The sequence below is a fragment of the Kluyvera ascorbata ATCC 33433 genome, assembly GCF_000735365.1.
GTDB lineage: Bacteria > Pseudomonadota > Gammaproteobacteria > Enterobacterales > Enterobacteriaceae > Kluyvera > Kluyvera ascorbata.
The window spans coordinates 57672-113251 of sequence record NZ_JMPL01000005.1; the positions used below are offsets into that span (position 1 = coordinate 57672).

General features: G+C 56.4%; 62 protein-coding genes and 1 pseudogene (2 of these 63 cut by a window edge). 17 read left to right on the forward strand and 46 right to left on the reverse strand.

All coding sequences use genetic code 11. The features are described 5' to 3' along the window. The 10 genes in view from GKAS_RS02640 to GKAS_RS02685 are tightly spaced (at most 34 nt apart) and all read right to left on the reverse strand, a layout consistent with a single transcriptional unit that may run on beyond the window. Nucleotides 1-1433 carry the 5' portion of a conjugative transfer ATPase gene (locus GKAS_RS02640; RefSeq protein ID WP_016808255.1) on the reverse strand. The gene continues 1426 nt to the left of window position 1, outside the view, so 1433 of the gene's 2859 nt are visible here — the first part of the coding sequence; it begins with the start codon at nt 1431-1433; its stop codon lies beyond the left edge, outside the window. Then, nucleotides 1433-1843, reverse strand: a complete 411-nt coding sequence (locus GKAS_RS02645; protein ID WP_016808256.1) for a TIGR03751 family conjugal transfer lipoprotein — start codon at nt 1841-1843, stop codon at nt 1433-1435. The genes GKAS_RS02640 and GKAS_RS02645 overlap by 1 nt, the downstream gene beginning before the upstream one ends. Beyond that, entirely contained in the window at nt 1843-2244 is a 402-nt protein-coding gene (locus GKAS_RS02650) for a hypothetical protein (protein WP_223479954.1), read from the reverse strand. Before GKAS_RS02650 ends, GKAS_RS02645 begins: the two co-directional genes overlap by 1 nt. Next, the gene (locus GKAS_RS02655; protein ID WP_016808257.1) at nt 2222-3724 is read right to left on the reverse strand and encodes a TIGR03752 family integrating conjugative element protein; all 1503 of its coding nucleotides are present in this window, start codon (nt 3722-3724) and stop codon (nt 2222-2224) included. The genes GKAS_RS02650 and GKAS_RS02655 overlap by 23 nt, the downstream gene beginning before the upstream one ends. After that, entirely contained in the window at nt 3714-4664 is a 951-nt protein-coding gene (locus GKAS_RS02660; protein WP_016808258.1) for a TIGR03749 family integrating conjugative element protein, read from the reverse strand. Before GKAS_RS02660 ends, GKAS_RS02655 begins: the two co-directional genes overlap by 11 nt. Next, nucleotides 4664-5323, reverse strand: a complete 660-nt coding sequence (locus GKAS_RS02665; RefSeq protein ID WP_016808259.1) for a PFL_4703 family integrating conjugative element protein — start codon at nt 5321-5323, stop codon at nt 4664-4666. Before GKAS_RS02665 ends, GKAS_RS02660 begins: the two co-directional genes overlap by 1 nt. Continuing rightward, nucleotides 5320-5676 (reverse strand): TIGR03750 family conjugal transfer protein, encoded by a 357-nt coding sequence (locus tag GKAS_RS02670; RefSeq protein WP_004115534.1) that lies wholly within the window; start codon nt 5674-5676, stop codon nt 5320-5322. Before GKAS_RS02670 ends, GKAS_RS02665 begins: the two co-directional genes overlap by 4 nt. Nucleotides 5677-5688: 12 nt before the next feature. Beyond that, nucleotides 5689-6075 carry a TIGR03745 family integrating conjugative element membrane protein gene (locus tag GKAS_RS02675; protein WP_016808260.1) on the reverse strand — a complete coding sequence of 129 codons (387 nt, stop codon included), beginning with the start codon at nt 6073-6075 and terminating at the stop codon, nt 5689-5691. 34 nt (nt 6076-6109) lie between these two features. Further along, complete coding sequence (locus GKAS_RS02680) at nt 6110-6352, reverse strand: TIGR03758 family integrating conjugative element protein (protein ID WP_003029734.1); 243 nt, start codon at nt 6350-6352, stop codon at nt 6110-6112. Then, a complete protein-coding gene (locus GKAS_RS02685) occupies nt 6352-6699 on the reverse strand; it encodes an integrative conjugative element protein, RAQPRD family (RefSeq protein WP_016808261.1) in 348 nt (115 codons plus the stop codon). Before GKAS_RS02685 ends, GKAS_RS02680 begins: the two co-directional genes overlap by 1 nt. A 184-nt stretch (nt 6700-6883) precedes the next feature. On the opposite strand from GKAS_RS02685, the gene GKAS_RS02690 reads away from it, so the two are divergent. Next, nucleotides 6884-7231 (forward strand): FxLYD domain-containing protein, encoded by a 348-nt coding sequence (locus GKAS_RS02690; RefSeq protein WP_016808262.1) that lies wholly within the window; start codon nt 6884-6886, stop codon nt 7229-7231. Between the two features lie 90 nt (nt 7232-7321). Here the strand turns inward: GKAS_RS02690 and GKAS_RS02695 are convergent, their stop codons facing one another. The 16 genes and pseudogenes from GKAS_RS02695 to GKAS_RS02770 form a co-directional block, all read right to left on the reverse strand. Next, complete coding sequence (locus tag GKAS_RS02695) at nt 7322-8080, reverse strand: TIGR03747 family integrating conjugative element membrane protein (RefSeq protein ID WP_006785966.1); 759 nt, start codon at nt 8078-8080, stop codon at nt 7322-7324. Further along, entirely contained in the window at nt 8073-10172 is a 2100-nt protein-coding gene (gene traD / locus GKAS_RS02700; RefSeq protein ID WP_016808263.1) for a type IV conjugative transfer system coupling protein TraD, read from the reverse strand. The genes GKAS_RS02695 and traD overlap by 8 nt, the downstream gene beginning before the upstream one ends. Next, complete coding sequence (locus GKAS_RS02705; RefSeq protein WP_016808264.1) at nt 10165-10653, reverse strand: hypothetical protein; 489 nt, start codon at nt 10651-10653, stop codon at nt 10165-10167. Before GKAS_RS02705 ends, traD begins: the two co-directional genes overlap by 8 nt. Before the next feature lie 10 nt (nt 10654-10663). After that, a complete protein-coding gene (locus GKAS_RS02710; protein WP_017145109.1) occupies nt 10664-11236 on the reverse strand; it encodes a restriction endonuclease in 573 nt (190 codons plus the stop codon). Continuing rightward, the gene (locus GKAS_RS02715) at nt 11236-11769 is read right to left on the reverse strand and encodes an integrating conjugative element protein (protein ID WP_016807967.1); all 534 of its coding nucleotides are present in this window, start codon (nt 11767-11769) and stop codon (nt 11236-11238) included. The genes GKAS_RS02710 and GKAS_RS02715 overlap by 1 nt, the downstream gene beginning before the upstream one ends. Before the next feature lie 5 nt (nt 11770-11774). Then, nucleotides 11775-12410, reverse strand: a complete 636-nt coding sequence (locus tag GKAS_RS02720) for a lysozyme family protein (protein WP_016807968.1) — start codon at nt 12408-12410, stop codon at nt 11775-11777. Beyond that, the gene (locus tag GKAS_RS02725; RefSeq protein ID WP_016807969.1) at nt 12389-13111 is read right to left on the reverse strand and encodes a TIGR03759 family integrating conjugative element protein; all 723 of its coding nucleotides are present in this window, start codon (nt 13109-13111) and stop codon (nt 12389-12391) included. The genes GKAS_RS02720 and GKAS_RS02725 overlap by 22 nt, the downstream gene beginning before the upstream one ends. 11 nt (nt 13112-13122) lie before the next feature. Continuing rightward, complete coding sequence (locus GKAS_RS02730) at nt 13123-13881, reverse strand: hypothetical protein (RefSeq protein WP_016807970.1); 759 nt, start codon at nt 13879-13881, stop codon at nt 13123-13125. Further along, nucleotides 13878-14543, reverse strand: a complete 666-nt coding sequence (pilL2, locus tag GKAS_RS02735) for a PFGI-1 class ICE element type IV pilus protein PilL2 (RefSeq protein ID WP_016807971.1) — start codon at nt 14541-14543, stop codon at nt 13878-13880. Before pilL2 ends, GKAS_RS02730 begins: the two co-directional genes overlap by 4 nt. Nucleotides 14544-14679: 136 nt before the next feature. Continuing rightward, nucleotides 14680-14928: a DUF2442 domain-containing protein gene (locus GKAS_RS02740; RefSeq protein ID WP_004115558.1), complete on the reverse strand. Its 249-nt coding sequence runs from the start codon at nt 14926-14928 to the stop codon at nt 14680-14682. Beyond that, entirely contained in the window at nt 14912-15154 is a 243-nt protein-coding gene (locus tag GKAS_RS02745) for a DUF4160 domain-containing protein (RefSeq protein WP_016807972.1), read from the reverse strand. The genes GKAS_RS02740 and GKAS_RS02745 overlap by 17 nt, the downstream gene beginning before the upstream one ends. A gap of 64 nt (nt 15155-15218) precedes the next feature. Continuing rightward, nucleotides 15219-15755 carry a single-stranded DNA-binding protein gene (locus GKAS_RS02750; RefSeq protein WP_016807973.1) on the reverse strand — a complete coding sequence of 179 codons (537 nt, stop codon included), beginning with the start codon at nt 15753-15755 and terminating at the stop codon, nt 15219-15221. Between the two features lie 60 nt (nt 15756-15815). Beyond that, complete coding sequence (locus tag GKAS_RS02755) at nt 15816-16286, reverse strand: STY4534 family ICE replication protein (RefSeq protein WP_016807974.1); 471 nt, start codon at nt 16284-16286, stop codon at nt 15816-15818. A gap of 634 nt (nt 16287-16920) precedes the next feature. After that, nucleotides 16921-18931, reverse strand: a pseudogene (locus GKAS_RS02760) (DNA topoisomerase III). 15 nt (nt 18932-18946) lie between these two features. After that, nucleotides 18947-19501 carry a hypothetical protein gene (locus GKAS_RS02765; protein ID WP_016807976.1) on the reverse strand — a complete coding sequence of 185 codons (555 nt, stop codon included), beginning with the start codon at nt 19499-19501 and terminating at the stop codon, nt 18947-18949. Between the two features lies 1 nt (nt 19502). Continuing rightward, entirely contained in the window at nt 19503-20228 is a 726-nt protein-coding gene (locus GKAS_RS02770; RefSeq protein WP_016807977.1) for a PFL_4669 family integrating conjugative element protein, read from the reverse strand. Between the two features lie 68 nt (nt 20229-20296). Here GKAS_RS02770 and GKAS_RS24755 point away from each other — a divergent pair, with 68 nt between their 5' ends. Continuing rightward, a complete protein-coding gene (locus GKAS_RS24755; protein ID WP_085381310.1) occupies nt 20297-20569 on the forward strand; it encodes a hypothetical protein in 273 nt (90 codons plus the stop codon). Here GKAS_RS24755 and GKAS_RS02775 read toward each other — a convergent pair. The 9 genes from GKAS_RS02775 to GKAS_RS25625 all read right to left on the reverse strand — a co-directional run bounded on the left by GKAS_RS02775 (nt 20556) and on the right by GKAS_RS25625 (nt 28517). Next, entirely contained in the window at nt 20556-21794 is a 1239-nt protein-coding gene (locus GKAS_RS02775; RefSeq protein ID WP_016807978.1) for an STY4528 family pathogenicity island replication protein, read from the reverse strand. The genes GKAS_RS24755 and GKAS_RS02775 overlap by 14 nt on opposite strands. A gap of 99 nt (nt 21795-21893) precedes the next feature. Beyond that, nucleotides 21894-22142, reverse strand: coding sequence for a ParE family toxin-like protein (locus tag GKAS_RS02780; RefSeq protein ID WP_004115572.1), 249 nt, complete (start codon nt 22140-22142; stop codon nt 21894-21896). Continuing rightward, nucleotides 22139-22729 (reverse strand): DUF2857 domain-containing protein, encoded by a 591-nt coding sequence (locus GKAS_RS02785; RefSeq protein WP_006777722.1) that lies wholly within the window; start codon nt 22727-22729, stop codon nt 22139-22141. Before GKAS_RS02785 ends, GKAS_RS02780 begins: the two co-directional genes overlap by 4 nt. Before the next feature lie 6 nt (nt 22730-22735). After that, the gene (locus GKAS_RS02790) at nt 22736-23446 is read right to left on the reverse strand and encodes a DUF2786 domain-containing protein (RefSeq protein ID WP_016807979.1); all 711 of its coding nucleotides are present in this window, start codon (nt 23444-23446) and stop codon (nt 22736-22738) included. Next, nucleotides 23439-25139, reverse strand: a complete 1701-nt coding sequence (locus GKAS_RS02795; protein WP_016807980.1) for a ParB family protein — start codon at nt 25137-25139, stop codon at nt 23439-23441. Before GKAS_RS02795 ends, GKAS_RS02790 begins: the two co-directional genes overlap by 8 nt. Next, nucleotides 25136-26506: an SPI-7-type island replicative DNA helicase gene (gene dnaB-PI, locus GKAS_RS02800; protein WP_004115579.1), complete on the reverse strand. Its 1371-nt coding sequence runs from the start codon at nt 26504-26506 to the stop codon at nt 25136-25138. Before dnaB-PI ends, GKAS_RS02795 begins: the two co-directional genes overlap by 4 nt. Beyond that, complete coding sequence (locus GKAS_RS02805; protein WP_016807981.1) at nt 26499-27374, reverse strand: ParA family protein; 876 nt, start codon at nt 27372-27374, stop codon at nt 26499-26501. The genes dnaB-PI and GKAS_RS02805 overlap by 8 nt, the downstream gene beginning before the upstream one ends. Before the next feature lie 175 nt (nt 27375-27549). Beyond that, entirely contained in the window at nt 27550-27879 is a 330-nt protein-coding gene (locus tag GKAS_RS02810) for a DUF1493 family protein (protein ID WP_035891886.1), read from the reverse strand. Next, the gene (locus GKAS_RS25625) at nt 27879-28517 is read right to left on the reverse strand and encodes an Hcp family type VI secretion system effector (RefSeq protein ID WP_167540399.1); all 639 of its coding nucleotides are present in this window, start codon (nt 28515-28517) and stop codon (nt 27879-27881) included. Before GKAS_RS25625 ends, GKAS_RS02810 begins: the two co-directional genes overlap by 1 nt. 252 nt (nt 28518-28769) lie before the next feature. Between GKAS_RS25625 and GKAS_RS02820 the strand changes: the two genes are divergently transcribed. After that, nucleotides 28770-29147, forward strand: coding sequence for a 2-thiouracil desulfurase family protein (locus tag GKAS_RS02820; protein ID WP_035891887.1), 378 nt, complete (start codon nt 28770-28772; stop codon nt 29145-29147). Between the two features lie 78 nt (nt 29148-29225). Here the strand turns inward: GKAS_RS02820 and GKAS_RS02825 are convergent, their stop codons facing one another. From GKAS_RS02825 to GKAS_RS02870, 10 genes are all read right to left on the reverse strand, one after another. Beyond that, on the reverse strand, nt 29226-29855 hold the full coding sequence (locus GKAS_RS02825; RefSeq protein ID WP_035891888.1) for an NrsF family protein: 630 nt from the start codon (nt 29853-29855) through the stop codon (nt 29226-29228). Further along, nucleotides 29842-30399 (reverse strand): sigma-70 family RNA polymerase sigma factor, encoded by a 558-nt coding sequence (locus GKAS_RS02830; RefSeq protein ID WP_035891889.1) that lies wholly within the window; start codon nt 30397-30399, stop codon nt 29842-29844. Before GKAS_RS02830 ends, GKAS_RS02825 begins: the two co-directional genes overlap by 14 nt. A gap of 20 nt (nt 30400-30419) precedes the next feature. Beyond that, on the reverse strand, nt 30420-31652 hold the full coding sequence (locus GKAS_RS02835) for a protein-disulfide reductase DsbD family protein (protein WP_035891890.1): 1233 nt from the start codon (nt 31650-31652) through the stop codon (nt 30420-30422). A gap of 20 nt (nt 31653-31672) precedes the next feature. Then, a complete protein-coding gene (locus tag GKAS_RS02840; RefSeq protein WP_246870719.1) occupies nt 31673-32224 on the reverse strand; it encodes a peroxiredoxin in 552 nt (183 codons plus the stop codon). A gap of 226 nt (nt 32225-32450) precedes the next feature. Continuing rightward, nucleotides 32451-33830 (reverse strand): amidohydrolase family protein, encoded by a 1380-nt coding sequence (locus tag GKAS_RS02845; protein WP_035891892.1) that lies wholly within the window; start codon nt 33828-33830, stop codon nt 32451-32453. A 12-nt stretch (nt 33831-33842) separates the two neighbouring features. Next, the gene (locus GKAS_RS02850; RefSeq protein WP_035891893.1) at nt 33843-34790 is read right to left on the reverse strand and encodes a carbamate kinase family protein; all 948 of its coding nucleotides are present in this window, start codon (nt 34788-34790) and stop codon (nt 33843-33845) included. 126 nt (nt 34791-34916) lie between these two features. Next, complete coding sequence (locus GKAS_RS02855) at nt 34917-36335, reverse strand: YlbE family protein (RefSeq protein ID WP_035891894.1); 1419 nt, start codon at nt 36333-36335, stop codon at nt 34917-34919. Further along, nucleotides 36335-37882, reverse strand: coding sequence for an acyl-CoA synthetase FdrA (gene fdrA, locus GKAS_RS02860; protein WP_035891895.1), 1548 nt, complete (start codon nt 37880-37882; stop codon nt 36335-36337). Before fdrA ends, GKAS_RS02855 begins: the two co-directional genes overlap by 1 nt. Further along, a complete protein-coding gene (locus tag GKAS_RS02865) occupies nt 37860-38735 on the reverse strand; it encodes an oxamate carbamoyltransferase subunit AllH family protein (RefSeq protein ID WP_035891896.1) in 876 nt (291 codons plus the stop codon). Before GKAS_RS02865 ends, fdrA begins: the two co-directional genes overlap by 23 nt. Nucleotides 38736-38774: 39 nt before the next feature. Beyond that, nucleotides 38775-39380 (reverse strand): ankyrin repeat domain-containing protein, encoded by a 606-nt coding sequence (locus GKAS_RS02870; RefSeq protein WP_035891897.1) that lies wholly within the window; start codon nt 39378-39380, stop codon nt 38775-38777. A 242-nt stretch (nt 39381-39622) separates the two neighbouring features. On the opposite strand from GKAS_RS02870, the gene GKAS_RS02875 reads away from it, so the two are divergent. From GKAS_RS02875 to GKAS_RS02905, 8 genes are all read left to right on the forward strand, one after another. After that, nucleotides 39623-40117 carry a DUF1097 domain-containing protein gene (locus GKAS_RS02875; protein WP_035891898.1) on the forward strand — a complete coding sequence of 165 codons (495 nt, stop codon included), beginning with the start codon at nt 39623-39625 and terminating at the stop codon, nt 40115-40117. Nucleotides 40118-40223: 106 nt separating this feature from the next. Then, on the forward strand, nt 40224-41171 hold the full coding sequence (locus GKAS_RS02880) for a LysR substrate-binding domain-containing protein (protein WP_035891899.1): 948 nt from the start codon (nt 40224-40226) through the stop codon (nt 41169-41171). A gap of 301 nt (nt 41172-41472) precedes the next feature. Continuing rightward, nucleotides 41473-42174, forward strand: coding sequence for a cysteine protease LapG (gene lapG / locus GKAS_RS02885; protein ID WP_081918519.1), 702 nt, complete (start codon nt 41473-41475; stop codon nt 42172-42174). Between the two features lie 9 nt (nt 42175-42183). Continuing rightward, a complete protein-coding gene (locus GKAS_RS02890) occupies nt 42184-44157 on the forward strand; it encodes a bifunctional diguanylate cyclase/phosphodiesterase (RefSeq protein WP_035891900.1) in 1974 nt (657 codons plus the stop codon). Beyond that, nucleotides 44138-44479, forward strand: coding sequence for a hypothetical protein (locus GKAS_RS02895; RefSeq protein ID WP_035891901.1), 342 nt, complete (start codon nt 44138-44140; stop codon nt 44477-44479). The genes GKAS_RS02890 and GKAS_RS02895 overlap by 20 nt, the downstream gene beginning before the upstream one ends. 897 nt (nt 44480-45376) lie before the next feature. Next, the gene (locus tag GKAS_RS02900) at nt 45377-46729 is read left to right on the forward strand and encodes a TolC family outer membrane protein (RefSeq protein WP_035891902.1); all 1353 of its coding nucleotides are present in this window, start codon (nt 45377-45379) and stop codon (nt 46727-46729) included. A gap of 95 nt (nt 46730-46824) precedes the next feature. Then, on the forward strand, nt 46825-47076 hold the full coding sequence (locus tag GKAS_RS24760; RefSeq protein ID WP_181814592.1) for a cysteine peptidase family C39 domain-containing protein: 252 nt from the start codon (nt 46825-46827) through the stop codon (nt 47074-47076). 142 nt (nt 47077-47218) lie between these two features. Further along, nucleotides 47219-48583, forward strand: coding sequence for an HlyD family type I secretion periplasmic adaptor subunit (locus tag GKAS_RS02905; protein ID WP_035891903.1), 1365 nt, complete (start codon nt 47219-47221; stop codon nt 48581-48583). A 118-nt stretch (nt 48584-48701) separates the two neighbouring features. Here the strand turns inward: GKAS_RS02905 and proP are convergent, their stop codons facing one another. Further along, entirely contained in the window at nt 48702-50204 is a 1503-nt protein-coding gene (gene proP / locus GKAS_RS02910; RefSeq protein ID WP_035891904.1) for a glycine betaine/L-proline transporter ProP, read from the reverse strand. A 685-nt stretch (nt 50205-50889) separates the two neighbouring features. Here proP and kdgT point away from each other — a divergent pair. The 6 genes from kdgT to phnE form a co-directional block, all read left to right on the forward strand. Then, nucleotides 50890-51888, forward strand: a complete 999-nt coding sequence (kdgT, locus tag GKAS_RS02915) for a 2-keto-3-deoxygluconate transporter (protein ID WP_035891905.1) — start codon at nt 50890-50892, stop codon at nt 51886-51888. A 180-nt stretch (nt 51889-52068) separates the two neighbouring features. Next, complete coding sequence (locus tag GKAS_RS02920) at nt 52069-52404, forward strand: zinc ribbon domain-containing protein YjdM (protein ID WP_035891906.1); 336 nt, start codon at nt 52069-52071, stop codon at nt 52402-52404. A 177-nt stretch (nt 52405-52581) separates the two neighbouring features. Continuing rightward, a complete protein-coding gene (yjdN, locus tag GKAS_RS02925) occupies nt 52582-53028 on the forward strand; it encodes a VOC family metalloprotein YjdN (RefSeq protein WP_035891907.1) in 447 nt (148 codons plus the stop codon). Between the two features lie 132 nt (nt 53029-53160). After that, nucleotides 53161-53949: a phosphonate ABC transporter ATP-binding protein gene (gene phnC, locus GKAS_RS02930; RefSeq protein ID WP_035891908.1), complete on the forward strand. Its 789-nt coding sequence runs from the start codon at nt 53161-53163 to the stop codon at nt 53947-53949. Between the two features lie 23 nt (nt 53950-53972). Then, complete coding sequence (gene phnD, locus GKAS_RS02935; RefSeq protein ID WP_035891909.1) at nt 53973-54989, forward strand: phosphonate ABC transporter substrate-binding protein; 1017 nt, start codon at nt 53973-53975, stop codon at nt 54987-54989. A gap of 57 nt (nt 54990-55046) precedes the next feature. Beyond that, nucleotides 55047-55580 carry the 5' portion of a phosphonate ABC transporter, permease protein PhnE gene (phnE, locus tag GKAS_RS02940; protein ID WP_035891910.1) on the forward strand. It continues 249 nt past the right edge of the window, so only the first 534 of its 783 coding nucleotides appear in the window; the start codon lies at nt 55047-55049; the stop codon falls past the right edge of the window.

Genomic DNA, 55580 nt, shown 5'->3' on the forward strand with positions numbered 1-55580 from the left:
AGGTGCTGAACCCATGTCAGACGGGTATACCAGTGTTTTCTGTCGCTGTCCGGGTTAAAGCACATCGGCAGCGCCCGCAGCCAGCTGTTCAGCGGACCTTCTTCAAACTCCGGCCGTACCGGCTGCAGACCGGCCCCGAGCAATACGGTGGACAGCTCCAGCCGCTTGCGCTTCAGGCTGGTCATGTCGTCGCCGCGCAGCAGGAAGGTGATCCCCGCCCGGTACAGCTTGTGCCGGTTGCCCAGATACTCTTTGACCGTCTTCACATCCTGGCGGACGCGGCCCGACTCGGTATTCTCACCGACCGCATTTTTCGACAGCCGGTTAAACTGCTCTTCAAGCCGGTCCTGGGGCTGTACCACCACGGTCATGCACACCATGGTCCCTTCCGGAAACATATCCATCAGGGCATTAATTTTCTTTTCACCCCGGCTTTTCTCGCCGGTCAGGGTGCCCGGCTCCGGCGGTGTACGCAGTTTTTCCACCGCCACCGCGCAGTGCGGCTTGTTGTCAATCCACCACACGCCGTTTTCCGGGTCTGAAACCGGCGGCGTGAACCACAGGGTTTCGGCAAAATCATTGCTGACCGGCACGGTGCCTTCAGGTGTCTCGCGCGGGTCTGCGTAAGCAGCCTGCCGATAGAGCGTGGTTTTCTCCACCCAGTCCGGTGACGGATTGAACAGCCGCAGCAGCCAGCCATGCACCTGCAGGCCGTTCTGCCGGGTGCAGCGGATCCCCGCCCCGCCCAGGGCATTAACGACCCGGTCGCACACCTGATTGAGCATCGCCACCGGCGGCATCGGATCCCGGCTTTTACCAAGCCAGCGATAAACAACCATCCGGGTGCGGCGCTGCTGCCCGCGCCACGGCTGGCCGGTAATCAGCGAGTCAGTAAAAAGTCCCTCAGGCCGGGAGATACTGCGGATATGGCGCTCCATTTCACCCAGCCAGGCGTCGGTAAACGCCGTGCGCTGTGCATGTGGTTTGACATACCCGCGCAGCCTGTCCAGGTACGCGTCAGTGTCGTCCTCGTCCTGGCAGAAGAACTGCACGACCCAGGGATTCACGTCATGTTCATCAAAGCTGTCCTGAAGTGCATCCTCAACCGAGTCCCGGATCTGTTCCAGGCGCTCTTCGGTTCGCCCTTCGGTCGCCACCGGTGTCACATCATAAACGGCCCCCACCGACACGCCGTCATCGAGCAGGAGACACTGCTCTTCATCGAGAAATTCTGCCCAGGGCAAAAAGTCAATGATGGACGGATTGGCGTGATAAACCTTCTCCTCATCCTGGCGCGTCATTTTCCCGGGGCGCTTCAGAGGTTGCCGGCCCTTCACGGCCGCGGTCAGGGTTTCATCTGCCTGAACGGACTGGCCGTCATCAACCGGCGTCTGCCGGTCGGTGGATTTATTACGCGTAAACAGTGAAAGCATTACAGGGCCTCCGTGCGCTCGCCAGGCATGGCATACTGCGTCTGGCTGTAGAACGGGAACACAGTGCTGTAACCCGGCACCGGCGTGTTACCGTCTGCCAGATGGGGATACAGGTACATCACCATGTCGGGGTTGGGCAGCCGGGGAAACTGCTGGGTGATTTCGCTTTCCTGAGTACGGCTGTAGCTGCGGTCGGCCTGCGCGTCCGCCTGCGTTTCGCTGCCAGTCAGCGGGCGTCGCAGCGTGTCGCGGACCGCCGCAGACTGGCGGGAAGTACTGCCGCCACCGTCCGCCCCGTTCCACAGTTCCAGCATGGTGTTATCGCCCGCCGGCAGCATTTCCTCTTTGGAGGTTGAGCAGCCGCTGAGCATCACACAGCTCAGGGCCAGAATGAAAACCGTTCTGTACATTACCGGTATCTCCTTTGTGAGGCGGCCGGATCGTAACCGCCGCAGATAAAAACGAACGCACTGACATTCAGCAGGTGCCCCAGCTCCCGTAATGTCATACGCGGGCAGTAAAGCCGGCGCGGGATTTTCGGGCTGCGCCACGAAACGGCACACTCCCGGGCACTGAGCGGCAGGGAGAACCTGCCGATATCCAGTAAAAGCTGGCCATCGCGCCAGCGCAGTAAAGGTGCGCCGGCAGGCAACAGCGCTACGGGTCGCAGCAACAGAACCGCAGAAGACGCAGGGATCACGTCAATATGCCAGCCTGCCCCGTCGCTGAACGTCCAGCACACGGATGAAAGAGGGAAAAACGTTATCTGTCCCGCCATGGCCGTGTACTCAGTCCAGTCCGCCGTTGTCACTGATGCCACCCGGCAGGGTGAAGTCGTAGCGCACCTTACGGCCCTTATCTTCATAATCAATGGCCAGCTGACGGGTGATATGCACGGCGAGACGGGCACCAGGCGGCACATAAATGGCATCAAACGTCATCCCGTAACGCTGTTTGATCCAGTCGGTGGTTTCAGACATGCCGCCGGAAATGGCTTTCCCCAGCGCCGCCTGTCCGGCGTCGCCGGTCATGGTGGCGGAAATGCCATTCACGTTATTCTGTGTGGTGTACTGCCCCTGGCTCATCGCTTCACCCGCCGCACCGGCAGCCGACAGGCCAAAAATGGTGGGCAGATAGGTGGAGGCATTGGACTTACGTTCGCCGCCAATGCACGGGATCCCGTTTTCATCCGAAATCCAGCCGATACCGCCACTGGTGCCGGTATCCTGTTTAGCCTGAGCGTTATTATTTTGCCCGCTGGCGTTGTTACTGGCGTCGGGTCTGGGGAGGGTGCGTACCGTACCGTCGGAAAAGACAAAGGTGACGCTGTTAACCTGCCCGCGCACACAGGACAGTGTCCAGTCTCCGCTGGCCGTCCCGGAAACAATCGCCCCTTCGACGTCCGGTAACTCGATGCCGTTCGCCGTCAGGTTATCCTTACCGATAAGCACCTTAAACGGATAAGGATCGGTCACGGTGCCGTTGATGGGCACACGGCCAAGCAGTGCCGTCATGGCGCGGCTGCCGACCAGCGTGGAATTTTCCGGCAGCGTGTAAACCGGCTCTGCGCTCTCTTCCGCCCCTTTTTCATTCGTACGTCCCTTCACTTTCTCCTCATAGGCCGCTTTCTGTCGGGTCAGCTCATTTTCACCCAGAAAAGAAGTCGGGAACTGAGGAGATGCCTTGCCGCTGGCCGCGTCCCGCGGGTCCGTCTCTTTCTGGTCCGTCGGCGCGACCCACATCATGCCGTCGCTGCCCTGAGAAGCCGCCCCCCCGGTACTGCTGCCCATGCCGTCCAGGCCCAGCCCCAGCGGGATATCGCTGTCCGCCGTTTTTTTCTCGGTGTCAGGCTTTTTGAGTTTGTCGGTCAGCTCCTGGATTTTCGCCGTCAGGCTCAGTTGTTCGTTCTGAAGCTGCGCCTGCCGCTTGTCGTACTGCTCGCGCAGACCATTAACGGCCTCATTCACCTGTCCTGAAACGTCCTGATTGCGTCGGCGCAACCGCTCGTTTTCTTTCACCAAATCCGCGTTCTGCTTATCCAGCGTTTTCTGGCGGTCACGCACATCGTTCAGCCGGCCGATAAGCGTGCGCAGGGTGTCCTCCGGCGTGTCGCCTTCCACACCCAGCGCCTTCAGTTCATCCGGCGAGAGATTATGCAGGGGGCCGCCGCTTTGTTTTGCCTGAGATTGTTCTGCCGGTTCGTTTTTGCAGCTTTTGAGCCCCACGGCCAGCCCGGCAATCACCACGGCCGGCACGATAATTTTCACCAGGGCATTAGATTTAATCTGCATGGCGGGCCTCCTGTTTTACCGTGCGGGCCGCTTTACGCAGCGCAGACGGCTCAGCAATAAATGCGCTCTCCGGACGACCGGCGGTCACCACATACACCGTGGTGGTGTCTTCCGGCGTGCCGGCAGGACCGACCCAGCGGTGCTGGAAGGTGGCGGACACAAACTGTCCCTGCAGCGAGCGTGGATCCAGAACGACCTTACGGCTGCCGGTGTTCGTGAGCCTGAGTGCCACCACGCTGCGGTTTGCCACACCCCAGCCAGCCAGCGGCGTGACCGTTAATGGTTCAGAGGGATACAGCGTGCTGACACGTCGGGGCAGATGAGGATTGACCGGATGAATACCCGGGACCGCCTCGACCGTACGTGCCGGAGCATAAAGGCTCTGAGCGGCATAGCGGGTCAGCAGCACCGGGATGGGGGCGCTGTAGCGGATTTTTTTACGCTTTGCCTGAGTACCATCATCGCTGCCGGTGGGAGCAGATGAGCCTGATCCGGAAGCAGCCCGGTCTGCACCACCTGGCTGACCGGCCGCATCGCCGGCGTGACTCAGCGTGCTGACATCACCGCTGTAGACCAGCCGCACCGGCTCAGTCGGCCCTTTTTCACCAGCGGCGATATCAAACAGCAGAACCTCGCCGCTTTCCACATCCTGCAGCTGCACCCGCGTCTGCGGAAAGGCGCTGTCGGCTTTCAGGTAGACGGCTCCCCCGGTGCTCTGCACCCGGAGTTTACCGTTAAGCGCCGGCGGAAAACCGACGCGGACGTTTTTGTCCACAAAGACCACCCGCTCCTGCCCCACCTTCAGGGGGATCTGCAGCGGAATACGCTCCCATTTCATCAGCTCATCTGCGCCGGCAGGACGTGATACCAGCATTGCCAGGGGCAGCAGGGCGAAGGACAGCGCCATCAGCCCGGCGCGGTAGTGGGGGTTTTTACTCATCACTGAAACACTCCTGACTTCTCCGGTTTAGGTGCAGGCGGTGCCGCCTCCAGACGCTGGGGCACACCGGCATAACAGTCCAGCGCCAGACCGAACGGGTTGCGCTCCGCATCACCTTCCCAGCGCACCACTTTAAGCGGGTAACGTACCAGGGCGCGTTTGACCGGCTCGGCATGGAAATATTCGTCGGCCACCACGTCCAGGCGGGCAATCCAGTGATCGCGATCCTGTACGGTCACGCTCTGTGACTGGTAACCGCGACCGGGCACTTCATACACCACGCGCACGCGGTCGGTGAGCTCCCCGGCGTCACCGCGTTTCTTTGCATCCGCTTTCAGGAAATCCTGACAGGACGGCGTCAGATACGGCGACAGCGCATTGATTTTGCCGGAATAATCCACCTCGCCGTTTTTCGGCCAGGCATTGAGCTGCTGAAAAATGTAGAACGCAAAGGAGTAGACCGTCGGGGGTGGCACTTCCCACCAGGGCCGCGTGCTGCCGGTACGTAAATCCGGCGGGTTATGCACGGTCAGCTTGCTGGGCGCCAGCATCCAGCCGGCACAGGTGAATAAAAGGAAAAAGGCGAGCACGGCGCAGGCGATGCGCAGCGTCTGAATATGCTGGTCGCGGTCTTTTACCGCATGGCGAAAACGGCTCATGAGGCTCTCCTGTTACGTTTCACTGACCAGCCCCGGGCATCCACTATCAGTTTCGGATTGCCCATCCCCAGCCGGCGTTTTTTCGTCTCCAGTCGCTGCCAGAGCCAGTTCTCAGGCTTACCGCGCTTGAGCCTGGCCATCCAGCGGCCGCCGAACCAGACGAGCAGCAGCGGCATGACCAGCAGGCCGGTGGGAACAACAACCCAGCCGGCAAGCGGGATAAACGGCAGTGACAGGAGCAGACCCGCACCCGCGCCGGCAAGGGCTGCCAGCCCCATCTCATGGGTGGTAAACCCGCGAAACACCACGGGCTCACTGTTGAGACGGTCAGGTAAAAAACGAATGGTCTGCATCGTCGCAGGCTCCTACAACAGAATGTCGGCAGACTTGCCGAGCAGCCAGATAACGGCAACCAGCAGCACCACACCCACCACCACAATGGCCCCGAATTTGGTCCAGGTGGCTTTCTCATTGCGGACTTCGGTGAAGGTGTGCAGGGCGGCAATGGCAACGTTGATAAAGGCAACGGCCGCCACGACCAGCCCCCCGATAACAATGCCGTCCTGCAGGTAGCCCTTGATTTGTCCCGACAGCCCGCTTCCGCCTCCGGACTCAGGCGCTTCAACGCTTGGCAAATCCGCAAAGGCCGGTTTGCAGGTGAGCCAGCCCAGCAGGGCAAGCGTACCGGCGCGGGTCAGCGTACGACTGCCGAAACGGCGCAGGCGGGCAACAACAGACTCAGAATGGTGCATGGGATTCATCTCCTGACTTAACGTTTTGAATGAGTTAACTGGCAAACATCCAGATACACACAAGCAACAGCAGCACGGTGCGGACGGCAAAACGCCCCAGGGCCGCGTCACGCACTTTGGTGTTACTCCAGCCGGTCCAGACATCCGACAGCGCCCACGCGGCCCATAAAAAAAGAAACGCCAGCAGTGCCCCGATGCAGAGCAGATGAAGGATGTTCACATCAAGACTGCCGGAGCCGGCTTTAAACGCGTTCGTTTGTTCGGATGTCATGGGCATCAGGGCCGCTCCCGCCGGTAATTACCGGCCACAAAAGACGGGTCACGCGGTTGCGCGCGGGAGGGCTCCAGATAGCGGTCAATGCCGCTGCGGATGGTGTTGAGATCGGATGTGGCCTGACGGTAATCAAAGAAAAAGCGGCCACGGTCAGCCGGGTCGGCCTGTGCAACCGCCACGCGGGCCCGTTCAAGCGACGCCTGAACCTGGTCCAGCTGACGCTGAACAGACGCAAGCTCGTCTTTCTCGGATGCCTGTGCAGCAGCTGATGCCAGAAAGGTCAGCAATACCAGGCCAGTGATGCCCGGGACACGACGGTTGCGCCGCATGGCCGGACGATGTGAGTTCATACGCACCTCCAGAAGGATTAAGGGGTGCGGACAGGATGCGGAAGAGGGAGCGTCGGGTCAGCGATAAACCCTAAACAGGAATTTCAAAATTAATTGCAGGTCTGTGCCGGTGGCAGGTTTAGCTGTAAATAAAGGTTCATTGTGATATTAAGAAAACTCAACGGTAAACAGAGGGAAAATGAAAATGATGAAGACTGTTCTGAAGGCCACGTTAATCACTGCACTGATTACCGGCCCTGTTCTTGCGGCCGACGGTACTGGCAAAGTCCAACTTTCAGACCTGCATTTCGCCACAGCAGCAAATGGTTTGCAGCAAATTGAAGGCACGGGAACAAACGTGTCAGGTGGGCCTGTGAAGACTGTAATTGTCAAATTCAACTTGCTTCAGAATGGGGCAGTAATAGGAAATACGGCAGCGATGGCTGAAAATCTGGAGCCGGGTCAGCAATGGAAGCTACAGGCCCCCTACGACAGCATAACCAACAAGCCAGACAGCTTCAAAGTGACAGAACTGACGGTATTTAATAACTGACACTGACGCGCCAGTAACGGTCGTTTCATGGCTTGTCTGCTGACGGCAGGCGCGCAAAACAAGTTTTGCACGCCTCCGTCCAGCCCTGATTTAAAGATACTTCTTGAACGACGCAGTGGTCACCGTTACGGCGATCCCCAGCAGAACAGCCGCCGGCAACAACAGCAGATTGGGGTAGACTGCCGTGGGCCAGGAAAGGTACAGCATGGCGGGCACCACAGCGGCCGGTTTGACCAGCTTCTTGGCATGATGATAGACAAACGAACTTTCATACCCCGCGCCGTACCGCCGCAGATCACGCCGCCCCAGCCCCTCAACCAGCGCCACCACCACGACCAGCACAAACAACGGCACGGACAGCACCAGGATGGTGACGCGTACCAGGGTGATAATGCTGATCCATACCGTGGCCAGCAGGTATTCACGCAGGTAGCCGGCAAGCCAGCCGCTCCAGCTGTTGATTTCCCGGGTGACGGCATTGTCACTGTGCATCTGGTGTGCATACTGCTGCCGGACCCAGTCCAGGAAGCCACTGTCCACAAAGGCCCACTGATAGGCGGTGCTCACCCAGCGCACAACCGTCACCGATGGTTCAGACAGCAGCAGGCTGCGGGTGAACTCTGTGGACAGCCACCCCAGCTCGGTGTTCATGACCGCTTCACTGTGCGCCGCCCCGGCTTCCGGCCAGAAGAAGGCGATGCCGATATATTCAATCAGCAGGCTCAGCAGCAGCGAGGACAGCACCACGCCCACCAGGGCCCATGGCCAGCCCCAGAGCAGATTATACAGAATGCCGTGCTTGCGTTCCGGCAGCGTCTGCTGCTGTGGGGGACGTTTTACCTCAGCCATTCGCCCCTCCTGTGACCGGCACGTTCAGGGCCGGACCGTCCCGCCACCAGGATTCGCCGCTGTGATAGCTGCGCCGCATCTCCTCCGCTATTTTCTCAATACTTTCCGGCATCAGCACATCATCAGCATCCCCGGCAGGCAGCGGCATGCGGATTTTCCACAGTTGCCCGCCTTCCAGCAGGGCAAACGCCTGCCCTTTTGGCAGCGTCACGATATCGGCCGGCTCCAGCAGCGGGACTTTTACCGTCCCGACGCGGTCCTGGGTGCTTGAGGTGAAGTCCTGGTCTGCATTGACATCCGCCGTGTCCTGGTGCCCGGAGACCAGCGTTTTGGTGTAAATCTCCACCTGCGGCAGCTGCGTGGTCAGCAGCTCGGCGGTGCGGTTCTCCCTGACGCGCAGCATAATCAGGTTGTTAAAGTTACCCTGTACCTGGGCCGTCTTGGCCGCGTTCCCGATGCGTGCCTCAATATCAGAAGACGTCTGGGTATAGGCTGTCACCTGCATGCCGGCACCGCCCCCTTTGTTGATGAGAGGAATAAACTCATCCCCCATCAGCTCGTTAAACTCATCGCAGTGCAGGTTAATCAGGGACTTCCCTTCTTTCCCGCCCGGCAGGCCAGCATTGATACCGTGTTTATAAATGTGCCCGGCCACACTCACCAGATCGGCGAACATGGAGTTACCGACCGCGCTCGCCACTTCACTGTCACTGAGCGCATCGAGCCCCACATACACCACGGCTTTTTTACGGATGATCTGTTCCCAGTCAAAAATCGGCCGCGTGTCGTCAATGTCCTGATAATCCGGCGACAGCAGCTCGGCGGTCTTGCCGGTGGTCAGTTTTTCCAGCAGCGGCAGCAGCGACGCCACGATTTTGTCAAAGTAAGTACGGTCATAACGTACCGCTGACCGCAGCCCGTCAAGGATGGGATCATAGAGTTTTTTACCCTCTTCTGAACTCAGGGCAACCTCAATGGCCCAGATACGTAAGGCATCCGGCTGACCCTGCATGTTACGGGGCACGTCGTCCTCTCCCAGCACCTGCTGATTATTCTCAATCTGCGTCTGCAGAGCCGGCAGCTGCGCCTGGATGATTTTTTCCGCATAGCGGATATAGAGATCGGCGATATTGTTCACGTAGCGCATGATCAGCGTGTAGTCAGGGCGCTCACCCAGGGCGACCAGCGCACGGGCGATGATGTTGACGAACCGCCAGGCAAATTCGCGGAATGCCGCGCTGTTCCCCTCACCCGACAGCTGACCGGCCACGCGGGACGCCACCTCTGACACGCGACCAAAACGCCCGACGGCATTATAACGGGCTGAAATTTCAGGCCAGCCAAGATGAAAAATATACAGCTCGTCCCCGCGTCCGGCCCGGTGGGCCTCTGCCCAGACACGTTTCATCAGGTCTGCGTCGCCTTTCGGATCAAACACGATGGTGACTTCACCCCGCCGGATATCCTGGGTGACTAGCAGCTCTGCCAGCCGGGTCTTCCCGACGCGCGTGGTGCCGTACACCACCGTATGGCCAACGCGCTCCCCCAGAGCCAGGGTGACGTCTTTTTCGTCGGGCTCGATGCCGTGCAGCGCCGGATTGCCGCCCACCGGTGGTAACGGCCGCACCGGGTTCAGCGGCGTATCGGCACTCAGCAGCTTACCCAGCCAGGGCAGACGGTGCTCTGTCATCATTTCGAGCTGACGCGCCCCCAGGTAAAAGCGGTTTGGCTGCAGGTAACGGGCCACTTCAGGGCGCAGCGTATCCTGCAGCCGCTGGGTGTGTTTTTGCGTCCAGCGGAACCCCCGGCCTAGAAACAGGCGACGATGACTGACGGGGATCTGTTTAGTACTCATGACATAGCGCGTCAGGCGGCGGAGATTCCGGCGGTAGCGAATAATCTTCATCCCCTGATGCGTGCGGGTGACGGCCAGCGCCGCAAACCCGGCTGCGGTGACATAGCTGACAGTCGGAGCCAGAGCGACAGCCCAGGGTGCCTGCACACAGACATACGCCGCCATGCCCGATACCACGGCGGTATTCAGCTCAACGGCCGGACGCAGCAGGGCCTCAATGACGTAACGGTTACTCATCGTCTGCCTCCTTTATAATTTTACCGTCGGCCATACGGATATACGTTCCCCTCCCGGCACCGGCTTCCCTGCAGGAAAGGGAGTGGTAACGCAGGGCATCCGCCAGTAAGCGCCAGAGCACATACAGAACATTCGACAGGATGAAAAAAATGATCCATACGGCCCGCAATGACAGCAGGTAATTGTTCGCCGCGGTTTCTGTGGAGACGGCAGTGACGGTACAGGCTGCCGGCTTTGCCTCAGGCGGAGCCGCATTATCAGGCACCGGGCATTCCTCCCACATGTAATGTCCGGGCGGCGCGGTGCGCCATGCCGTTGCCTCCTTCTGCAACTGGTCGTTCAGGTCACTGACCGGATGGCCGAAAACAAGCCAGGCGAGCAGGCAGACACCGCCGAAAGCGGCAGGCACGAAAACGGCATGACGGAATAAACAGAACACAAGCCACAAAGCGTAGCGCAGGCTGTTCAGGATGATGTGCATAAAAGATTCCTCAGAGATACTGCCGGACGTCCTGCCCGGCGAGAATGGCCAGCAGGCGTTGCCCGCTGATGATGCGCAGGCGCGGTGACGCCATATGAAGGGTGCGGCTCATTTTTCCGGTACGGCCCGTGTGGATAAAGAGCCCCCGGCGGCCGGAGTGCAGGAGAAGTCGGTCGAAGTCCTCAACATGTGCGGGGGAAACAGCACGACTGTACCGTTTGGCCTGGATAAGCCAGTGCTCGCCGTCGATGATGACCTGGCCATCAAGGCCGCCGTCACCGCTGTAGGAGGCATTGCGCACCACGGTTAGCCCCTGACGTTCAAAGGCAGACAGCAACAGCTCTTCAAAGACATAGGGGCTGATTTTGCGCAGATAGGTCAGACGCTGCCCGTCTCCCGGCAGGAGGGTCAGTTTATTCAGTACCCGCCCCGCCGTTGCCCGGTATCGCCGGTGACGGCGGGTGCTGGCTTTCTCACGCCAGCGCAGGTTCAGAAAGGCCATCACCACCAGGAAAAGGACTATCAGTATGACCGCCCCATAAGGGTGTGCCATCAGCAGACCGTTGATATCTGGCGTGCTCATTACGGCTTAAACTGCTGCGTCAGGCCGGTATCGGTGATGAGTACCGGATAATGCTCAATCTGCAGGCGACGGGCCAGCTCGCTGCCGGAAGCCGGGGCCAGGCTGACACCGGGTGCCAGTTCGCGCAGCTCGCGCACGGTATCCATGTCTGTGACGTTGACTATCATCCCGGCCGCATGCTGTTCAGCCAGCGCGCCGGCATTGGCTTTCAGCCATTCACGGGACAGAGCATCATCCCCGATCAGAAACAACGCCCCGATGCCGGGCAACTGCAGCGGCCGGTCTGCTGTATTCCCCGGGCTCAGTTCAGGTGTGTTAACGGGTAACATACCCGCCATCCCGTCAGCCAGCGGAACACCGTGGTCCGGCTGGCGTGAAGGCTGTACGTCACTGACGCCGGGCATGCCGGGCTGTTTATTAACGGCCTCAAAATACGGCGCAGCATCTTCACCGCCCAGATCAGCAATCACATTCAGTTCAGCATGGCCGGTCAGGGGAAGGAGGGTAAACAGCAGTAAGGACAGCGTTTTCATCAGGGTTATCTCCCGGGTTCAGTCCAGACGAAGCCTGGATCGGGGGTGAGCGCAGCAACCGAGCGGGGCGCTTCAGCTGCCGGCGCAGAAATGCGGGGTGCAGGGCTGATTTTTGCCAGATGCCCTCTCACAATGGCGCGGTAACGTGCAGCAGGCTGACCACCTGCGGGATGGTGGTAGCAGCCGGCCGCATCCAGCCAGCTGCCTGGCTTACGCGCCCAGCACTCACGCAGAATGGTGGCGGCGGCGTTCAGGTTGGTGTAAGGGTCAAACGCATCCCACGTCGAGGCAAAATGATGACCGTTCCAGCCCAGATTGACCTGGGCAATACCGACATCGATGCGCTTAAGCGGGTGACTCTTCATAAAGACCTGCAGCGCCTGCCAGGCCTGCAGGCGCGTCTCATAGCGATACCCTTTGCCTGCCACATTGATGGTCCAGGGCCATGGCCGTATTCCGCGGGGAAGTTTGCGCGAAGACTCGCTCAGTGATACCGAGTAAAGCGCTTCGGGGGGCACGCCGTGCGCCATGGCCACGCGGACGTAACCCTCCGGCACCGTCTGGTCAGCATGGCCGTCAGGGACGGCCGACATCAGTAAGCCCAGCGCCAGTGCGCCGGTCAGAATGCTGCGATTGCCCATTTACCGTCTCCCGCCTGCTGCAGTAAAACCGGCATCAGGCCGTTACCAAAGCGCATCCACCGGCCGCCGTCGTGGTTAAGCGTGATCTGGCGCTTGCGGACCTTTTCCACGGGAATGTGATGGTCCCGCGCCCAGCTGCGAAGCGCATCATCACTGCCCTGGCTGTCGACCAGATAGATGTCCACCGGCCGGTTGTCAGCCAGCACGGCAGACAGTTTCGCGTCGCAGGTTGCGCAGTCTTTTGACCTGACGAACAGCGCCAGCCGGCCGCCACTGTCGTGCGCCACGCCGGAGGCGTTCCCCATATTGACCGGCAGTGTGCCCGGATACAGGCGCTGCCAGGCCGCGTTCACCTCACGCTGGAAATCAAGCTCTTTCTGGGTGCGGGCAAACTCTTCCTTCACCCACTTTTCAGCAAACTTACGGCGCTCTGCCGGCGTCTGCGCCTCGATACCGAGGGTGGAAAGCGGATCGAGACCCGGCGACTGGGTACCCCGGGGTCCCTTCATCAGCTGCTGATAACGCTGATAATCGTCGGCACTGAGTCCCCACTGACCGGCCTGCTGCTGCAGGTTTTGCTGTGCGGAGTCCGCCCGTTGTGTTGATTCCTGTCGGCTGACATCCATCTGTCCTGATGTGGTCGCGGCCAGGGTCAGGGGACTCAGCAGCATGGCGGCTAAAAAGGTATGTTTCAGTTTCATCATTCGCTCCGTTATTCTGCTCTGAGCACGGTCTGGCGGCCGTTAACCCGAAACGTCGCCTCACCATAACCGGCACTGACCAGCGTCCAGCCGGACACGGTTTCACCCTCTCCGACCAGGGCCACCTGCGACAGGTTGCTGTAGCCCCGGGGCGCGATGGCAGCCCAGGACTCTGCCCCCCGCTTCTCCACTCCCGTCAGCACAAAAGGCGCAGTGCGGGCCACGCGAAGGGATGGAGCAGAACGACGTGTGTCAGCGGGACGGGGCTTTTTTGCAGCAGGCTCGTTTTTTTTTACCGGTGAGGCGACAGGTGCGGCGGGTGCGGGTGCCGGCTGTGATTTCAGCGCTGTCAGCTGCTCAGTCAGCGCACTCAGGCGGGTTTCCAGCCCCTGCTGGGCGTCCTGAAGGGTTCGCAATGACTGACGCACGGCGTCGTCGCTGCCGGCCTGTTTCGCTGCTGCGCTCAGCTCCTGCTGCATCTCGCCAAGTTTTTTCCGGGTATCCTGCAGGCCGGTTTTGAGCGTGGTCACATCTGACTGCAGGGCCGCGACTGTCTCAACAGTGGCCGCTGTACTGCCCTGAGATTCAAGGCGTGCAAGGCGTTCATCAAGGTTCGATATGCCCAGACTGAAGGCGGTGTAGCCCAGCGCCAGAATGCCGGCCAGCGCCACACCGCTGGCAGCGCCCCAGATGAGGCGGCGGCGGGGACGCCAGCTGAATCTTTTACGGGCCGGAGCGGGGTCAGTATGGAATGGTTGCTGTTCGCTCATTTTCTCAGAAACCCTCCGCTGACAGGTTTAACGGGTACTGACTGAGGGGCGCTGATGGCCGGTTGTGACACGGCGGACGGCGCAGGCGTGGACCAGGTGCTGACCGGCGGCGGAAGCTGGGAGACCGGCAGCTGGTAGCCGTCGCGCAGGCTGTGGCAGACCACACGCTGTACATCATCCACCTCAAGCTGCCAGGCCGGACCGGCCAGGACCTGCAGGGCAGTACGCAGGCGCATCGGGCCCAGCTGGTACTGGACGGCCGGCAATGCCTGGCGGTAAAGCACGCCGTTGGCGGAGCCGGTCGCGCACAGGGAATAACCGGACTGGCGCAGGGCGTAACGCAGCGCATCCGCCACAGTAGGATGCAGGGATGACGGGATGCGAATATCAATAATTTGCGAGAGAGGGTCACGCTGGGCCGCCTGCGGATCGGTACTGACCAGCAGATAACGATCGTAGCGCACCACTTCCGGCGTCCGCGCATACTCGTCCGGAGAGACCGGCTGAACGTTGCGGGTGACGGTGGTGCCGGGTGTCGGGTCCGCAGGCTCACGTTGCTGCAACTTTTGCGGCTGGGAAACACAGCCCGCAAGGAGCAGCAGGGGAAGAACAGTGGCAAGCCTGCCTGGTGAAAATATGTTGTGAGAGGTGTTACGTTTCATCCGGAATTTTCCTGTACAGTGATAAAACAGCCCTCACTGTGCGGAATCAGTCCGGTTTCACTCAATTAACAACTGATTTTCCGTTGATGAAAAAAAACGCCGGCAAAAGCCAGCGTTTTTCACTAATAGCGCGCTGTCAGGCTACTTTATGGGGACGATGGGTCACATCGCCGCGGCCTTCAAGCAACCCCGCAATAGAAATGTCTTCGTCCAGCGCGTCCCAGTGGATACCACGGGGACTCAGTTCATAGCTGTTAAGCTGTTCAGTTGAAGCATGCAACAGGCGTGGAAACCATGCCAGCGGCACACCGATGGTACGGGCGTCGTTGAGTTCAACCCACATCGTGGCCTCATCGAAGCTGACCCGTTTAGCTGAAATAGTCATTCCAGGCCTCCAGAAACAATGCTTGGTTATCTTCAACGATCCCCGTCAGTTCTTTTAATACCCGTGAATTAAACCCATCGTTACTGGCCAGAGCCACTGATGGCGTTAACCAGAATTTGGCTTCACTACCTGCTTTCATTACGTGAATGTGTGCAGGTTCGAGCGGGTTACCTTCATTAGAATAAAAAAAGAACCGGAAACCGTTGATCCTCAGTATAACAGGCATGTCAGTTATCCTTAAATGCTGACCGGATTATGTGTAAGTTCAGAGCAACTGCCATAAAGGCTGTTCAGAGTGCATGGATTGCCGATTTTGGTACTCCATACCCGAATCCAATGAACGGTATATCGTCATCGAAGTCCATCGGTGGCGCACCGGCACTGCTGCCGGAAGCCTGGCCACTGTGAGTCGGTCCGGAAGGTTGCTGAGGCTGGCCCCAGTCATTCCGGGAAGACGTATTCTGACCGCTGCCGGACTGGCGACCGCCAAGCATCTGCATGGTGCCACCAATGTTTACCACCACCTCTGTGATGTATTTCTCCTGGCCAGACTGATCGGTCCATTTGCGTGTGCGCAGCTGGCCCTCGATGTAAACCTGGGAGCCTTTGCGCAGATATTCACCCGCAATTTCTGCCAGCTTGCCGAAAATAACCACCCGGTGCCATTCGGTCACTTCTTTCTGTTCACCGGACTGCTTATCACGCCAGCTCTCAGACGTGGCCAGAGAAAGGGTGGCAACTGCACTGCCATTGGGAATATAACGCACTTCAGGATCCTGGCCGAGATTACCGACAAGAATCACCTTGTTAACGCCGCGTGAGGACATAATCATTTCTCCTGTAAAGAATAAAGAAACACCCCGCGAACGGGGTGTGTCAGGTGCGCATCAGAATGAGTTTTCTGCGTAGTTTTGTTGTGCGGCAGAGCCATTCTGCGGCGGCACGGAGTCAGATTTTTCAGTCTTGTAGACCATGTCCTGGCCTATTTTGATCCAGTCCACCTTTATCAGGCGGGCTTTCAGACTGACACGCTGTTCGCCGGCATGCTCGCCCTTGTTCAGCGTAAATATGTCCGTGGACGGATTACTCAGGTTAAAGCCCAGCAGGACTTTTTTGTCTTCATCGACGGCTTTCTGGCAGCGGGCGATAAGGCTGGTAGCCTCTTTACCTGCGACAGAAATGTCAAAACGGACGTAGGCCGGATTGTCAGTCGGACCGCTCAGTGCATTGATTACGCAGCTGAGGAACGAGCCATTCTGATGGTTAACCTGGCGGATGTTGCTGAGATACCCGATGCCTTTAATAGTCAGGTTGAAGTACTCAGATTTTGCAGATGCAGAAGTATTGTTTGCAGACATGATGTTTTCTCCATGGAGGTAAAAATAGGTACGACGGAGAAACCATCTGCCCTGACGGGAGTGGTTTCCCGTCGGGGGTCAGGATCGGTTGAATCCTGAGAGTCTGGTATGTTGAAGGAACCTTCATCGCCGCGTCGTAATGCGCTTGTACAGGCGATATCTGCTTTCAAAGGTGCGCAGATGTACCAAAGTTTGCTCCCTTTCAGGTTACAGGAGCTTTCGCTGTAGCCACCCGAAGGCGATTCTCACAGGCTACTGAATCATTGGTGGTCGTATGAACGACGGTTTAGCACTTTTATAATTAAACCGTCCTCCCTGAATGTCAACGGTCAAAATGGAAAACGTGATCCGTAAAATAAAAGGGCACCGTTTCCGGTGCCCTGGGGTCAGTGCCTTAACCTGCGGTCGTCTCATCTGTCTCCGGGGAATAATCCCGACGCGGTTTTCACGGAGTGCATGCGTCTTACAGGTCAGTTAGTGTGCAATAACTTCCTGCCAGGCCTGCTGGGGGTAAATCCCGTTAAAGTTTACCTTACAGCACCGTGGCCAGCGGGGCACCTATGCATCAAAGCCTGGCAACAATAGCAGAACCCGGCCCGGGGTTGTACAGTGAAATAGTTCAATACTGCGCGGATTATTCTGTTTTAGCCTTAACCGATGTTTTTTTACGCTTCGCTGCTTTCTTCTTACCTGTACTGATAATTCCCTCACAGTCCGGATAGCGTATGCACCCCCCAAAATCACCATTTTTACCTTTACGTTTACGCGGGGGTCCTTTGCATAACGGGCAGGGAGGCGTGACGGGAGCAGTAATTTTCACACTGTCCTGGCGGCCTTTTTCGACAAGGTGACGGGTCCACTGCAGCTGCTTTTGCATAAAGACCGCAAGCGACATTTTCCCCTGCGAAATACTCATCCAGTGCCTGCTCCCATAATGCGGTCATGCCCGGGCTCGTCAGCGTTTCCGGCAGGGCCGCAATCAGCTCCCGGGCCATCTGCGTTGAGTGGATGTGCTTCCCTTTTTTCTCCAGATAGTGTCGTTTGAAGAGGGTTTCAAGCACGGCCGCACGCGTCGCCTCTGTGCCCAGACCGGCGTTATCACGCAGCACTTTCTTCAGCTTCGGGTCACTGACGAAACTGGCCGCGTTCTTCATGGCAGCAATCAGCGTCCCCTCCGTGAACGGTTTGGGCGGACTGGTTTTCATATCCTTAACCTCAGAACCGGTGACAGCGCAAATATCCCCTTTTGCCAGCGCCGGCAGCGCCATACTGTCACCGTCGACGTCCTCTTCATCGTCATCTTTTTCAGCCAGGAACAATGACTTCCAGCCCGTCACCACACCGACTTTCCCGCGTGTACGGAACAGCTGTCCACCGATATTGAAAGAGGCCTCCGTCACGTCAGATTCCTGCAGCGGAAGGAACTGGGCGAAATAATGCTGGCGAATCAGCTGGTAGACCTTCAGCTCATCGGCGCTGAGGCGTGACAAATCAAATGCCTGTCGGGTGGGAATGATGGCATGGTGCGCGGTGATTTTTTTGTCATTCCAGACACGCGAGACAAACTGCCTGTCCAGCTGATTCAGTACCGGGGCCACAGCCGGATCGGATTTCGCCACTGCCGCCAGCACGTCGGATATTTCCTGCTGCATGGAAGTTGGCAGAAAACCGCAGTCTGTACGGGGGTAGGTGGTCGCTTTGTGGGTTTCGTAAAGTGACTGAGCAATGGCGAGCACATCATTTGCGCCCATGCCGAATTTTCGGGAACAGACCTGCTGAAGGGTGCCCAGGTCAAAACAGAGGGGTGCCGCCGTTTTCTCCCGCTTCTGTGTCACCTCCAGTACCGCAGCCCTGCCCTGCTGCTGACACAGCTGTCCCACCGCCCGGGCAGCCTGAGGATTGATGCAACGCTTTTCCTCATCACAGTACTGCTCAACGGGCACCCAGCCAGCCCGGAACCGGACGCCCTCTTTTTCAATAAGCGCATGTACCTGCCACCAGGGCTTTGGCACGAAGGACGTAATTTCATTATCCCGGTTAACCACCATGGCAAGCGTCGGCGTCTGTACCCGCCCGACGGACAGCACTTCTGACACCCCTGAGTCACGGGCCTTGAGAGTATAAAGGCGGGTCAGGTTCATACCGATGAGCCAGTCAGCCTGGCTCCGGCCCTTGCCGGCATCGTACAGCAGGGCTGTTTTTTCTCCGGGAAGAATATTGCCCAGTGCTTCCTTCACACTGGCCTCATCCAGGGCTGACAACCAGAGCCGGCGTACCGCGCCACTGTAGCGGCAGTATTCCAGCAGCTCACGCGCGATCACCTCGCCCTCGCGGTCGGCATCGGTGGCGATGACCACCTCAGAGGCCTTTTTGAGCAGCTTACTGATAACAGTGAACTGCGATTTTGTCTGCTCCTTGACGACCATTTTCCAGGCCTCAGGCAGCACAGGCAGAACATCGGCACGCCACGGCCTGCCATACTGCTCGCCATAGGCTTCAGGGCTGGCAGTTTCGAGTAAATGGCCGACCGCCCAGGTCACAACGATGTTACCGCCGCTGATAAATCCCTGCTCACGCTTGCTGATGCCCAGCACGCGGGCAATATCCTTTGCCTGGGAGGGTTTTTCACACAGAAAGAGTTGCATGTGTTGCCTCCCGCATCAGCTTTTTTCACCCGCCGCAACAGCGCGGACATCATTCATCAGTTTCGTGACGCCGGACCGGGCCAGGCGCTGTGATGATGATGAGCGATAGACAACATAGAGCCTGCTGCCGGACCCGTTTTTTTCGATTTCGATATCCAGGTGATCACGTCCGTTCCAGTCGGAGCCCATTTTGTAGTAGCTGCCCGGCATGGCGTCCCAGACGGGATGCGCATCATCTTCAGCCGCCGCTTTCCAGTCCCCGTCATTTGCTGCCTGGCGCATGGACTCAAGCTCCTGCGTGGAAATGAATTTATAGTGCCGCTTTAAGCGGGCCGCTGCCGTATCCACATCGACCGGCACGGAGAACGTTTTATCGACGGACTGCATGGCCTGTTGCCCTGCCGGGCTCATCAGCGGCATCCCGCCACTTTCTCCGCTGCTGTTGCCGCCCAACGTTTTTGTCAGGTTTGCGGCTGTGTCACTGACCTGTTTATTAATCGCAGCCCAGTCCGTTGTTGCGCATCCGCTCAGTAAAAAGAAGGAGGTGAGGAGGAACACAGGACGAATCATATTATTCCTCCTCTGCTATGTTGTTTTTAAGCGGAGGTGAGAACGAAGAGCGTTTTTTACCGCTTAACACATCCGGATCAGGTTCGCCATTTCGCTCAATGGCAACAAGCCCTTGCGTGGTTTTTTCTGCAATATCACGGCGAGTCACTGCAAGTGTTCGGTAAGGCTGAATCACGCCATAGACCTGACGAACAGCATGGCCACCATTGTCCAGGATAGTGTCACGTTGCGAACGCGAAATCAGCCCGTAATGAAAAGCCTGGAAAGCTTTCATTGCTAACTGATCATATCCAACCAGAAGCCATACGCACCGGTATCCTAACGGTGAACGGCTGAAAACGCTGACATTTAACGGATCGGCTGATTCAACTTCCGAGAGCGTTACCCCTTTGGGTACGGCTGACAATATGGCATCCAGTGAACTGAAGTTTTCATTAATTTTAAGTGTTGCTCGTTGCAGGGCTTCTTCGAGCCGTACCAGAGCCATATCGGCATAGGGATTATCTGCCGCTGAGTCTCGGGAAGCATTACCAGCTCGCGCAATGGCTTGCGGCATGCTGATTATTTCAGGCCTCTTTTTTTTCACCCCTGTATCGTCCGGAGCATCACGTTTCCTGCCCTCCCAAAGCCGGATTGCATAATGTGTATGGAGCAGGATATTAACAGAGGACTGTAGGGCCCCCGCTCGTGAAGCGGTCGTTCCGCCCTTTGTTTTACCATCAGACATGTCTAACGCCTCTCTTTAGTGGGTAATGAGTTTTGACACGCTTGAGATAGTCCGGGCGAGAGGGGTATATGAACAACTTAAAATCAGATCGTCACCATTACAAATTTGCAGGACCTTCATCTCTTTTATGGCGAAGAAATATTGCCTGGCTTTTAACCACTGTTGCCACTGGCAACAGTGCTCGCTTTTTAGCCAGTGTTGCCACTGGCAACAGTGCTTACTTTTTAGTCAGTGTTGCCACTGGCAACAGCGCTCACTTTTTAGCCAGCATTTTTGCTGACAAAAGTGCAAGACTTCATGCGCCGCTGCCTGTAAAAATCTGCAATCTCATGAATTTATGATTTTTTCCCGAATTTTCTTCACCAGATCCCTGATATTTTCCTCCGATACCGGGCGGGCAGAGGCGCGTGGTTCGGGTTTCCATTGTTGCTGTTCGGGACGCTGAACTGTTTTTTGCCCGACACTGTCAGATATATCGCCACCCTGACGGGGCGCGTATAACCTGCCCTCACGCGCTTTCTTCATCACGGCCAGCAACCAGCCTACCGGGTTGCTGAGCTGCTGGCGTGCCATCACCTTTTGCAGGCTGAGCAGCACAAGTTGTGCCTGCTCCTCAGGCAACGCCTGCAGCTGTGCGGTCAGCATGGCAATATCTTCTGCCGGAACAAGTTCATGCAGACTGTCGGGAAGCACAGGTTTACCCGGTACGTACGTATTTTTATTCACACTGTGTGTGATACTACGTACGTAATGGTTCGGTTTCCGAACCCGGCCATAACTGACTGTTTTTACTGGCAGTACGGATTCCGAACTTAGTGAGTTGTTATGCCTTTCTGGACTGAGTTCGGTATCCGAACCCTGTTTTTTAGCGGCGATTCCTGGCCGTTTATGACTGAGTTCGGTTTCCGAACCCGGTGCGGGACAGGGTATTCGGTGATGATGTTTCGCCATCTGGCTGGGCGTCTGTGGGCGGTCCAGACGCGATTCGATCAGCGCAAGATGGCTGCGATAATGGCGCATGGTGGGGTCGTTTTTTATATCGTCGAGCACTTCGCGGGCGGTCTGGCTGATAGTCCGGTTTTTACTCAGGCAGGCATCCGCCACCGTATCAAGGAAGCGGGGGTCGAGCATTTCCGCATCGCTGAACGTCAGGGGCTCATCGTGCTGAGCATAGATATTCCCCCGCACCCGCCCTTTATCATCCCGCACGCGTTTACAGAGGCTGAGCCAGCCGGTTATTCGCAGCATAAGCAGGACGCGGCTTACCGTTTCCCTTGAGGCTTTCCCCTTTCCGGGTGAGGCAAGCTGCAGCTGCAGTTCGTCATAGCTGGGGAAAACCGCCCCCTCATTATTTTGTGCATACAGCCGGATCATCATCCAGCCCATCTTGTCCAGTGGTGACAACCGCGTGTCGAGCAACAGCCGGCGGGGAATGGAATCATGCACATTTCCAGTAAACAGCAGGCCGTTACGTATCCTGCCATCATCCCGCCGGGGACTGGCCGCAAGGCGGGCATTCATTTTATCCAGCGTATAAGCAATCAGGCTTTCTGCAGGCAGACTCATTATTTTTCCTTTTCGGCCGCCATCACGGCCGTTCTGAACTGTCAGTATGCTTAGTACTGCACCCGCGTACGGGTGCAGGGTAAACAGGCTGTCATGCTGCTATTTCCGTATGGCGCTGTTATAGCGTTCGTGGCTGAGAAGAAGCCATGTCCGGCCTTCGTTGCGACTCAGCAGACGCCAGAACGGGCCGAGATCGATTTTGTAGTAACCGCAGCCTTTCTCATCGAGCCGGGTGTAATTACGCGCCCCCTGCCGGAAACGGCGAACCTGACGTAACGCCTTTTGACAGCATTGCGGCGGCGTACCATGGGGAGCCCGCAGGCCCGGCGCAACCATTCTGTATTTCATGCCGTCTTCCTTACCGGCGTTCGGGCCGGAGAAGGCTGCCGGGTCTTGTGCCAGCCGCGGACGGCATGCCAGACCGACGTCAGCGAGACGTTCATCTGTTCTGCAGCCAGCATCATTACGTCCAGCCCGTCAGCACTTTCCGCGTCTTCAACGCCGGACTTTTGCCACTGACGCCACAGGGCGGCGTTTTCCTCATCACCCAGTGCGTTACCGCGCCCCGGCCGGACATCGATACCGGCAATGCGACGGCGGGCCGCCACGTCCGTACTGGAGAGCCCGAAGTAATTGGCCATCAGTTCAATGGAGCCGCCCAGCGCCAGCGCCCGATCGATACGCTGGAGTCGTTTCTGTTCCGTCCGGGCCTGCTGTAGCATGCGCACCAGATTGCCGTGATTGATGCCCACACTGATGATCGACACCTCACTGCCGGAAAGGTAGTGAAGCTCTTCGAGCGAGAGCCCCTGCAGCATCTGCATTTCCTCGCGGTTCAGTCCCAGCGATTCGCAGCGGCGGAGATAGCCACTTCTGAGATCCATAACCAGCTGCATCAATAATCCGTTTGCAGCCTGAGATAAACTGTTCATCATTCCCCCTTAATCCTGACGGTAACCAATGGCTGCCGGACCCCGGCCGCTGACACCCTGATGAAGACGGGCATTTTGTCCGGCTTCATACCCCTGATAACGTGCTGTATCCGCCCCGCGGCAGGCTTTCAGTTCACGGGTTGTGACTGTTTTCATACTGCGGCTTTCCAGCCAGTGACTCATCACCTGCTGCTCCTCGCTGCTGATGTCAGTTGCCGATATCACCTCACGCACCCCACATACCCAGCCGTCACGGAACTGCTCCGCTCTCGCCCGGCGTGTGGCCAGTTTCAGCCGCTTACTCTGGGTTTTGAGATAAGAATTTGTGGCATCTTTCAGCTGGCGCGTCAGCACATCAAAGGCATAGGCTGCTATCTCAGGTTTTTCACTGAATCCGTAAAAGGTTACCGAACGGCGATACCCGGCAGAGGTCTGACGCCATGAGTAATAAGCCTGGCAGCCAAAGGCATGACAGACGCCCCGGACAAGGGTCACCATCCATTCCGGAACTTTTTCAGCATCCGAAGGGGCCGTGCGGGAAGACGCTTCGCGCACGGATGTAAGGCCGGCATCAAGCTCGCTGATACCGTATCTGGCCATCAGCTTCTGGGCACGCTGCAGGGCCAGTCCTGCCTCATGGGCATTACTGTTGCTGCGGCCCAGCTTCAGCAGTTTCCTGACAAGATTCAGCAGTCGCAACTGTCGCTGTGAGTTATTCATCACTGTTATCCTCCCCGTACTTCAGACCGCGTTGCAGCTCCCGGAGACGGCGCATAACGCGCATCAGGCGGAGCAGTTTCAGAGCATCTTCATCTGTCAGGGCAGGTGCTTCCCCCTCACCCGGGCCGCCGGTGAAAAGCTCCGGCAGACCACACACCCCTGCCGCCGGATGCAGCACAGGCGCTTCGCCGGTCAGGCCCAGCAGAAATGCGGCGGCTTCAGAACACACCTCACCTGCCCCGACGTAACCGGCAGACATGTCCTTGTCGCGTTGAGGAAGAATTTCATCTTCGCAGCCAAGGACCTCACCCAGCTCCCATGCCAGACGAAAAGCGGTATTCTGCAGGTGTTCGATATCGTCCTGATGGGCCGGCACATGCCAGATGCTGTCATTACTCACCGGCGCGTCATCCTGCAGGACAACTTCAGGTTCTGGTGTTAAAAGAGAAAGCAGGCCATCCTCCCCATTGTCCTCTTCTCCACCATTCTCTTCTCCGTACCCATCGGAGAGGGTAACCAGCCCGCTAACATCCCCACTCTCACCTGAAATAACCGGCGCGGCACCGTACATATCTGGCTGAACCTCATGCCGAGGGGGCTCATTAATCGGTGTTTCAGAAGGAGAAGACGCATTACCCGGAACGGGCGTTACAGCCCCTCCTGAGACCTCAGGACGTGAACTGGAGACAGGTAGCGGGACGCCTTCACTCTCATCTGAGCCTGTGGTATGCAGGGCGTGATCAGCATTAACAGACTTGTTTGCGGCGGGAAAGGCAACCGTCTCCGGCTCGCCAAAGTGATGTCTGCGGTTGCGTTCTTTAGGATCGAGTTCCATCATCCAGCGGTCATAGTCCAGTTCCGGATGGGGTAACGCCTGCAGTAAATCACCAATAAATTCATCGCGAAACATCTCCAGAGACCACAGTTCCGGGGAGTTGAAACGGCCACAACACTGGCCAAAAACGTCGCTGAAGGATTTATCGCCTGTGTCTGAAATCAGGCAAAACTCATCCCACACGCGTTCCGCATCATGCCGGAGCGCCAGCAGTGACGTTATTTGTGGCCTGCCAAGCCCGGACTCAAGCAGGTCTGGGATCCACGGATAAAGATATTTCAGCGCATCTTCCATACGGCTGACTGTTGAGTAATGGACTGGCAAACCTTCACGGGTCAGTAGCTCTGACAACTGACGCAACGAAACCGTCTTTCCCATCTGCTCTTCATATATAGAGCGGGCTTTGTGGATCCCCTGCGCTTTTTCAATAAAACTCAGCTCCCCGCGCACTTCATTCTCTGCCAGATGGCCAATAACACACTGCAGCCGTCCCGGCCACGGCTTGAACAACACATGGACGCGGAAAAACCGGTCTTCTCCGGTTTCCTGCCACAGTTCTGACAGGATCTGATAACGTGTATTACCCCCGTCGCTGAAGATGTACATATCGGGCTCACCATCCGGGTCACGGGTGACTTTGGGCACGGTGTCCAGCCCGCGCGAACGGATGGAAGCCTTGATATCGTCATAACGCGGATTGCGTGATGTTCGCGGATTATCAGGATTCGGGCTTAACTGGTCGAGCGTCAGGACCATGGGCATTTCAGCCGCCGGCATGACGCTGATATTGCCGGCCGCCTGCGACTGGCGTCCGGGCTGCAGCATGGCAGCCCCCACATTAGAACTTTTACGGCTCATGCCTGTTTCCTCCCGCTGCGGTAACCGAAGTCATAGCTGCCTTCCTGAAACTCCGAAAAGAGGGTGTAACGCCCGTCAAATTTGACTTTTACCGTGCCGGTTGGCCCCTGCCGCTGCTTGCCGACAATGATCTCAGCCACCCCGGCATCAGGGGTGCCGGGGTTATAAACCTCATCCCGGTAAATAAACATGATGAGGTCCGCATCCTGCTCCAGCGCACCGGAGTCACGCAGGTCACCATTATTGGGGCGTTTATCGGCCCGCTGCTCCACCAGGCGGTTGAGCTGGGAAAGCGCCAGTACCGGACAGCCCAGCTCTTTACCGAGCGCCTTAAGCGAGCGGGAAATTTCCGCTATTTCCTGCGTGCGGTTTTCCTGCTCGGGGGAGCGGACAAGCTGCAGATAGTCCAGCATGATGAGAGAGGGTCTGCCGTATTTGCGGACATAGCGACGGGCGCGGGCGCGCAGTGTGGCCGGGGTCTGGTAACTGGTATCATCAATGATCAGACGGTTTTTCCACTCAATAATGCGACCGGTTGCCTCGGACACGCGAGCCCAGTCTTCATCATCCATGTTGCCGCTGCGAAGCCGGGACAGTTCCACCCGGCCTTCCATCGCCAGCAGGCGCATCATCAGCTGCTCTGAGGGCATTTCAAGACTGAACACAAAGACGTGATCGTCAGGTTTTGCGCTCACGGCCGCTGTGCAGGCGGCCATGGCCAGCGACGTTTTCCCCATGGAAGGACGGGCGGCCAGCAGGGCCAGATCGCCGGGCTGGAGACCACAGGTCATCGCGTCCAGTTCACTGAACCCTGTCGGTGTCCCGGTGAGGCCGTCACTGGCGGACATGCTTTCCAGCTGCGTCAGCAGTTTATCCAGCGCCTCGTTAACACCGGTCTCACTGTTGAGCTGCATGGCTCCCTGTTCGGCAATGTTAAACAACTTACCTTCGGCCGACTCAAGAATGCCCGCCGAGCTGGCTTTCGGGGCTTGCACATCGGAAAGAAGACTGTTACCCACAGTCATCAGCTGCCGCAGGCGGCTTTTCTCCGCCACCACCCCGGCGTATGCCAGGATATTGGCTGCAGACGGCGTGTTTTTACTCATTTCAGCCAGATAAGCAAAGCCGCCACACTGTTCAAGGTCGCCTCTGTTCTCCAGCCGTTCCGTAATAGTGATGAGATCGAGCGGTAGCCCTTCTCCGGCCAGCTCGGCCATCACGCGAAAGACCATACGGTGCGGCCGGGAAAACAAATCTTCCGGGGAGATTTGCAGTATCACCTCATCCCACCGGTCGTTATCAAGCATCAGTCCGCCCAGTACGGCCTGCTCAGCCTCATAAGAGCAGGGCATCATCATCTCAGACATGACGCACCTCCCGGGTCAGAACGTCACTGAAATGGCTCTGCCACTCGGGGAACAGTTCAGACGCGAGGTCGTGCATGGTGACGGCTGCGGCCGGACCTTTGCGGCGTGTTTTGTATTCCAGACGATGCACGGGCTGCTGCTTGACGTGCCCCAGTTTGAAAATATCCAGCGCCTCGATACGGGTATCGAGTAAACGATAAACGTCACGGTTGCCCAGCGCAGAGGCGTCGTAATGTTTTTCGTTAATGATGGCGGCAAGACCGTCCATTGCTTCACGGTCAAGCAGAGTGTTTTCGATACAGTTGACGAGAATGGAAATATCAGGAAGGCGGATACCGTAATTTTCATAGGTTTTCAGGCGGGTAAGCATATGAAGGGAGCCGCGGATAAATTCACGGACATCCGGAAGGATGGGTTTAACAACGCCCATCACATTACCGGTAGAGGAAAGGAGGGAAAGCTCGGTCATGACGCCTGTTGCGCCTTTCGAATCCACAATAATGACGTCATAACGGTTAAAGAAAGGATGCTGAAGTATGTTACGCAGGCGCAGACGGCCGTCTGCAGCGTGGAGCATCGCGGTCGGCAACAGTTCGTCCGGGTCGTTAGAGTAGATGACATCGAGATTTTTTATGGCGGTCTGCGAAATGCATTGCGTATGGTCACTGACCATCTGCATCAGCAATTCATAGAGACCGAAAGGGGATTCATGCTCCAGCGCGAAGATACTGCTGGCTGTGGGCTGGGAATAGTCTGCATCCACAAGAAGGGTGTTCAGGCCGGCATCGGCAAGAAAACCGGCAAGGTAAGCAGCAAACGTGGATTTGCCTTCTCCACCTTTGGGAGAGATAACGGGAAGTATTTTCATTTTGCACACTCTTTACAGTATGCAAATACGCCTGTTTACAAACTATTAACTTTGACTCAGGGATTGAAAATCCCCGTGTCCTTGGTTCGATTCCGAGTCCGGGCACCACTATTTAGAAGAACCCGCCTATGGCGGGTTTTTTGCTTTCTGGGGGTTCAGTAGACACCTTGTCTTTTCAGTCATACAACCATCGCCCCGCCTTTGCAGACTCGATAATCATCGCAACGGTCAGCGGTTTGATCTCTCGTTCCGGCGAGGGGCTCTTTTGCCAGAATGGGTACTCGTATTCGAAGTAAGTTCTGCCATCAAAGTTTGAATGTTCAATATCAAAATGCTCGAATAAATCCGACAAAAAATCATGCGCATCTTCTGGTACAAACTGAAAATCATCAAGTAAGGTCCATTCCTTGGTTACCTGCTGAATTTCAGGTTTAAACCTTCTCTTTCGAATAGGGTAACGCGCCATGATGTACCCAATAACTTCTGTTTCGTAGTCTCTACTCATTAGAATGAAGTCCACTGTATACGGTCTTTCGGCCGGGCAATCAGGTTATATTTGTCGCGAGTACGTTTCGCAACGACCTGAACCGTAATTATCAACTGAGCATGACCGACGAACGGAACCCAGCGGCCTAAGAACGTCGCTATTCTGTTCGTAGGAACCATTTTCAGTTTTGACAATTTGCCCATAGGTGCGACTGGTCTAAGTCCAAACGGGAAACGAGCATCTCTCAAAAGCTTTCTTGATAAGATGGAGAGATGGTTATTATTTGTGTCACTTGACGCAGCCATTGTTGGAGATACGGATACTATGCGAACACCTTCAAGAAGCATGTTGAAATACTCCACCTCCTGTCCGGCATCATTAATTTTGTACCACTTTAACTCAGCTTTCTGCAGTACCTGACCAGTAGCAACAGCTTTATATAGATACGGACTGGAGTAATCAAACTCCTTAATAACAAGCATTGATGAATGCTGACGCATACCGGTAGGTTTACCCGTAGCATTATCTGTGGGAATACTTAGGTTATGGTGGAATCCTTTGAACTCAATGCTAAACTCTCTATTCTGAACGTCGCAACCACCCTTAATAAGCGCTACACCATCATCATACAACCACATGTTACCCGGTATAGCCATTTCCGATACCCCCTCATAATCCCTATGAAATAGATATCTATTGAAAAATAGAATAATGGCAAGCACTAATATATTTATAAACTAATTAAATTTGATGAATTGGTGGAAAATATGTTGCTAAGGTTATCTCATTAGGCCATGGTTATTCTGGAATCCCCCTCGCAAAACCTTCTGCAACCCCGCCCGTTTTCCGTTACCCTATAACCGCAGGCATCGCGACAACCGCCTTGCCACGCATCCTCAAGGTTCCCCATGACCGTCAAACACAAAATCCTCCTTAGCGCCTGCCTCGCCGGGCATCCCGTGCGCTACAACGGCACCGACAAATCCTGTACCGCAAACCTGCTGCAACAGTGGCGCGATGAAGGTCGTCTGGTCACCCATTGCCCGGAGCTGGCAGCGTGGCTGGCGTTAAAAGCCGCACAGAGTCACGGCTGCCGGTTTGCGATTTTGACCGATGGTAGCCCAACCTGCGGGAGCCAGAACGTATATAACGGGGCGTTTAGCGGGGTGAAGGTACCGGGCGAAGGGGTCGCGGCGGCGCTGTTGCGCCAGCATGGGGTTGAGGTGTTTAGCGAGTTTCAGTTGGAGGCGCTGAAGCGGCGGTTGGATGAAGTTGAAGGCGTTTAGAACGAGCCGCCCCGGCGTCGGCGCGTTGCGCCTCGGCCGGGCTACGAGCCAGATAAACACATCGATACATGGCGCGAATCACCCAATCCTCACCCACCGCCACCCTACCGCCATCATCACCAGCACAATCGTCACTCCCGCCGCCATATGCAGCAGGAAATCCAGCGGATGCACCTCCACCGGGTGGCAAAACGACAGCATCGTCAGCGCCATACAGGCGATTCCCACCCCTGACGTCGCCAGCGTGCGCAGCGGGTACAGCGCCCGGGTCCGGCGCAGGTAGCCCATCATAATGACCATCATCGGCGTGCTCACCGCCATCATAAACGCGTAGCAGTTGACTTCGTCGGGATGGCTTTCCGGGGCGTGTGTCGTCCCGAGGCTGAAGATAACGCCGCCGAGCCAGATCGCAATTAGCGGCACAAACCAGCGCCAGCCCAGCGGTTTACGCCCGGCGATGCTCAGCAGGAAGGCGTTGCGTATCGCTAGTATGCCCATCACAAAGGCCACGGTCAGTTGCAGTACAGCCAGCAACGCGCCGGCTTGCGTCCAGTCCGTCGCTACCCGGTGAAACACCAGGCTACTAAGCCAGCCGCACGGCAGCGCCATCAGCAGCCACGCGGCGACCCGTCGGTTGCTGGCCCAGGGGCGGCGTATCGGCGCGGCATCCCGGCTAAGCTTCGCAATAAAAAGATCATGATCGGTCATGGTTCGCTCCCATCCGGCGAAGGTTGGTTAGTGCTCTGTGTAATAGTGATTTCACCGCCGAAACGCTTAAATTATGGCGGGCGGCGGCCTCGGCGAGGCTCATCTCCTGCAGGTGGATATGCTCCACAATCTGCCGCTGGCGCGAGGGGAGCTGGTCGAGGATCAACGCCAGCGTTTCTTCTCGTTCATCCTCTTCCGGGATGTGTTCAGCGTCGGGCTCAACGGCCTCTTCCTCATCGGCTTCACGTAGCCAGTGGCGACCGCGTTTACGCAGCGCGTCAACGGTGCGGGCCTGAGTGATGGCCATCAGCCACGGTAAAAACGGACAGGCGGGATCGTAGGTGTGGCGCACCCGATGGACAGCCAGCAGCACGTCCTGGATAACATCGTCAACCAGCACGCTGTCGGCAATCTGCTTGCGGACCATCGCCCGAATCACCGGCACGATGGCCCGCAGCAGTTGGGTATAGGCATCGCGATCCCCCGCCTGCGCGCTTGCCATCAGCGCAGGCCATGCTTCACGCGGCGCTAAACCGTTATCCATATTCCGCCATGCCCGTTACCTCATGCTTTTTTACCGGATGCCTGATTCAGGGCGTCGACCACAATCGTCGGGGTCAGCACCTGCGGCAGCACTTTCGGCGCGCTGCCGTCCGCCGGGTAGACCACGTAGAGCGGCAAACCACCCTGCCCGAACGCGGTCATCGCGTCATCGATATCGGCGTTAAATTTAGTGGAATCCGCCACCATGTAGATCGTATTTGTGCTCGCCAGCGCCTGTTTCACCGCCGCCGTGGAAAGCGATGTGCGCTCGTTCACCTGGCAGGTAATGCACCAGGAAGCAGTGAAGTCGACAAAGATAGCTTTGCCATGCCCGCGCATCTCCGCCACCGTCTGCGGCGACCACTTCACCTGCGTGATGTTCTCCACGCGCGCGAGTTCCGGCGGAGATGGCTGGACGTGCATTACGCCGGGCAGCGGGCTGACCGCAGCGATAAACAGCACCACCGTCACCGCCAGCAGCGCTTTGTAGGATTGGTCGATATAGCGTCGGCGCTGGGCCATACCGTAAAGCCACGCGGCAAAGCTCACCACCACTGCACACATCAGCATCGCTAACAGCGCCGTGGTGCCAGCCTGCTGGGTCAGTACCCACACCAGCCAGGCAAATGCGCCAAGCATCGGGAACGCCAGGCCGCGTTTGAGGATATCCATCCATGCGCCCGGTCGCGGCAGACGTTTGGCGATGGCCGGGAATAGCGAGACCAGCGTAAACGGCGCGGCAAAGCCTATTGCCAGCGACAGGAAAATCGCCAGCGAGGCTACCGGAGGCTGCACCAGCGCGTAGCCCACCGCGCCCGCCATAAAGGGTGCCGAGCAGGGTGTTGCCACCACAATCGCCAGCGCACCGGTTAACGCCGAGCGCACAAATGCCCCGCTTCCTACTGAAATCTCCCCGGCGCGCTGCAGCGATAAACCCACTTCAAACACGCCGAGCAGGTTCAGCGCCGCGCCCAGAATGATCAACGCCAGTACGGCAATGACCATCGGTGACTGTAGCTGGAACCCCCAGCCGACGGCGGTGCCGCCAGCACGCAGCGCCAGCAGTATGCCAGCCAGCACCAGCATGGTAAAAATCACGCCGAGCAAAAAGCCCAACCCTTCGGTGCGCGCACTTTTGGCATCGCCCTCATGGCGCAGAATGCCCAGCGCCTTCAGCGAGATGACCGGGAACACGCAGGGCATCAGGTTGAGGATAATGCCGCCCACAAAGGCGGCCAGAATGGCAGTTAACATAGCGAACCCCGGCGGCTAAATTACGAGTGCGATTGCGCGTATTGCTTCACGGCATCCATCGTTTTCTGGATGTGCTCATCAGGGTTACGGTCGGTGTAGCTCATCAGAATTTTGCCGTCCGGTGCAATCACAAACGAGGTGCGGTCCGACAGCGTTTTGCCATTCATCTGCATCAGCGTCTGGTACTGCGCCGCCACTTTCGCGCCCGGGTCTGCCGCCACGGCAAATTTATCCCGGCACTCCAGTTTTGAGAACTCATCCACCTGGTCAACGTTACCGGCAGTCACGCCCACCACGGTTGCGCCGAGCTTTTTGAAATCATCGGTGGCTTCGGCAAAAGCGTGCGCCTCAAGGGTGCAGCCTTTGGTGAACGCGGCTGGGAAGAAATAGAGCACCACTGGCCCTTTCTGCAATGCCTGTTGCAGGGAGAAGGTCAGCGGTTTGCCGCCGAGCGCGCCTTGCAGGCTGAAGTCTGGGGCTTTTGCGCCGGGTTCAAGGGCAGCGTTCGCATTCACGGCGAACAGAGAAAGGCTGAGTACGGCGGCGGCTGACAAGGCTTTCAAACGATTCATGGTCGACTCCATCAAGGGGATAAACGTGCTCTGTACATAATAGTTCGCACGCTAAGGCCTGAAGGTTTCGGTCGGGGTAAAAAAAATTTTGGATCGAGCTGCCCCGGAGTCGGCGCGATGCGCCTCGTCCGGGCTATGGATGCGGCATAGGCCGGATAAGCGCAGCGTCATCCGGCAAACTGCGCCGATACTGCCGGATGGCGCTACGCTTATCCGGCCTACTGGATTACGCCACGCTTCCCCACACCTGCCGCCCCTTATGGAACGTCGCAGCGCGCGGAGAAATTCGCGCCACGGCTTCTGCCGAGCACGAGGCGTCCACCAGCACAAAGCTGGCGTCATCCTGCGCCTTCGGCCACACGCGCTCGCCCTGGTCGTTCAGCGGCAGCACGTCGCCGGTGGCGAGGAACAGCGAGCGGGAGAGATTCTGCTCGTTCGGGCGGATATAGAGCTGGGCGTAGAGGTTGGCTTTTTCGAACATATCGCCAAGGCCGTACGGCGACCAGTGGTCAATCACGCTGTCGGTGCCGGTCATCAGCGTCACGCCTTTGTCACGCAGCTGTTTCAGCGGCATATGCAGCGTGCCGATGGGGACCGTTGAAGCGATGGAAATCTGCTGCGCAGCCATGCGGGTGGCGATCTCATCCACCTGCCCTTCGTTCATTGTTGCCAGCGCGAAGGCGTGGCTGATGGTCAGCTTGCCCTTCAGCGCCGGCGTTTTCTCCACGGTTTCCACCATATATTTCACCGCCGCCACGCCCGCCGGGCTGGTTTCATGCAGGTGAATATCCACCCCTTTGTGGTAGTCGATGGCAATCTGGAACATGGTGTCGAGGGACTTCTCCATCGCACCGTCGACGTTGGTCGGGTCCATCCCACCGACGTAGTGCACCCCGGCCTGCATCGCTTCGCGCATCAGCGGTTCAGATTTCGATAACAGCAGCCCATGCTGCGGGAAGGCGACGATTTCACAGTCGAAACCAGCTTTGCGCCGCGCCAGCACCGCCTGTAAATTTTCGAGGTTTTTCAGCCCGGAGACCGGCTCGATATTGCAGTGGCTGCGGGCGATGGTGGTGCCTTTTGATTGCAGCAGGTCAATCAGCTTTTCGGCGCGCTCCTGCGTGTAGGGCTGGAGTTCAGGCAGCAGCTTTTGCTCAAGCTTGATCATATCCTGAATCGTGGTGCCTGCCGGGCGGTTGAGCGAGCGCCACGGGCCACCGTAGAAGGTTTTGTCGAGGTGGATATGCATGTCGCGGGTGGTCGGCAACATCAGCTTGCCGCCCGCGTCATAGTGCGGCAGCGCGGCGTCCGGGTGGCTGTTGTTATCGCGCAGGGCCACGATTTTGCCGTCCTGAATTTCCACGGTCTGTCGCGCGGTGCGGGTGTGCACGACGACGGCACCCTCGTACTCAAAACCCGTTTCAAGCAGCACGTTATCAAGATAGTAGTGGCTGTCGGTAATGTTTATGGTTCCCTTCGTCTCGCAGACGGCAGCACCGGAAGTCGCCGCATAGGCCATCGGCGCGGTCGCGCCAAACAGCGCGGCGGCGGTAACCATTTTGCCGCTGTTGCTTAAAAACTCACGGCGACTGTTATTCTCTTTCATCGTCGTTCCTTATCAATGGACAATATGGGTGCCCGTTTCGCCGCGCAGGGCGGCAGGCAGACATTCCGGCGTGGTGATAATCACCCGTTTCCCGCCGTGTTGTAAAAATTGCAGGCTAGCGACAATCTTCGGCAGCATGCTACCCGCCGGAAAGTGGCCTTCGTGCATGTAGCGGGTCAGGGTGGCGATATCCACCTGCCCCAGCGCCTGCTGTTCCGGTTTGCCAAAGTGAATGCAGACCTTCTCCACCCCGGTGGTGATCACCAGAATATCAGCGGCGATCTCGCGCGCCAGCAACGCGGTGGAGAGATCTTTGTCGATCACCGCGTCGACGCTGTGATAATCGCCCTCTTCCCCCAGCACCACCGGAATGCCGCCGCCGCCCGCGCCGATCACCAGGAAGCCTTTCTGCGCCAGCGCCTGAATGGCTTCAGACTCGACGATGCGTTTCGGCTCCGGCGAGGCCACCACGCGGCGATAGCCGCGCCCGGAATCTTCGACGAAGCGCCAGGTCGGGTTGGCTTTTAACAGTTCGTCACGCTGCTCGGCGCTGAAGAACGCGCCGATGGGTTTGGTCGGGTTGACGAAGCCGGGGTCGTTTTTATCGACCTCCACCTGAGTCACCACCGTCACCGCTTTTTGTTCGCCACGTTTTGCCAGCCGGTTATTCAGCGCCTGCTGAATAAGGTAGCCGATACCACCCTGGGTGTCGGCGACGCAGTTGGCGAGCGGGGTGAGCGGCAGCCCTTCGCGCTCGTGGGCAATCTCCGCACGACGCAGATCCAGCCCCACCTGCGGGCCATTGCCGTGGGTCAGTACGATGTTGTAATCCGATGCCAGCATCTCCAGCACCGTGTCCGCGACCGCTTTCACCGCCTCTGCCTGATGTTCAATCGACTGGCTGGCGTTGTCTTTGATTATGCTGTTGCCGCCAATGGCAACGACCACAAGTTCTTTCATCGTGTAGGTTCCAGTGCAGAAGGTGATGTGATTATTGTTGTTGAGGTAGCCGTTGTAGCCCGGCCAAGCGAAGCGCCGCCGGGGGAAACCCGGGGTCGGCGTAAACGCCTCGCCCGGGCTACAACGTTATGCGCAGTAACGTTCGCACCAGCTTAAAATGGCTTTTTCGAAGCAGGCGAACGGCGGGTGCACAATCCCGGCGCCAATCATGCCGATGCCGGCATCTTTATGGGCAATGGCGGTGTTGATCACCGGCAAAATGCCGCTGCTGCCGACGCGGGTGATATCGATAGCCGTTGGCACGCCCATAAAGCCGAGCAGCGGGATGGTGACGTTCGGGTTCTCGCCGAGCGTGATTTCGCGCATCTGGCGGGAGAAGTCGATAGCCTCTTCCACCGTGCCGCCCACCAGCGCCACTATCGCCGGGGCCGTTGCCATCGCAAAGCCGCCGATGCCGTAGGTTTCGGTAATCGCGCTGTCGCCGATATCAAGCCCGGAGTCTTCCGGCTTATAGCCAGCAAACATCGGGCCGATAACCTGCTGCGCCGGGCCGGTGAACCACTGCCCCGGCAGGCCGCTGACCCGCAGGCCGAACTCGACGCCGTTACGCGCCATGGTGGTGACCACGGTGCTGTATTCGATGCCGTGCGCCGCGTCCATCGCCGCTTTACACATCGCCATCCACGTCGGGCCAGAGAAGTAGTCGCTGCTGGCGACAAACTCGAACACTTCGCGCTGCTGCTCAATGGAGTAGCCCGCCTGAATAATCCCCGGCGTCAGCGCCTGAATCAGCAGCGTGGTGCCCGCGTTGTTACGGTTGTGGCACTCATCGCCCATGTGCAGCGCCTGGGCCAGCATTAAGCGCAGGTCAATCTCGCCGATGATCTTCATTGCCTCGCGCAGCATCGGGCCCTGCACGTCGCGCATCCAGTTCAGACGGTCGATCACGCTCTGGTCGTTGGCCCCCATGCGCAGGATCTTCGCCATCTGCTCGCTCATGTTGGTATAAGCGATGTTGCCGTAGGTTTTGTTCTCAACGATGTGCATAAACATCGAGGCTGAAGTCACGCCCGCCATCGACCCTACGCAGTCGTGCTCATGGCACGGCGAGAAGGTGATTTCACCGGAAGCCGCGAGCACCGCCGCTTCATCGATATCCTTCGCCAGCCCTTCAAACACCAGCGCCCCGGTCACCGCGCCTTTCATCGCGCCGCACATTTTTTCCCAGGTAACCGGCGGGCCCGCGTGGAGGATGGTTTTCGGCGTCATGCCCGGCACCACGTTGATAGCCTGGTCAAAGCCAATCAGCACCGGGTGAGACTGGATAATGCGCTCCAGCGCCTGCTGGTTGGCGGCGGCAATTTTCTCCGCCAGCGGGGAATCGGCGATGCTATCCAGCGCATTCACCACCTGCATATTGCCCTGCCCCGGCGGCGTCCAGTCGAGCTGGGTGACGGCGACGTGCTGCTTTTTAAGGTCATCGCTGAACATGGCGATGCCGACGTTAATGACGTTCAGCGGTTGGGTAAACAGTGACTGGCTCATCAGGCTTTCTCCCCTTTGCAGATAAATTCACGCGCCAGCAAACCGGTATTGGTGCTGCTGCTGGCGAGGACAACGCCCGCGTCGGTCAACATCTGGCGCTGTTTTTCCAGCGACGGCGCGTCGAGATCGGTTCCCAGAACGTAGGCGAGGATCACCAGCTCACGGCCATCGGCGGCGGCGATCGCTTTCGCCTCTTTGATGGCTTCGATCGTTGAACCCACCGGATCTTCATGCGATCCAAAGCCCAGCACGAAATCCATCACGATCACGCCAACTTGCGGATCGCGCGCTTCCTGAATCAGGCGGCTGATGCGGTTGGTCGGGTCGATCATCGGGTGCGGCTTGCCGTTGGTGAAGTCGTCATCGCCGAAGTCGAGGAAGGTGTGTTTCACGCTGCGGTTGATGTCCGCCAGGCGGAAGGCCGGGTCAGGCTGAATATTGCTATAGACGTCACCGTGTTTTTCCATCGCCGCGAACATGGTTTCGTCGCACAGCGTGCCGCCGCAGAACAGGCCGCGAATGTACTTCTGCTGCGGGGTCAGGCGTGAACGCACGTCAGCGATTAACGTCTCATTCAGAGGATGCAGGTCTAACGATGCTCTCTTCACGCCGCTCAGCAGCACCGCTTTCAGCGCCGCGTCTTTGGTGCCGCGAGCGAACTGTAAGCCCTGCTCGTCAGCCGGTGGCTCAGCGCGGCCGAGGAAGCAGACCACGACCGGTTTACGGCACGCGCGAGCACGCTCCAGCACTTTGCGCGCCACGGCCGGAGCCGGTGGCTTAGAGACCAGCGCGATAATTTCGGTTTCCGGGTCGTTTTCCAGCATGCCGATCGCGTCGAGCATCATCAGCCCGCCAATTTTCTCGCTGAGATCGCGCCCACCGGTGCCGATAAGCTGCGAAATGCCGCCGCCAAAGTCATGGATACGCACGCTCAGCTCCTGGCTGCCGGTGCCCGACGCGCCAATAATGCCGATGTTGCCGCGGCGTACCGCGTTGCCAAAGCACAGCGCCGCGCCGTTGATAATCGCAGTGCCGCAGTCCGGCCCCATCATCAGCAGCCCTTTTTCGTGCGCCAGCTGTTTCAGCGCCAGTTCGTCTTCAATGGTGACGTTGTCGGAGAACAGCATCACGTTGAGGTCGTTTTGCAGCGCCTGACGCGCTTCGCGGGCGGCAAACAGGCCGTTGACCGAAATCACCGCCAGGTTGCTGTCCGCTACGTGTTTTTTCGCGCTGGCAAGCGTGGCGTAGCGTGCTTCGTGCGAACCGCTTTCCGCTTTTTTGGAGAACAATTCTTCAATGGCCGCCAGCGTCTGCTCGTTGTCCGCACCGTCTTTGCCGTTGATGACGATCATCAGGTCGCCATTTTTCGCTTCATCCAGCTCGGCGGTTAACAGACCGAGATTTTTCAGCACACCCTTGTTCATCTCGGTGGCCATGGCCACGAACGCCTGCTCAACGCCGTCTATCTTATTCGCGCGAGTGGAAATCGACATCAGCGAGACCGAATCAAAATACGTATTCTGCTTAATCACTATTTTGACTGACATAACTCCCTCCATAGGCTTGGCTCAGCGCGCAGGCATCCGCCATGCCATAAAGCATGTCGCAGCCGGAACTGGAGCCAATATTTTTAATACTGGCGATAGTCTGGGTAGAAATATGTTGCGGTTCATTAACCATGCCGTTAATAAACCCGAAAATCGTTTCGCGATAGCGCTGGGAAAAAGCGGCTTCCAGCGTAATAGCGCTTAATAAAGTGGTATTGTTACGCGCCACGCTTAGCGCGGAATCAAATGCATCGCGATATTTTTTCGCCGGGTGTCCATCGATAAATAAAACGGTGCTTAATCCCACTAAATAATCATCTGCCGACGGCGTCAGGCCAATACCTAATCCCACCATATTAGCCACCGCCGAGGTTATTTCTCGTCCCTGTAATAACGCGTTAAATAATGTTTTTCGCCGCTGCTGTAATGCCTGAGAGATAGCCTGATAAAACGGGTTATCGCCGCGCCAGAGAAACAGCGTCTGGTTATCCTGTAATTGTTGATGAATCTCGTCGTGCCACCGCAGCCAGGGAATCTGCCGGAACCGTTCGGCGTTCAGCTGCGGTATCGTTGGCTGCCAGCGCTGGCAGGAGGCGGTATTCAGCCATTTATCCTCGCCAACCGTTATTCCTGTTGGATGAAACTGAACCGTCTCACCGGGCCGGAACAGCCCGTCGAAGTGAGTGAGTGCTAACCTACAGCTGTTCGGGGCGTTGTCGTACTCTTCGCACAATAGCGTCAACAACCGCCGCTGCGCCGGGAGATAAAGGTTTACCGCCCGGGAAAAGACCTGTTCGACACGTCCAGCACCACGTTCCGAAAGAAAGTGCTCATCCGCAGTTAGCGCTTGCACACACCGCCGTATTGGGGTGTCGATAGCGCGTCTCCTCTGTTACGCTCCGGCGGCAATCAGCAGTTGGGCTATCTCTTCGTAACCCTTCTCCCGCGCAAGTTCCAGCGGGGTTTTGCCGTATTTGTCGGTCATGTGCGGGCTGGCACCATGCTCCAGCAGCAGGCCGACAATGGTCTGCTGGGTTTCACCGCCGTCGTTGAGCACGATGGCCTCCAGCAGCGGCGTCCAGCCGACAAAGTTAGTGTGGTTGACGTTAATGTGAGTGCGGTGCAATAGCTCTTTGACGATTTCAAGGTGCCCTTTTTCGCAGGCGGGCGTTAGCCCCACGCCGCCAAAACGGGTTAAACGATTTAAATCCGGACGAGCCGGTAACAGTAAACGCAGCAGCGTTAAATCATTATTCAGACAGCTAATTAAAAATGGGTTTAAACAGGTCTGGTCTTGTTTATTAATATCCGCACCGGCGTCCAGTAAGGCCACTACGCAATCATATTTTTTATTCAGGCTCGCCAGCGTAATGGCCGTTTGCCCCTGACGATTACAGGCATTAATATCAACGCCCTGATGCAGGCAAGATTTTAATTTCGTTAGTTCGCCTTGTTGCGCAGCCAATAGATAGTCAGCAATCAGATTGTTGTTGGTCATGTCAAATTCCCTGATTTTTGTGGCTGTTTTCGATGAAATGAGAATAGCAACGAAATAATCAGAAAAGAACCCGCTTAAATTTTATTCGCCATAAGCTGCTTGATTAGTGAATTTTATTTAAAAATCGATACAGACTGTGCGGTAGTGCACCGTTTATTTCTTTGCCGCTATGCCCCTTAACTCAATCGGGTTTTCTTTCTATATAGTTTCAGTGCGTAACCACTACATGAGAGGAAACAACGATGAACGGACTCACCGCTACGGGCATTACCGTTGGAGTGTGTGCAGGTCTCTGGCAGATGGTGTCCTCGCAGGTTGGGCTGGCCCCGGGCTGGGAATTATTAGGTACGATTGGCTTTGTGGCGTTCTGCAGTTTCTATGCGGCAGGCGGCGGCAAGGCGGGATTTGTGAAGAGCCTTTTTGTCAATTACTCCGGCGCCGTCTGGGCGTTTCTCGCGGCGGCGGCCTCCGGCTGGCTGGCGTCGGTTAGCGGGCTATCACCCTTCTGGGCAGGCGTGGTGATGACGGTGCCGTTCTCCGCCGTGGTGGTCTGGCAGGGTCGATTCTGGCTCACCTCATTTATCCCCGGCGGCTTTCTTGGTATGACGCTGTTTTTCGCCACCGGGATGAACTGGTGGGTCACGCTGTTGGGCTTTTTTGCCGGAAACTGCGTCGGGATTATCTCGGAATATACCGGGCGCAAGCTGAGCGAAGCCACCTCGAAAGAGGTCGCGTAGGCGGTTTTTAAAAGTTATTCAAAAATGGTTGCCCAACAATCACTTCAACCAATACATTCATCTCATTAAAGAGGCCCAATAAATAGTTGAACCGAGGAGCAGGTGAATGAACTCAATTTTTACCGAAGAGAACCTGCTGGCATTCACTACCGCCGCGCGGTTTGGCAGCTTCAGTAAGGCCGCGGAGGAGCTGGGCCTCACCACCTCCGCCATCAGCTATACCATCAAGCGCATGGAGACGGGCCTCGATGTGGTGCTGTTTACCCGCAGCACCCGCAGCATTGAGCTGACCGAATCCGGGCGCTACTTCTTTCGCAAAGCCAGCGACCTGCTCAATGATTTCCACGCCATCAAGCGCAGCATCGACACCATTTCCCAGGGCATTGAAGCGCGGGTGCGCATCTGCATTAATCAGCTGCTCTATACGCCGAAGCACACCGCCCGGCTGCTGCAGGTGCTGAAAAAGCAGTTTCCTACCTGCCAGATAACCGTCACCACCGAGGTCTACAACGGCGTCTGGGATTCGATTATCAATAATCAGGCCAGTATCGCCATCGGCGCGCCGGATACCCTGCTCGACGGCGGCGGCATTGATTACACTGAAATTGGCGCCATCCGCTGGGCCTTTGCCATCGCGCCGTCCCACCCGCTGGCGTTTATGCCGGAGCCCATTGCCGAAAGCCAGCTGCGCCTCTACCCCAACATCATGGTGGAAGACACCGCGCACACCATTAATAAAAAGGTCGGTTGGCTGCTGCACGGACAAGAGTCAATTCTGGTGCCGGATTTCAACACCAAGCGCGAATGCCAGATCCTCGGCGAAGGGATTGGTTTTCTGCCGGACTACATGGTGCGCGATGCCGAAGCGCAATCTCAGCTGGTCACCCGGCAGATCAACAACCCGCGCCAGGACTCTCGCATGCTGCTCGCGACTCAGCACTCGGCCAATGGACAGGTGACGCAGTGGATCAAACGGCAGTTTAGCCCGCAAGGGGTATTAACGGATATTTACGCAGACCTACTACATCGAGACATAGAAAACGCCAATAAATAAAAAAGCACTACGCAATTTATGAAAATTGCCGATAACTCAGATATTACGCTTAGTATTTTTTATCCGTTTAAAAAATACTAAAAAATAATTAATGAATAATAAATACCTGTACATTCACTATGATAGCTGGAACCTCGCTTAATCCGTTTCGGTGATATCACCAAATCCACAAACATAATGTTATTCTGGCTAAAGCGACGTTTTACAGGGATCTCATCGCGCAGCAAGGAGAATAAATGTCACTGCATCATTTAATTGCGCACATTCAACAGGCCTTCCAGCAGCCTGCAGGCATGACGTAATGACATGGCGTCCAGCTGGCGTTAATCCTTTCAGTCTCCAGAAACGATGGCTTTCATCGCTACTGGCACTGTTGCTTTTGGTCGCGCCAAATCTGGGCGCAGGCTGGGATTTTAATACCATTAATTCGCGTACCCAGCGGCTTTATGGCCCGACTACGCCCACCGCACAGCGCAACATAGATGCCTGGGAAGCTCTGCTTAAGCAGCCGCCGTCGAGCGATATTCATGCCACGCTGAACCGCGTGAACCAGTTTTTTAATTCCCGTATTCGGTTTACCGATGATATTTCGGTATGGGGTCAGCAGGACTATTGGGCGACACCGGTTGAGGCATTACGCAAAGGGGCTGGTGATTGCGAAGACTACGCCATCGCCAAATATTTTACGCTGCGACAACTGGGCGTTCCCGCCAGCCAGTTAAGAATCACCTATGTTAAAGCACTACAGCTTAACCAGGCCCATATGGTCTTAACCTGGTATTCCGCGCCCGATGCCGTTCCGCTCGTGCTCGATAATCTTAAACCCAACATATTACCCGCCTCCGCACGCAGCGACCTGCTTCCCGTCTATTCCTTTAACGGTGAAGGTCTCTGGATCCCGCAGGCGAGCGGCAGCAAACGTGTCGGCGACAGTAAAAAACTCTCTCGCTGGCAGGATCTTCTCACCAGGATGCGTGCAGAAGGATTTGTCATTAATGAATAGGATTCAGCCATGTCCCTTTATAAACAGCTACTAATTGGCATCTGTCTGTTTACCTTCACCATATTCTGCGGCAATTTTTTTGCCACGCTGGAGAGCTCACGCGAGCAGTATTACAACCAGCTCAGCGCCCATGCCCAGGATGCCGCCACCGCCCTTGGACTGTCGCTGACGGCGCATATCGACGATCCGGTGATGACGGAGCTGATGGTTAACTCCATTTTTGATAGCGGCTATTTCTACCGCATCCAGGTTGTTGATATTAAAAGCGGCCAACCGATTATCGAGCGTCAGAACGTGCCGCCAAGCGCCAACGTTCCGGCCTGGTTTGTCCGCATGGTGCATCTGGACCCGGGACAAGGTGAAGCCATTGTGATGCGTGGCTGGAGCCAGGCCGCGCGCGTGGAAGTGGTCAGCCATCCGATGTTTGCGCTGGCACGTTTGTGGAGCAGCCTGGTTGCCAGCCTGCTATGGCTCAGCGGTTGTAGCGTGCTGTGCATTCTGGGCGCGATGTTCTTGTTGCGAAATCGTCTGCGTCCGCTGAATTACATCGTTGAACAGGCGACGGCCATCAGCCGTCGTGAATTTTTAAGTATCCCCGCCCTGCCGAAAACGCCGGAACTCCGCCGGGTGGTTGAAGCCACCAACATGATGGTTACGCAGCTCAAAGCGCTGTTCAGCGAGCAAGCCAAACGTACCGAAACACTGCGTCAGGAAGCCTATAACGACAGCCTGACCGGGCTGAATAACCGCCGGGCTTTTGATATTAAATTCCAGACCCGTTTGAGCGACGAAGAAAACGCGGACGGGAATCTTATCTTACTGCGCGTGCAGGACCTGATGGGCCTCAACCAACGGCTCGGCGGCGTCAATACCGATAAGCTCTTGAAGAATATCGGTGAGATTCTTATCACGCTGCAGCAGCGCTTTTTCCTTAATGAAGGCTTTGTCGCCCGCGTGCGCGGCGGCGAATTTGCCATTCTCACCGACCCGGTGTTGCCAACCGAGATGGAACATTTCGCCAACTCGCTCAACACTCAACTCAAAGCGCTGTACGAAACAGGCCTGAGCGACGTTGACCCCGTCGCCCACTTTGTCGATGTTACCTTCCACTATGGCGATTCACCGCAAACCTTGCTCCGCCAGGCAGATAGGATACTGGTCGCAACCGAAACGGATATGCACGCCTTCGCCGATCCTGAGGCCGCCGCGAAGCAGGCAGATGAAGACCACCATCAGTGGCATCATCGTTTGACCACCGTTCTGGATAAAGAAGCCTTTGAGCTTTACGCGCAGCCGGTATACCAGTGCAACAACCAGCACATTGTTTTGCATAACAAAATTCTGGCTCGTATCCAGACCGATGAAGGCGAAATTATCCCGGCGGGGCGCTTTATTCCCTGGGTTCGCCGCCTGTCTCTCAGCCGCAAAATGGATATCGTCATGCTTAAACAAACGTTGCGCGCCATGGAAAACAGCCGACATGAGTTTGCCCTCAGCATTAGCGGTGAAAGCGTGGCCGATGATGAAAGCCTGAATGCACTGCTTAAGCCGCTGAAAGGCCTACGCCATCTAACGCCACGGTTGACGCTGGAGCTGGATGAAAACGAACTGCCGGATCCCGATCGCGTCAGCATCCTGGTGAAAAAATTGCAGGATCTGGGCTGCGGCCTGGGGATCCAGCACTTTGGCGGCCGCTTCCATCTGATTGGCAACCTGCCGCAGTGGGGGCTCGCCTGGATCAAAGTTGACGGTGGCTACATTCACCGCATCAACGAAGAAGAAGATAAGAAGCTGTTTATCGAAGCCATTTACTGGGCTACGCGGCAAATTGACCTGCCGCTCATCGCCGAGCGCGTCGAAACCGAAGGCGAACTGGCGGTACTGGAAAACATCGGCCTGTATGGCGCAATGGGGCGTTATTTTAGCGACGCCAGCACACTACAAAAAACTCAGGAGAGCAGCCATGCATTTTATAGAACGTGATAGCGAAGGGCGGATAGTTCGGGTCGAGACCGCGGAATTCAGCGGCATGACCGAAATAAGCGAAGTGACCACGGGAGAAATCAGCGACTGGATTAAGGTGAGCGAGCTTCGCGCCTCGACGATCCAACAGTTGCAGCAGAGCGACCTGAACATGGTGCGCGTACTGGAAGATCTTATCGAAGTGTTGATGAGCAAAGGCGTTATCAGCATTACCGACCTCCCGGCCGCCGCGCAAAGCAAGCTGCTCAATCGCGCGGCGGCTCGCCAAACGCTAGGCGGCCTGGAAGGGCTTATCAGCGATGATGACGAGCGATTAATATAAGCAACAATTATCCTTATTTGTTCAGGCACATCATGTATGTGCCTGACATCTCTCCCGCCCTGCAAAAACATTCACCAATGCATCCATGACGTTGACCTGTATAAAGTGATGCACCTTATCTGTTGTGTCTTCCATATTGCAGGTTTAAATAACAAACACAGTTACCACGCCGATAAAACAAATTTACGACGAATACGAAATGTTCATGCCATTAATATATTCACATACTAACCCAGTAAAAATAATTAACTTACCTAATACATTGACACACTACCAGACTATTAACAGGAAAGTTAAACCATAAAGCAAAAAATAAGTAATACAAAACTATCAGCATTAATGCCACACGGGTGAATGCGTCAAAACTACGTATAACAATCAATTAATTACAGATGAATGGCATAGTCCACATAGCAGAAAAAATAAAATCACAGGGCTATTAATCACTATAAATGGACATCAAACATTGATATTACTCTACAGATATACTTCTGATTGACAATTTCATTTATCTTTTAAAAACAACACAATATAGAAAGCTAAGAAACTATCTTTATAGTTTTCATCTTTAGCCAATAATTTCTTTACAGAAAATTCTCACAAAATCGACATTAAAATCAAAGAAAGCGTTTATTTTGCGTATTACCTTATAAATATAGCCAAAGTCTTTATTTACCAGACCTCATCTTCATGAGATGCCTGGAATACTATCAGCACACACACAAATGTATGAGATATCCGTTTTGCTGTGTTTTGTATGGAAGGCGTTCGCTATTTCTCCTGATGGAAACAGGAGATTGCTGATGTAAGACAGCAACAATTTTGTTTTTTGTCTCGACCTCGCCTCTGGTGGTCCCCCACCGGCCAGGGAAATGAACACAAGAAAAGGATGACATGATGAAAAAACACATTCGGGTATTAACCAGCCTCTCTCTACCGCTGCTGTTCGTCAATAACTCCAGCGCAGCAACGTTAGAACAGGCGGTCAAAGACAGTTTGCTGTGGCACCCACAGGTCAGCGCCTCCGTTAACAGCCGTTACTCCGCCGACGAAGATCTCCGTGCGGCAAAAGGGGGATACTTACCTACGTTAAACCTGTCCGCCGGTACCGGTTGGGAGCAGACCGATAACTCCAGCACCCGAGCGGCAAACGACCACCACCGTAACCTGAATCGCAGTGAATCCAGCCTCAATCTGCGCCAGAACGTGTTTAACGGCTTTGCCACCACCAGCGAAGTCGCCCGGCAAAAAGCGACCGTCAACTCCCGTGCGTTCTCGGTGATGAACACCAGTGAAGTCACCGCGCTGAACGCCATTCAAAGCTACCTCGACGTGCTGATGCGTCAAAAAATGGTACAGCTGGCGCAAAATAACCTCACCAGCCACGAGCGCGTCTTCGATCAGATTCGTCTGCGCACCGAGCAGGGCGTTGGCCGTAAGGCCGACTATGAGCAGGCACAGGCGCGTCTGGCACAGGCCCGCAACAACCTGCTGACCGAGCAGACCAACCTTGAAGATGCTCAGGCCAACTACTACAGCGTGGTGGGCAAAGAGGCCTCCGGTCTGTCGATGCCGATGACCACCAAAGTCCCGGCTTCACAGGCCGACGCGCGCAAGCAGATGCTGGAAAATAGCCCGCTGCTGAAACAGGCCGATGCCGATGTTGAAGCCACCCGCCAACAGTACGAAGCGGCGAAATCTCGCTTCTATCCAAGCGTGGATATCGACCTCGGTCGCCGTATGGACAACAACGTCGATGGCACTCGCGGCCACGATCAGGAATGGCAGGCCATGGTTCGGATGAACTACAACCTGTTCAACGGCGGCAGCGATAAAGCCCAGCTCTCATCCTATGCCTACAAAATGCAGGAAGCACAGGACGTGAAGCGTAATGCGCTGCGCCAGCTCGATGAAGAACTTCGCCTGTCCTGGAACGCCTGGCAGAACGCCAAACAGCAGGTGCCGATCGCCAAAGATTACGCTGACCGCAGTGCCGTCGTGCGCACCGCCTATCAGGAGCAGTTCAGCATCGGCGAGCGTAGCCTGCTCGATATGCTGGACAGCGAAAACGAAGTGTTCAACGCCCAGCGCCGCTACGTCGAAATGCAGTTTGTGGAAATGTTCACCACCTACCGCATCAACGCTCGCATCGGCGACCTGTTAAAACAGCTCAATATTCAGGCACCAACGGCAGCACAGCCCGTTGAGGAGCAGCAAAGCGCACACGCCAATTTACCCGAACTGAAGTAACGATTTAGACCTACGGGCTACCCCACTCTCCGGCGGGGTAGCCCCTTATAGGCTTTGAGCAATACGAACATTTTGATGGCTTATGAGGTCTGATTATGGCGTCTTATACTGATTCACTTGAACATGTGACCTCCTCGCCTGATGACACCATCAGGCTCGACCCATGCCAGAATCACGATGATCCCCTGCTCGATGCGCTGATGATCATCTGCAAACTGCATAATATTATTTCCAGCCGTAACGTCTTAACCGCCGGACTCCCCCTCCAGGAAAACCAGCTCACTCAGGGCACTTTCCCACGCGCCGCCACACGTGCTGGCCCGAAAACATGTGGCGGTGCTGATTAGCTGGGATGGATTGAATCGCGCCCGGCCGTTGCCCTGGCACGTGCGCTGCTGGTCGACCGCCTGATAATCCTCGACAACGGTAAGATCATCGCGGACGGCCCAAAAGAGAGCGTCATGAACGCACTGAAAAAAGGACTAATTCATGCGCAACGCTAACCGAATCAACCGCCTGAAAGCCTGGCTTTTGGGTGATAAAAATACCTCAACCCTGGCCGCCAACGAAGTAAACAAAGCGCTGATCGACGACTCCCCGCGAGTGGTGCGTATCACGCTGTGGGCCATCCTCGGCTTCTTTATCATCATGATTGCCTGGGCCGCGCTTGCCGAAATTGACGAAGTGACGCGCGGTGATGGTAAGGCGATTCCCTCCTCACGACTGCAAAAAATCCAGAACCTGGAAGGGGGGATTGTCGCAGAAGTCTTCGTTCATGAAGGGGAAGTGGTCAACGCAGGCGCGCCGCTGCTGCGCCTGGATGATACCCGATTCCGTTCTAACGCCGGGGAATCGGAAGCCGACCGGCTGGCGCTGGAGGCGCGAATTCAGCGTCTGACCGCCCAGGTCGAGGGCAAAGACACCCTGACGCTATCGCCCACTATTATGACGAAATCCCCGGATATCGCGAACGGCGAACTGGCGCTTTTTGCCAGCGTAAACAAACGCATTCAGAGCGAACTATCCGGCCTCAATGAACAGCTGGTGCAGAAAAAACAGGAGCTGCTGGACTACCAGGCTAAAGCCGAACAGTACCGTCGTAGCCTGAGTTTGCTACAACAGGAAATCAGTATGTCTGAGCCACTGGTTGCCAAGGGGGCCATCTCAAAGGTTGAGGTGCTGCGTCTGCGTCGCTCTGAGGTAGACACCCGCGGGCAGCTGGAATCGGTGACGCTGGCGGTGCCACGAGCGCAGGCGGCGCTTAAAGAGATTGAGAGTAAAATGGGTGAAGCGCGTGGCCGCTACCGCAGCGAGGCGCTGTCGCAGCTCAATGAAGCGCGTACCGATCTCAGTAAAACCGAGGCTTCCGGAAAAGCGATTGAGGACCGGGTTAACCGTACGTTAGTCACCTCGCCGGTTCGCGGTATCGTTCAGCAGCTGATGGTCAACACCATCGGCGGCGTTATCCAGCCGGGTAACGATATTGTGGAAATCGTGCCGCTGGATGACACCCTGCTGGTCGAAGCTAAAATCCGCCCGCAAGACATCGCCTTTCTGCGCCCCGGCCAGGAAGCCATCGTGAAGTTCACCGCCTACGACTACACCATCTACGGCGGGCTGAAGGCCAAACTCGAGCAGATAAGCCCGGATACGGTGACGGATAAAGAAGGGAAAAGTTTTTACGTGATTCGTCTGCGTACCGAGAAAAACCATCTCGGCAGCGATAAAAATCCGCTGATTATTATTCCTGGCATGGTGGCCTCGGTGGATATTATTACCGGCAAGAAAACCATTCTTGCCTATCTGTTAAAGCCGATTCTGCGCGCCCGCGCGGAGGCGTTCCGCGAACGATAAGCATAAAAAAACCCCGGCATTACAATAATGTCGGGGTTTTTATTTGTAGGCCTGATAAGCGCAGCGCCATCAGGCAGTTCGATACACATTGCCGGATGGCGGCTTTGCCTTATCCGGCCTACTCGTTAATTTTCGGATGCTGCATCACCAGCTGCGAACGTTTTTCCTGCAGCGCGGCAATCTCGGCATCGATATCTTCAATCTTATGCTCGATATGGTCGTGATGCTCCTGGAGGATCTCCTTCGCTTCAGCCATATCCGACGCCGCAGGAGTTGCACCTTTCAGCGGTCGGTTGGCGGTCTCTTTCATCATCACGCCGGTCATCAGACCGATCACCGCGACCACCATCAGATAGTAAGCCGGCATCATCAGGTTCTGCGTCGACTCCACCAGCCAGGCGGCCAGCGTCGGCGTTACACCGGCAACCAGCACCGAGATGTTAAAGGCACTCGCCAGCGCGCTGTAGCGAATATGGGTTGGGAACATCGCCGGTAACGACGACGCCATCACCCCGGTGAAGCAGTTCAGAATCACCGCCAGCAGCAGCAGACCGGAGAAAATCAGGCCAATCGAGTTGCTGTTAATCAGCACGAAGGCCGGAATCGAGAACACCAGCAGCGCGATACTCCCCACAACCACAAACGGACGACGGCCAAATCGGTCGCTCAGCAGACCCATCACCGGCTGCACGAACAGCATACCGATCATAATGGCGATGATAATCAGCACGCCGTGGTCTTCCGAATAGTGCAGGTTATGCGACAGGTAGCTCGGCATGTAGGTCAGCAGCATGTAGTAGGTCACGTTGGTAGAGATAACCAGACCGATACACGCCAGCAGGCTGCGCCAGTGCTTGGTAGCAATCTCTTTAAACGATACCTTTGGACCATCCTGCAGACCCTGACGATCGCCCTGTTCCAGCTTATCCACGTGCTGCTGGAACGCAGGGGTCTCTTCCAACGCGTGACGCAGATAGAGACCGATAATCCCTAACGGCAGCGCGACGAAGAACGGAATACGCCAGCCCCACTCAAGGAAGTTCGCCTCACCCACCGCGGTGGAGAGCAGAACCACCAGACCCGCGCCCATCACGAACCCGGCAATTGAACCAAAGTCCAGCCAGCTGCCCATGAAACCGCGCTTACGGTCAGGGGAATATTCGGCCACAAAGATAGATGCCCCGGTATATTCACCGCCGACCGAGAAGCCCTGCGCCATTTTACACAGCAGCAGCAGGATTGGTGCCCAAATACCGATGGTCTCGTACGACGGAATAAGGCCAATACAGAATGTACTGAGCGACATAATAATAATGGTGATGGATAGAATCTTCTGGCGACCATATTTATCCCCGAGCATCCCGAAGAACAAACCGCCCAGCGGACGAATCAGGAAGGGAACGGAGAAGGTACCCAGTGCGGCAATCATCTGCACGCTCGGGTCGGCATCCGGGAAGAAGACTTTACCTAGCGCATAGGCAACAAACCCATAAACCCCGAAGTCAAACCACTCCATCGCGTTACCCAGTGAAGCAGCGGTAATCGCTTTGCGCAGCTTGGTATCGTCGATGATAGTGACGTCACGAATCGTGATCGGTTTTACTTTTTTCCTTTTAAGCATGGTTTTCCTCGTTCAATTTCGCCTTGAACGCACACCCAGTGGCGACAAACACACGATGTGTTTGCGAGGGCGCGTAAAGGGAGCCGTGGAGATGCTGGTCCCTTTTATCCAAGCGTAGCAGGTTTGCATGTCTGCGTGAGTCGATGTTTGCGGACAATCAAACCTGTTGGGCCTGCTGGCGAGTCAGTTAAAAAGCCGCCCCTCTGAAAATGACCGTGTGAGGGACAATCCTATTTACCCTAACAGCGATTAATATTGTGATCAACTTAACAAAAGCTTGAATCATGCTACTAAAGCGAAATATTCCGCTCACATTTGCCTGCTCATTTCCCGCTCAACGCTAGTGATGCCGCACCGTTCACGCCGTTTTTTCACCTCAATTTTGAAAAGAGTTTTTTCAGAATTTGTCACATTAAATTCACACCGTTTTTATCTTTCGAATCTCCTCGATATCAACATTTGAAATATGTGATCCATATATATAAAACATCGTTTTATTTTCATTGAATCACTATTTCTATAAATGCATTATGACTGTCGAAGCAACGTTGAAAATGTCGATGTGTTTCTTTTTAACACGCAAGTGTTGTGACATAAAAACACCAGATGATAGCCATATAACATACTGAAATTATTATACTTAACCTCTTCTATTGCGAGCAGCAATAAGAAGCGAGGACGCCATATGAAAATCAAAGCGACAATGGAACGAGTCCCTGGCGGGATGATGCTTATCCCGTTACTGTTAGGCGCGGTATTAAATACCCTGGCCCCAACAACCGGTGAATATTTCGGGTCTTTCACGAAAGGAATGATTGGCGGAACGGTGCCAATTCTGGCGGTATGGTTCTTCTGTATTGGGGCGTCCATTGATTTACGCGCAACCGGCACGGTATTACGCAAATCCGGCACGCTGGTGCTGACCAAAATCGCCGTTGCCTGGGTGGTTGCCATGATTGCGGCCTCCTTTATTCCTGATACCGGCATTCAGACTGGATTCTTTGCCGGTCTCTCCGTATTGGCCATTGTTTCCGCGATGGATATGACCAACGGCGGTCTGTACGCCAGCCTGATGAACCAGTACGGCACCAAAGAAGAGTCCGGTGCTTTCGTGCTGATGTCGCTGGAGTCCGGCCCGCTGATGACCATGGTGATCCTCGGTTCCGCAGGCCTGGCGTCCTTTGAGCCGCACCACTTTATCGGCGCCGTACTGCCATTCCTGATTGGCTTCGCCCTCGGCAACCTCGACCACGATCTGCGTGCGTTCTTCAGCAAAGCCACGCCGGTGCTGATTCCGTTCTTCGGCTTCGCGCTGGGTAACACCATCAACCTGAACGTGATTCTAGACACCGGCCTGCTGGGTATCGTGCTGGGCGTGGCGGTTATCATCATCACCGGTATTCCGCTGATTATTGCTGACCGCGTCATTGGCGGCGGGAATGGTACCGCAGGCGTAGCCGCCTCATCTGCCGCCGGTGCTGCCGTGGCGAACCCGGTTATCATTGCGCAGATTAACCCGTCGTTTGCCCCGGTTGCCGCCTCCGCAACGGCGCTGGTTGCCGCCAGCGTAATTGTCACCGCGATTCTGGTGCCGATTATTACCGCGCTATACGCTAAACGTTATGGCGCACCGCAATCCACAGAAAATACACCAGAGCGCGCTCAACAGCCCGCGCATCACTAATCAGACCCCTCTCCCTACAAGGGAGAGGGGAAAACCACCCTTCGTTTTCTGACCATTCGTCAACCAATTCCTCGATACCACCGACAAATGCAGGGTTTTATTGTATAATCAGGGCCATTTTCGGCGATTTGCCGTTTTACAGGCCTTTGCCTTTCGCACTGCACATTTGAGGATATATCCATGTCATTACCCCACTGCCCACAATGCAACTCCGAATACACCTACGAAGACAACGGCATGTTCATCTGCCCGGAGTGCGCGCACGAGTGGAACGATGCTGAACCGGCACACGACAGCGACGAGCTGATCGTCAAAGATGCCAACGGCAACCTGCTGGTCGACGGCGACAGCGTGACCGTAGTGAAAGACCTGAAGGTCAAAGGCAGCTCTTCGATGCTGAAAATCGGCACCAAAGTGAAGAACATCCGTCTTGTTGAAGGCGACCACAACATCGATTGCAAAATCGACGGTTTCGGCCAGATGAAGCTGAAATCTGAGTTTGTGAAAAAGAACTGATTGAACATGTAGCATTGCCGGATGGCGATGCTACGCATCTTATCCGGCCTACAAATTGCACTGTCCCGTAGGCCGGATAAGCGAAGCGCCATCCGGCAATACGCTCCCCGCCCCGCTTCGCCCCCAGAACCGACACGCACTACACTTAATGAGCACTTCTTACCTGAGGTAACGATCATGCCGTTAAGTCCCTATCTCGCCTTTTCCGGAAACTGCGCCGATGCCATTGCCTATTATCAGCAGGCGCTGGGTGCGGAACTGCGCTACAAAATCACCTTCGGCGAAATGCCGCCCTCCGCCATGGACGACGAAGGCGGCTGCCCGTCCGGCCTGAAGTTTCCCGATAGCGCTATCGCCCACGCCAACGTCCACATCGCGGGTAGCGATATCATGATGAGTGACGGCACCTCGCCGGATGCCGCAGGCTACTCTGGCTTTACGCTGGTGCTCGACACCCAGGATGTGAAAGAGGGTAAACGCTGGTTCGACAATCTCGCCGCCAACGGCAAGGTTGAAATGGCCTGGCAGGAGACCTTCTGGGCACACGGTTTTGGCCGCGTCGTCGACCGCTACGGCGTGCCGTGGATGATTAACGTGGTCAAACAACAAGAGCCCACGCTCTAACAACGCGGGAGGCCACGGCCTCCCGTCCTGTCATCAAATCCCTGCCAATTATTCATCGCCGAGTCATCCCGCCTTAACCCAAATGTCACACTACTTCGCCACGATGAGGCCACCTTAATTGAGGGTCTCAACATGCAAACGATTATTCGCGTTGAAAAGCTCAACAAGACGTTCAATCAGAATCAGGTACTCCACGCCATTGACCTGAACGTCCACGCCGGTGAGATGGTGGCTCTGCTTGGCCCGTCCGGTTCTGGCAAATCCACCCTTTTACGTCATCTGAGCGGCCTTATCGTCGGCGATAAAACGCCGGGCAGCCGCATCGAACTGTTGGGCAACACCGTACAGCAGTCGGGCCGTCTGGCGCGCGACATCCGCAAGAGCCGCGCCCACACCGGCTACATCTTCCAGCAGTTCAACCTTGTTAACCGTCTGAGCGTAATGGAGAACGTGCTGATTGGCGCGCTCGGCAGCACGCCGTTCTGGCGCACCTGCTTTAGCTGGTTCACCCGCGAGCAGAAACAGCGCGCCCTGCAGGCGTTAACCCGCGTGGGCATGGCGCACATGGCCCACCAGCGCGTCTCGACGCTCTCCGGCGGCCAGCAGCAGCGCGTGGCGATTGCCCGTGCGCTGATGCAGCAGGCGAAGGTGATCCTCGCCGACGAACCTATCGCCTCGCTGGACCCAGAATCCGCGCGCATCGTGATGGACACGCTGCGCGACATTAACCAGACCGACGGCATCACCGTGGTGGTGACGCTGCATCAGGTCGACTATGCGCTGCGCTACTGCGAACGCATCGTCGCGCTGCGTCAGGGACACGTGTTCTACGACGGCAGCAGCCAGCAGTTTGATAACGAACGATTTGACCATCTCTACCGCAGCATTAATCGCGTCGAAGAGAACGCGCAGGCTGCTTAACGTCCCCACAATGAGGAATGGAAATGAGTTATAAAGCCGTTGCCGCGCTGGCTTTTACCAGCATGTTTAGCCTCAGCACCCTGTTAACCCCAGCCCACGCGGAAGAGCAGGAAAAAGCGCTGAACTTCGGCATTATTTCGACGGAATCACAGCAGAACTTAAAGCCGCAATGGGAACCGTTCCTGAAGGACATGGAAAAGTCGCTGGGCGTAAAGGTTAACGCCTTCTTCGCACCGGACTACGCGGGGATTATCCAGGGGATGCGCTTTAACAAGGTCGATATCGCCTGGTACGGCAACCTCTCCGCCATGGAAGCGGTGGACCGCGCTAACGGTCAGGTATTCGCTCAGACCGTGGCCGCCGACGGCTCCCCAGGTTACTGGAGCGTGCTAATCGTCAACAAAGACAGCCCAATCAACAACCTCAACGACCTGCTCGCCAAGCGTAAAGAGCTGACCTTCGGCAACGGTGACCCGAACTCCACCTCCGGCTTCCTGGTCCCAGGCTACTACGTCTTCGCCAAGAACAACGCTTCCGCCAGCGACTTCAAGCGCACGGTCAACGCCAGCCATGAAACCAACGCCCTGGCCGTTGCCAACAAGCAGGTGGATGTCGCCACTAACAACACCGAAAACCTCGACAAGCTGAAGGTCTCCGCGCCGGACAAGCTGAAAGAGCTGAAAGTTATCTGGAAGTCACCGCTGATCCCAGGCGACCCAATTGTGTGGCGTAAAAACCTGTCTGAGTCCACCAAGGACAAGGTGTACAGCTTCTTTATGAACTACGGCAAAACGCCGGAAGAGAAAGCGGTGCTGGAACGTCTGGGCTGGGCACCGTTCCGCGCTTCCAGCGACCTGCAACTTCTGCCGATTCGCCAGCTGACGCTGTTTAAAGAGATGCAGACCGTGAAGGGCAACGGCACGCTGAACGACGCCGAGAAGGCCACGAAGACCGCCGATATCCAGGCGCGTCTGAACGACCTTGACCGTACCACGGCGGCGATTGGCGCGATGACGTCAGTGACCAAAGCGGTGCAGTAATGCTTTTCCCCCTCTCCCCATAGGGGAGAGGGGACTCAGGAAACCCGGAGACCAACCATGCAACACACCATCACCGTTCCCCCGCCCAAGCGCAGTTGGTTTTCGCTTATCAGCTGGGCCATTCTGCTGGCGGTGCTTGTCGTCTCCTGGAAAGGGGCGGAAATGAACCCGGTCACGCTGTTCAAAGACGCGGGCAACATGGCAACCTTCGCCGCCGACTTCTTCCCGCCGGACTTTAGCCTGTGGCAGGACTACCTCAAAGAGATGGCCGTCACCCTGCAAATCGCCGTCTGGGGCACCGCGCTGGCGGTCGTACTCTCCATTCCCTGCGGCCTGATGAGCGCCGAAAACCTGGTGCCGTGGTGTGTTTACCAACCGATGCGTCGCCTGATGGACGCCTGCCGCGCCATCAACGAAATGGTTTTCGCCATGCTGTTCGTTGTCGCCGTCGGCTTAGGTCCGTTTGCCGGGGTGCTGGCGCTATTTATTCATACCACCGGCGTGCTCTCCAAGCTGCTTTCCGAAGCGGTGGAAGCCATTGAACCCGGCCCGGTTGAAGGCATTCGCGCCACCGGCGCTAACAAAATCGAA

Coding starts and splice junctions, on each gene's coding strand:
- GKAS_RS02645 (WP_016808256.1), bottom strand. CDS start 1,843: ATGTACAGAACGGTTTTCATTCTGGCCCTGAGCTGTGTGATGCTCAGC.
- GKAS_RS02655 (WP_016808257.1), bottom strand. CDS start 3,724: ATGCAGATTAAATCTAATGCCCTGGTGAAAATTATCGTGCCGGCCGTG.
- GKAS_RS02660 (WP_016808258.1), bottom strand. CDS start 4,664: ATGAGTAAAAACCCCCACTACCGCGCCGGGCTGATGGCGCTGTCCTTC.
- GKAS_RS02665 (WP_016808259.1), bottom strand. CDS start 5,323: ATGAGCCGTTTTCGCCATGCGGTAAAAGACCGCGACCAGCATATTCAG.
- GKAS_RS02670 (WP_004115534.1), bottom strand. CDS start 5,676: ATGCAGACCATTCGTTTTTTACCTGACCGTCTCAACAGTGAGCCCGTG.
- GKAS_RS02675 (WP_016808260.1), bottom strand. CDS start 6,075: ATGCACCATTCTGAGTCTGTTGTTGCCCGCCTGCGCCGTTTCGGCAGT.
- GKAS_RS02680 (WP_003029734.1), bottom strand. CDS start 6,352: ATGCCCATGACATCCGAACAAACGAACGCGTTTAAAGCCGGCTCCGGC.
- GKAS_RS02685 (WP_016808261.1), bottom strand. CDS start 6,699: ATGAACTCACATCGTCCGGCCATGCGGCGCAACCGTCGTGTCCCGGGC.
- GKAS_RS02690 (WP_016808262.1), top strand. CDS start 6,884: ATGATGAAGACTGTTCTGAAGGCCACGTTAATCACTGCACTGATTACC.
- GKAS_RS02695 (WP_006785966.1), bottom strand. CDS start 8,080: ATGGCTGAGGTAAAACGTCCCCCACAGCAGCAGACGCTGCCGGAACGC.
- traD (WP_016808263.1), bottom strand. CDS start 10,172: ATGAGTAACCGTTACGTCATTGAGGCCCTGCTGCGTCCGGCCGTTGAG.
- GKAS_RS02705 (WP_016808264.1), bottom strand. CDS start 10,653: ATGCACATCATCCTGAACAGCCTGCGCTACGCTTTGTGGCTTGTGTTC.
- GKAS_RS02710 (WP_017145109.1), bottom strand. CDS start 11,236: ATGAGCACGCCAGATATCAACGGTCTGCTGATGGCACACCCTTATGGG.
- GKAS_RS02715 (WP_016807967.1), bottom strand. CDS start 11,769: ATGAAAACGCTGTCCTTACTGCTGTTTACCCTCCTTCCCCTGACCGGC.
- GKAS_RS02720 (WP_016807968.1), bottom strand. CDS start 12,410: ATGGGCAATCGCAGCATTCTGACCGGCGCACTGGCGCTGGGCTTACTG.
- GKAS_RS02725 (WP_016807969.1), bottom strand. CDS start 13,111: ATGAAACTGAAACATACCTTTTTAGCCGCCATGCTGCTGAGTCCCCTG.
- GKAS_RS02730 (WP_016807970.1), bottom strand. CDS start 13,881: ATGAGCGAACAGCAACCATTCCATACTGACCCCGCTCCGGCCCGTAAA.
- pilL2 (WP_016807971.1), bottom strand. CDS start 14,543: ATGAAACGTAACACCTCTCACAACATATTTTCACCAGGCAGGCTTGCC.
- GKAS_RS02740 (WP_004115558.1), bottom strand. CDS start 14,928: ATGACTATTTCAGCTAAACGGGTCAGCTTCGATGAGGCCACGATGTGG.
- GKAS_RS02745 (WP_016807972.1), bottom strand. CDS start 15,154: ATGCCTGTTATACTGAGGATCAACGGTTTCCGGTTCTTTTTTTATTCT.
- GKAS_RS02750 (WP_016807973.1), bottom strand. CDS start 15,755: ATGTCCTCACGCGGCGTTAACAAGGTGATTCTTGTCGGTAATCTCGGC.
- GKAS_RS02755 (WP_016807974.1), bottom strand. CDS start 16,286: ATGTCTGCAAACAATACTTCTGCATCTGCAAAATCTGAGTACTTCAAC.
- GKAS_RS02765 (WP_016807976.1), bottom strand. CDS start 19,501: ATGATTCGTCCTGTGTTCCTCCTCACCTCCTTCTTTTTACTGAGCGGA.
- GKAS_RS02770 (WP_016807977.1), bottom strand. CDS start 20,228: ATGTCTGATGGTAAAACAAAGGGCGGAACGACCGCTTCACGAGCGGGG.
- GKAS_RS24755 (WP_085381310.1), top strand. CDS start 20,297: ATGAACAACTTAAAATCAGATCGTCACCATTACAAATTTGCAGGACCT.
- GKAS_RS02775 (WP_016807978.1), bottom strand. CDS start 21,794: ATGAGTCTGCCTGCAGAAAGCCTGATTGCTTATACGCTGGATAAAATG.
- GKAS_RS02780 (WP_004115572.1), bottom strand. CDS start 22,142: ATGAAATACAGAATGGTTGCGCCGGGCCTGCGGGCTCCCCATGGTACG.
- GKAS_RS02785 (WP_006777722.1), bottom strand. CDS start 22,729: ATGATGAACAGTTTATCTCAGGCTGCAAACGGATTATTGATGCAGCTG.
- GKAS_RS02790 (WP_016807979.1), bottom strand. CDS start 23,446: ATGAATAACTCACAGCGACAGTTGCGACTGCTGAATCTTGTCAGGAAA.
- GKAS_RS02795 (WP_016807980.1), bottom strand. CDS start 25,139: ATGAGCCGTAAAAGTTCTAATGTGGGGGCTGCCATGCTGCAGCCCGGA.
- dnaB-PI (WP_004115579.1), bottom strand. CDS start 26,506: ATGTCTGAGATGATGATGCCCTGCTCTTATGAGGCTGAGCAGGCCGTA.
- GKAS_RS02805 (WP_016807981.1), bottom strand. CDS start 27,374: ATGAAAATACTTCCCGTTATCTCTCCCAAAGGTGGAGAAGGCAAATCC.
- GKAS_RS02810 (WP_035891886.1), bottom strand. CDS start 27,879: ATGAGTAGAGACTACGAAACAGAAGTTATTGGGTACATCATGGCGCGT.
- GKAS_RS25625 (WP_167540399.1), bottom strand. CDS start 28,517: ATGGCTATACCGGGTAACATGTGGTTGTATGATGATGGTGTAGCGCTT.
- GKAS_RS02820 (WP_035891887.1), top strand. CDS start 28,770: ATGACCGTCAAACACAAAATCCTCCTTAGCGCCTGCCTCGCCGGGCAT.
- GKAS_RS02825 (WP_035891888.1), bottom strand. CDS start 29,855: ATGACCGATCATGATCTTTTTATTGCGAAGCTTAGCCGGGATGCCGCG.
- GKAS_RS02830 (WP_035891889.1), bottom strand. CDS start 30,399: ATGGATAACGGTTTAGCGCCGCGTGAAGCATGGCCTGCGCTGATGGCA.
- GKAS_RS02835 (WP_035891890.1), bottom strand. CDS start 31,652: ATGTTAACTGCCATTCTGGCCGCCTTTGTGGGCGGCATTATCCTCAAC.
- GKAS_RS02840 (WP_246870719.1), bottom strand. CDS start 32,224: ATGAATCGTTTGAAAGCCTTGTCAGCCGCCGCCGTACTCAGCCTTTCT.
- GKAS_RS02845 (WP_035891892.1), bottom strand. CDS start 33,830: ATGAAAGAGAATAACAGTCGCCGTGAGTTTTTAAGCAACAGCGGCAAA.
- GKAS_RS02850 (WP_035891893.1), bottom strand. CDS start 34,790: ATGAAAGAACTTGTGGTCGTTGCCATTGGCGGCAACAGCATAATCAAA.
- GKAS_RS02855 (WP_035891894.1), bottom strand. CDS start 36,335: ATGAGCCAGTCACTGTTTACCCAACCGCTGAACGTCATTAACGTCGGC.
- fdrA (WP_035891895.1), bottom strand. CDS start 37,882: ATGTCAGTCAAAATAGTGATTAAGCAGAATACGTATTTTGATTCGGTC.
- GKAS_RS02870 (WP_035891897.1), bottom strand. CDS start 39,380: ATGACCAACAACAATCTGATTGCTGACTATCTATTGGCTGCGCAACAA.
- GKAS_RS02875 (WP_035891898.1), top strand. CDS start 39,623: ATGAACGGACTCACCGCTACGGGCATTACCGTTGGAGTGTGTGCAGGT.
- GKAS_RS02880 (WP_035891899.1), top strand. CDS start 40,224: ATGAACTCAATTTTTACCGAAGAGAACCTGCTGGCATTCACTACCGCC.
- lapG (WP_081918519.1), top strand. CDS start 41,473: ATGACATGGCGTCCAGCTGGCGTTAATCCTTTCAGTCTCCAGAAACGA.
- GKAS_RS02890 (WP_035891900.1), top strand. CDS start 42,184: ATGTCCCTTTATAAACAGCTACTAATTGGCATCTGTCTGTTTACCTTC.
- GKAS_RS02895 (WP_035891901.1), top strand. CDS start 44,138: ATGCATTTTATAGAACGTGATAGCGAAGGGCGGATAGTTCGGGTCGAG.
- GKAS_RS02900 (WP_035891902.1), top strand. CDS start 45,377: ATGAAAAAACACATTCGGGTATTAACCAGCCTCTCTCTACCGCTGCTG.
- GKAS_RS24760 (WP_181814592.1), top strand. CDS start 46,825: ATGGCGTCTTATACTGATTCACTTGAACATGTGACCTCCTCGCCTGAT.
- GKAS_RS02905 (WP_035891903.1), top strand. CDS start 47,219: ATGCGCAACGCTAACCGAATCAACCGCCTGAAAGCCTGGCTTTTGGGT.
- proP (WP_035891904.1), bottom strand. CDS start 50,204: ATGCTTAAAAGGAAAAAAGTAAAACCGATCACGATTCGTGACGTCACT.
- kdgT (WP_035891905.1), top strand. CDS start 50,890: ATGAAAATCAAAGCGACAATGGAACGAGTCCCTGGCGGGATGATGCTT.
- GKAS_RS02920 (WP_035891906.1), top strand. CDS start 52,069: ATGTCATTACCCCACTGCCCACAATGCAACTCCGAATACACCTACGAA.
- yjdN (WP_035891907.1), top strand. CDS start 52,582: ATGCCGTTAAGTCCCTATCTCGCCTTTTCCGGAAACTGCGCCGATGCC.
- phnC (WP_035891908.1), top strand. CDS start 53,161: ATGCAAACGATTATTCGCGTTGAAAAGCTCAACAAGACGTTCAATCAG.
- phnD (WP_035891909.1), top strand. CDS start 53,973: ATGAGTTATAAAGCCGTTGCCGCGCTGGCTTTTACCAGCATGTTTAGC.